At 46.0% G+C, this 57,671-nt stretch carries 57 protein-coding genes and 1 other annotated feature (2 of these 58 only partly in view); of the genes, 3 read left to right on the top strand and 54 right to left on the bottom strand.

All coding sequences use genetic code 11. From position 1 onward, the window contains the following. The 14 genes from DCM90_RS09225 to ccpA all read right to left on the bottom strand — a co-directional run. Positions 1-601, bottom strand: partial view of an amino acid permease gene (locus DCM90_RS09225; RefSeq protein WP_109251070.1) — the beginning only. 794 nt of this gene lie to the left of the window's left edge; the window shows 601 of its 1,395 coding nt (coding positions 1-601); it begins with the start codon at positions 599-601; its stop codon lies beyond the left edge, outside the window. A gap of 229 nt (positions 602-830) precedes the next feature. After that, on the bottom strand, positions 831-2,030 hold the full coding sequence (locus DCM90_RS09220; protein WP_109251069.1) for an acetate/propionate family kinase: 1,200 nt from the start codon (positions 2,028-2,030) through the stop codon (positions 831-833). A 21-nt stretch (positions 2,031-2,051) separates the two neighbouring features. Continuing rightward, positions 2,052-3,071: a class I SAM-dependent methyltransferase gene (locus DCM90_RS09215; RefSeq protein WP_191981037.1), complete on the bottom strand. Its 1,020-nt coding sequence runs from the start codon at positions 3,069-3,071 to the stop codon at positions 2,052-2,054. A gap of 318 nt (positions 3,072-3,389) precedes the next feature. Then, entirely contained in the window at positions 3,390-3,833 is a 444-nt protein-coding gene (locus tag DCM90_RS09210) for a prepilin-type N-terminal cleavage/methylation domain-containing protein (RefSeq protein WP_109251067.1), read from the bottom strand. Between the two features lie 177 nt (positions 3,834-4,010). Further along, positions 4,011-4,457, bottom strand: coding sequence for a type II secretion system protein (locus DCM90_RS09205; protein WP_225366022.1), 447 nt, complete (start codon positions 4,455-4,457; stop codon positions 4,011-4,013). Then, positions 4,438-4,737 carry a competence type IV pilus major pilin ComGC gene (comGC, locus tag DCM90_RS09200; protein ID WP_109251065.1) on the bottom strand — a complete coding sequence of 100 codons (300 nt, stop codon included), beginning with the start codon at positions 4,735-4,737 and terminating at the stop codon, positions 4,438-4,440. The genes DCM90_RS09205 and comGC overlap by 20 nt, the downstream gene beginning before the upstream one ends. A gap of 2 nt (positions 4,738-4,739) precedes the next feature. Next, positions 4,740-5,744, bottom strand: a complete 1,005-nt coding sequence (locus tag DCM90_RS09195) for a type II secretion system F family protein (protein ID WP_109251064.1) — start codon at positions 5,742-5,744, stop codon at positions 4,740-4,742. Beyond that, the gene (comGA, locus tag DCM90_RS09190; RefSeq protein WP_225366019.1) at positions 5,713-6,678 is read right to left on the bottom strand and encodes a competence type IV pilus ATPase ComGA; all 966 of its coding nucleotides are present in this window, start codon (positions 6,676-6,678) and stop codon (positions 5,713-5,715) included. Before comGA ends, DCM90_RS09195 begins: the two co-directional genes overlap by 32 nt. 102 nt (positions 6,679-6,780) lie before the next feature. Next, the gene (locus DCM90_RS09185; RefSeq protein WP_109251063.1) at positions 6,781-7,527 is read right to left on the bottom strand and encodes a YebC/PmpR family DNA-binding transcriptional regulator; all 747 of its coding nucleotides are present in this window, start codon (positions 7,525-7,527) and stop codon (positions 6,781-6,783) included. A 366-nt stretch (positions 7,528-7,893) separates the two neighbouring features. Next, positions 7,894-8,256 (bottom strand): tyrosine-type recombinase/integrase, encoded by a 363-nt coding sequence (locus tag DCM90_RS09180; RefSeq protein ID WP_133244336.1) that lies wholly within the window; start codon positions 8,254-8,256, stop codon positions 7,894-7,896. A 333-nt stretch (positions 8,257-8,589) separates the two neighbouring features. Further along, positions 8,590-9,609, bottom strand: coding sequence for an NAD-dependent epimerase/dehydratase family protein (locus tag DCM90_RS09175; RefSeq protein ID WP_109251061.1), 1,020 nt, complete (start codon positions 9,607-9,609; stop codon positions 8,590-8,592). A 187-nt stretch (positions 9,610-9,796) separates the two neighbouring features. Further along, positions 9,797-10,378 (bottom strand): TetR/AcrR family transcriptional regulator, encoded by a 582-nt coding sequence (locus tag DCM90_RS09170; protein WP_165815264.1) that lies wholly within the window; start codon positions 10,376-10,378, stop codon positions 9,797-9,799. A 169-nt stretch (positions 10,379-10,547) separates the two neighbouring features. Beyond that, complete coding sequence (locus DCM90_RS09165; protein ID WP_133244335.1) at positions 10,548-11,354, bottom strand: hypothetical protein; 807 nt, start codon at positions 11,352-11,354, stop codon at positions 10,548-10,550. A 105-nt stretch (positions 11,355-11,459) separates the two neighbouring features. After that, the gene (ccpA, locus tag DCM90_RS09160) at positions 11,460-12,473 is read right to left on the bottom strand and encodes a catabolite control protein A (RefSeq protein ID WP_109251058.1); all 1,014 of its coding nucleotides are present in this window, start codon (positions 12,471-12,473) and stop codon (positions 11,460-11,462) included. A gap of 194 nt (positions 12,474-12,667) precedes the next feature. Here ccpA and DCM90_RS09155 point away from each other — a divergent pair, with 194 nt between their 5' ends. Then, entirely contained in the window at positions 12,668-13,768 is a 1,101-nt protein-coding gene (locus tag DCM90_RS09155) for a M24 family metallopeptidase (protein ID WP_109251057.1), read from the top strand. A gap of 99 nt (positions 13,769-13,867) precedes the next feature. Here DCM90_RS09155 and DCM90_RS09150 read toward each other — a convergent pair whose 3' ends face one another. Both DCM90_RS09150 and DCM90_RS09145 read right to left on the bottom strand, forming a co-directional pair. Continuing rightward, positions 13,868-14,392 (bottom strand): hypothetical protein, encoded by a 525-nt coding sequence (locus DCM90_RS09150; protein WP_109251056.1) that lies wholly within the window; start codon positions 14,390-14,392, stop codon positions 13,868-13,870. 27 nt (positions 14,393-14,419) lie between these two features. Beyond that, the gene (locus tag DCM90_RS09145) at positions 14,420-14,848 is read right to left on the bottom strand and encodes a DUF948 domain-containing protein (RefSeq protein WP_109251055.1); all 429 of its coding nucleotides are present in this window, start codon (positions 14,846-14,848) and stop codon (positions 14,420-14,422) included. Positions 14,849-15,007: 159 nt separating this feature from the next. Here DCM90_RS09145 and DCM90_RS09140 point away from each other — a divergent pair, with 159 nt between their 5' ends. Beyond that, positions 15,008-15,940, top strand: coding sequence for a mechanosensitive ion channel family protein (locus tag DCM90_RS09140; protein ID WP_109251054.1), 933 nt, complete (start codon positions 15,008-15,010; stop codon positions 15,938-15,940). Between the two features lie 57 nt (positions 15,941-15,997). Here DCM90_RS09140 and DCM90_RS09135 read toward each other — a convergent pair whose 3' ends face one another. Genes DCM90_RS09135 through racE form a run of 3 tightly spaced genes read right to left on the bottom strand, consistent with a single transcriptional unit; the run spans position 15,998 to position 17,946 of the window. Beyond that, positions 15,998-16,510 carry a metallophosphoesterase gene (locus tag DCM90_RS09135; RefSeq protein WP_109251053.1) on the bottom strand — a complete coding sequence of 171 codons (513 nt, stop codon included), beginning with the start codon at positions 16,508-16,510 and terminating at the stop codon, positions 15,998-16,000. Further along, positions 16,507-17,109, bottom strand: coding sequence for an XTP/dITP diphosphatase (locus DCM90_RS09130; RefSeq protein WP_109251052.1), 603 nt, complete (start codon positions 17,107-17,109; stop codon positions 16,507-16,509). The genes DCM90_RS09135 and DCM90_RS09130 overlap by 4 nt, the downstream gene beginning before the upstream one ends. Before the next feature lie 18 nt (positions 17,110-17,127). After that, positions 17,128-17,946 (bottom strand): glutamate racemase, encoded by an 819-nt coding sequence (gene racE, locus DCM90_RS09125; RefSeq protein ID WP_370738412.1) that lies wholly within the window; start codon positions 17,944-17,946, stop codon positions 17,128-17,130. A gap of 162 nt (positions 17,947-18,108) precedes the next feature. On the opposite strand from racE, the gene DCM90_RS09120 reads away from it, so the two are divergent. Beyond that, positions 18,109-18,663: a YslB family protein gene (locus DCM90_RS09120; protein ID WP_109251050.1), complete on the top strand. Its 555-nt coding sequence runs from the start codon at positions 18,109-18,111 to the stop codon at positions 18,661-18,663. Between the two features lie 62 nt (positions 18,664-18,725). On the opposite strand, the gene trxA is transcribed toward DCM90_RS09120, so the two are convergent. The 35 genes from trxA to DCM90_RS08945 all read right to left on the bottom strand — a co-directional run. Then, complete coding sequence (gene trxA, locus DCM90_RS09115; RefSeq protein ID WP_109251049.1) at positions 18,726-19,043, bottom strand: thioredoxin; 318 nt, start codon at positions 19,041-19,043, stop codon at positions 18,726-18,728. 104 nt (positions 19,044-19,147) lie between these two features. Further along, positions 19,148-21,511, bottom strand: a complete 2,364-nt coding sequence (locus DCM90_RS09110; protein ID WP_109251048.1) for an endonuclease MutS2 — start codon at positions 21,509-21,511, stop codon at positions 19,148-19,150. A gap of 21 nt (positions 21,512-21,532) precedes the next feature. Then, entirely contained in the window at positions 21,533-22,060 is a 528-nt protein-coding gene (locus DCM90_RS09105; RefSeq protein WP_109251047.1) for a CvpA family protein, read from the bottom strand. Between the two features lie 2 nt (positions 22,061-22,062). After that, positions 22,063-22,326: a cell division protein ZapA gene (locus DCM90_RS09100; RefSeq protein WP_109251046.1), complete on the bottom strand. Its 264-nt coding sequence runs from the start codon at positions 22,324-22,326 to the stop codon at positions 22,063-22,065. Positions 22,327-22,471: 145 nt separating this feature from the next. Then, the gene (locus DCM90_RS09095; RefSeq protein ID WP_109251045.1) at positions 22,472-22,798 is read right to left on the bottom strand and encodes a DUF1292 domain-containing protein; all 327 of its coding nucleotides are present in this window, start codon (positions 22,796-22,798) and stop codon (positions 22,472-22,474) included. Positions 22,799-22,814: 16 nt separating this feature from the next. Then, positions 22,815-23,246, bottom strand: a complete 432-nt coding sequence (gene ruvX, locus DCM90_RS09090) for a Holliday junction resolvase RuvX (RefSeq protein WP_109251044.1) — start codon at positions 23,244-23,246, stop codon at positions 22,815-22,817. Then, positions 23,246-23,515, bottom strand: coding sequence for an IreB family regulatory phosphoprotein (locus DCM90_RS09085; protein WP_109251043.1), 270 nt, complete (start codon positions 23,513-23,515; stop codon positions 23,246-23,248). The genes ruvX and DCM90_RS09085 overlap by 1 nt, the downstream gene beginning before the upstream one ends. A gap of 116 nt (positions 23,516-23,631) precedes the next feature. Further along, positions 23,632-26,271, bottom strand: coding sequence for an alanine--tRNA ligase (gene alaS / locus DCM90_RS09080; protein WP_109251096.1), 2,640 nt, complete (start codon positions 26,269-26,271; stop codon positions 23,632-23,634). Positions 26,272-26,558: 287 nt separating this feature from the next. After that, on the bottom strand, positions 26,559-27,920 hold the full coding sequence (locus tag DCM90_RS09075; protein ID WP_109251042.1) for a DEAD/DEAH box helicase: 1,362 nt from the start codon (positions 27,918-27,920) through the stop codon (positions 26,559-26,561). Further along, positions 27,917-28,876, bottom strand: a complete 960-nt coding sequence (locus DCM90_RS09070; RefSeq protein ID WP_109251041.1) for a DHH family phosphoesterase — start codon at positions 28,874-28,876, stop codon at positions 27,917-27,919. The genes DCM90_RS09075 and DCM90_RS09070 overlap by 4 nt, the downstream gene beginning before the upstream one ends. Before the next feature lie 101 nt (positions 28,877-28,977). After that, positions 28,978-30,102: a DNA polymerase IV gene (gene dinB / locus DCM90_RS09065; protein WP_109251040.1), complete on the bottom strand. Its 1,125-nt coding sequence runs from the start codon at positions 30,100-30,102 to the stop codon at positions 28,978-28,980. Between the two features lie 96 nt (positions 30,103-30,198). Next, on the bottom strand, positions 30,199-30,615 hold the full coding sequence (gene yajC, locus DCM90_RS09060; protein ID WP_225366018.1) for a preprotein translocase subunit YajC: 417 nt from the start codon (positions 30,613-30,615) through the stop codon (positions 30,199-30,201). Positions 30,616-30,693: 78 nt separating this feature from the next. Next, positions 30,694-31,836, bottom strand: a complete 1,143-nt coding sequence (gene tgt / locus DCM90_RS09055) for a tRNA guanosine(34) transglycosylase Tgt (protein WP_109251038.1) — start codon at positions 31,834-31,836, stop codon at positions 30,694-30,696. Between the two features lie 39 nt (positions 31,837-31,875). Next, a complete protein-coding gene (ruvB, locus tag DCM90_RS09050) occupies positions 31,876-32,895 on the bottom strand; it encodes a Holliday junction branch migration DNA helicase RuvB (RefSeq protein ID WP_109251037.1) in 1,020 nt (339 codons plus the stop codon). Positions 32,896-32,922: 27 nt separating this feature from the next. Beyond that, complete coding sequence (gene ruvA / locus DCM90_RS09045) at positions 32,923-33,522, bottom strand: Holliday junction branch migration protein RuvA (RefSeq protein ID WP_109251036.1); 600 nt, start codon at positions 33,520-33,522, stop codon at positions 32,923-32,925. Positions 33,523-33,597: 75 nt separating this feature from the next. Then, the gene (gene mutL / locus DCM90_RS09040) at positions 33,598-35,634 is read right to left on the bottom strand and encodes a DNA mismatch repair endonuclease MutL (protein WP_109251035.1); all 2,037 of its coding nucleotides are present in this window, start codon (positions 35,632-35,634) and stop codon (positions 33,598-33,600) included. A gap of 18 nt (positions 35,635-35,652) precedes the next feature. After that, a complete protein-coding gene (mutS, locus tag DCM90_RS09035; protein WP_165815263.1) occupies positions 35,653-38,304 on the bottom strand; it encodes a DNA mismatch repair protein MutS in 2,652 nt (883 codons plus the stop codon). Positions 38,305-38,366: 62 nt separating this feature from the next. Further along, positions 38,367-39,170, bottom strand: a complete 804-nt coding sequence (locus DCM90_RS09030) for a TIGR00282 family metallophosphoesterase (protein WP_109251034.1) — start codon at positions 39,168-39,170, stop codon at positions 38,367-38,369. Between the two features lie 153 nt (positions 39,171-39,323). After that, positions 39,324-40,883, bottom strand: a complete 1,560-nt coding sequence (gene rny / locus DCM90_RS09025; protein ID WP_109251033.1) for a ribonuclease Y — start codon at positions 40,881-40,883, stop codon at positions 39,324-39,326. Between the two features lie 268 nt (positions 40,884-41,151). Then, complete coding sequence (gene recA, locus DCM90_RS09020; protein ID WP_109251032.1) at positions 41,152-42,261, bottom strand: recombinase RecA; 1,110 nt, start codon at positions 42,259-42,261, stop codon at positions 41,152-41,154. Positions 42,262-42,352: 91 nt separating this feature from the next. Further along, entirely contained in the window at positions 42,353-43,603 is a 1,251-nt protein-coding gene (locus tag DCM90_RS09015; protein WP_109251031.1) for a competence/damage-inducible protein A, read from the bottom strand. 97 nt (positions 43,604-43,700) lie between these two features. Beyond that, positions 43,701-44,291: a CDP-diacylglycerol--glycerol-3-phosphate 3-phosphatidyltransferase gene (gene pgsA, locus DCM90_RS09010; protein ID WP_109251030.1), complete on the bottom strand. Its 591-nt coding sequence runs from the start codon at positions 44,289-44,291 to the stop codon at positions 43,701-43,703. 24 nt (positions 44,292-44,315) lie between these two features. Further along, positions 44,316-45,221 carry a helix-turn-helix domain-containing protein gene (locus DCM90_RS09005; protein WP_109251029.1) on the bottom strand — a complete coding sequence of 302 codons (906 nt, stop codon included), beginning with the start codon at positions 45,219-45,221 and terminating at the stop codon, positions 44,316-44,318. Between the two features lie 99 nt (positions 45,222-45,320). Then, complete coding sequence (yfmH, locus tag DCM90_RS09000; protein WP_109251028.1) at positions 45,321-46,637, bottom strand: EF-P 5-aminopentanol modification-associated protein YfmH; 1,317 nt, start codon at positions 46,635-46,637, stop codon at positions 45,321-45,323. Further along, positions 46,637-47,905 carry an EF-P 5-aminopentanol modification-associated protein YfmF gene (yfmF, locus tag DCM90_RS08995; RefSeq protein ID WP_109251027.1) on the bottom strand — a complete coding sequence of 423 codons (1,269 nt, stop codon included), beginning with the start codon at positions 47,903-47,905 and terminating at the stop codon, positions 46,637-46,639. Before yfmF ends, yfmH begins: the two co-directional genes overlap by 1 nt. Positions 47,906-48,130: 225 nt before the next feature. Further along, a complete protein-coding gene (locus DCM90_RS08990) occupies positions 48,131-48,952 on the bottom strand; it encodes an amino acid ABC transporter substrate-binding protein (RefSeq protein WP_109251094.1) in 822 nt (273 codons plus the stop codon). A 53-nt stretch (positions 48,953-49,005) separates the two neighbouring features. Continuing rightward, positions 49,006-49,638, bottom strand: a complete 633-nt coding sequence (locus tag DCM90_RS08985) for an amino acid ABC transporter ATP-binding protein (protein WP_109251026.1) — start codon at positions 49,636-49,638, stop codon at positions 49,006-49,008. An 11-nt stretch (positions 49,639-49,649) separates the two neighbouring features. Then, complete coding sequence (locus tag DCM90_RS08980) at positions 49,650-50,291, bottom strand: amino acid ABC transporter permease (protein WP_109251025.1); 642 nt, start codon at positions 50,289-50,291, stop codon at positions 49,650-49,652. Positions 50,292-50,446: 155 nt separating this feature from the next. Further along, positions 50,447-50,676: a binding site (T-box leader), on the bottom strand. A gap of 52 nt (positions 50,677-50,728) precedes the next feature. Beyond that, a complete protein-coding gene (minD, locus tag DCM90_RS08975) occupies positions 50,729-51,535 on the bottom strand; it encodes a septum site-determining protein MinD (protein ID WP_109251024.1) in 807 nt (268 codons plus the stop codon). A 2-nt stretch (positions 51,536-51,537) separates the two neighbouring features. Further along, on the bottom strand, positions 51,538-52,209 hold the full coding sequence (locus DCM90_RS08970) for a septum site-determining protein MinC (RefSeq protein WP_191981035.1): 672 nt from the start codon (positions 52,207-52,209) through the stop codon (positions 51,538-51,540). 21 nt (positions 52,210-52,230) lie between these two features. Then, positions 52,231-52,749, bottom strand: coding sequence for a rod shape-determining protein MreD (gene mreD, locus DCM90_RS08965; protein WP_225366017.1), 519 nt, complete (start codon positions 52,747-52,749; stop codon positions 52,231-52,233). A 13-nt stretch (positions 52,750-52,762) separates the two neighbouring features. Continuing rightward, complete coding sequence (mreC, locus tag DCM90_RS08960; RefSeq protein ID WP_109251021.1) at positions 52,763-53,614, bottom strand: rod shape-determining protein MreC; 852 nt, start codon at positions 53,612-53,614, stop codon at positions 52,763-52,765. Positions 53,615-53,704: 90 nt separating this feature from the next. Continuing rightward, positions 53,705-54,709 carry a rod shape-determining protein gene (locus tag DCM90_RS08955; RefSeq protein WP_109251020.1) on the bottom strand — a complete coding sequence of 335 codons (1,005 nt, stop codon included), beginning with the start codon at positions 54,707-54,709 and terminating at the stop codon, positions 53,705-53,707. A 175-nt stretch (positions 54,710-54,884) separates the two neighbouring features. Further along, positions 54,885-56,207, bottom strand: a complete 1,323-nt coding sequence (locus DCM90_RS08950; protein ID WP_109251019.1) for a bifunctional folylpolyglutamate synthase/dihydrofolate synthase — start codon at positions 56,205-56,207, stop codon at positions 54,885-54,887. 189 nt (positions 56,208-56,396) lie between these two features. Beyond that, positions 56,397-57,671, bottom strand: partial view of a valine--tRNA ligase gene (locus DCM90_RS08945; RefSeq protein WP_306419297.1) — the final stretch only. Its footprint extends 1,374 nt past the window's final position; 1,275 of the gene's 2,649 nt are visible here — the last part of the coding sequence; its start codon lies off the right edge, out of view; its stop codon occupies positions 56,397-56,399.

Below are 57,671 nucleotides of genomic sequence, written 5' to 3'. Positions count from 1 at the left end.
GGGCAAAAAAGCCGTGAGAAAATAAATTGGTTACACTCGCATAACCGACAGGCGTTTTGAAATGGATCAGAACCATGATGATACCGGCAATGATTAAACCCATAATGGCCACAATTTTAATAATTGAAAACCAAAATTCGGTTTCGCCAAATGCCTTAACCGTCACTGAATTTAACAGTAACAGTACTGCGAGCATAACGACAGCCGTTACCCACTGGGGTAAGTGTGGAAACCAAAACTGCATATATAATCCAGAGGCTGTAATTTCAGCCATTGCGATGGTGATCCAACAAATCCAATATGTCCACCCCGTTACAAATCCCCATTTTTCTCCGAGATACTTTTGAATAAAGTAAATAAACGAATTGGCGTTTAGATCTGAGAGCAACAGTTCCCCCAGGCCGCGCATTAATAAAAAGCAAATGACCCCCGTAATAAAATAGGCAATTAAAATCGACGGTCCGGCCGAATGGATGGAGCTCCCCGACCCTAAAAATAATCCCGTTCCAATAGTGCCACCGAGGGCAATTAACTGGACGTGCCGCTTCCGTAATCCCCTTGATAAATGGTCATTGGTTGATGCTTTCCCTTGCTCCTTCATTATTATCACTCCCTCAATATCAATATTATAGCGGGATCAAATAGTGAGCAAAAGGAAACCAACTCGACGCTCGACTGACAAAAACGGGGCAAAATCCCGTTATTTCACCAGTTCATTCACTTTATTTTTAATAAGATGAAAGTTATTCACCTTATTTTGAACGACAAATGATGGCCACACAAAAGGGAGGTCGCTAGAATTCACTGGCGGCCTCCCTTTTAAATTAGATTTATTTTTGGTCATTTCGTAATCGTTCAATATCCCGAACAATCATGAGTTCTTCGTTTGTTGGAATCAATAGGGTTTTAATCGTTGAACCATCCGCACTAAGATCACGTTCAACGCCCCGAACATGGTTCTTTTCTGGATCGACAGCAATCCCAAAGACGTTTAATTTATCAGCAACTTCCTGCCGAATTCCAATATCATTTTCACCGACTCCAGCGGTGAAGACAACGGCATCGGCGCCACCAAGTTCAGCTAGGTAGCCACCAACGTAGCGAACAATTCGGTTAATGAAGATATCCCGAGCTAACTTTGCCCGTTCATTTTCATCTTGAACCTTTTCCAGATCCCGCATATCAGCGGATACACCAGAAACCCCGAGTAACCCGGATTTCTTATTTAGGATCTTCAGCATATCACTAGAGTCAGTAATATCCAGTTTGTTCATTAGGTATGCAATTAACGAGGGATCAACGTCACCCGATCGTGTCGCCATTTCAATTCCGGCTAACGGCGTAAAGCCCATGGATGTATCGTAAGACTTACCATCCTTAATCGCCGTAATTGAACCCCCGGCTCCGATGTGCATCGTAATCAGCTTTAAGTCTTCTAATGGCCGACCCAGCATCTCAGCAGCACGACCAGCAACGTATCGGTGGCTTGTTCCATGGGCGCCATACTTCCGGGCACCATACTTCTCGTAGTATTCGTATGGAATCCCGTACATGTAGTTAACGGCTGGCATCGTTGTGTGGAAGGCTGTATCAAACACCGCCACGCTAAAGACGTCCGGTAAAATCTTGTGAATTGCCTTAATTCCTTGAACGTTCGCCGGATTATGCAGGGGGGCGTATTCTGCTAAGCTTTCAATTTGCTTAACGACTTCCGCATCGATAACCGTGGTATCCTTGAAGATTTCGCCTCCGGCTACCACCCGGTGACCAACCCCCGTAATTTCATCATAGCTGCCCAAAATCTTTAAGTTAATTAATGAATCCAGCATCAATTGGATTGCTGCCTCATGATCCTTAACGTCCTCAACAGATTCATATTTTTGACCGTCGCCGTACTTAATTTCAACGTTGGAGTTACCTAACCCCAACCGATCAATCACACCATCCGCAATGACGGTTTCCGATGGCATATCGAATAGTTTGAATTTTAACGTTGAGCTACCAGCGTTAACTGCAAGTGATTTTCCCATAACCTAAATTCTCCTTTAGTTTTAATGATCCGAAAGTAATGTGCGTTCTTCCCACTGCACGATTTCAGCGATAAATTTTTGAAAGGCTTCTTGGTCCTTAAACGATGGAAATTCACCTAGCATAACTTTTTTGGCCTGCTTAGCGCCGTTTCCTGATTTTTGTAAAATCAAAATTGATTTACGTGCACTAGCGTTGATAAATAACTCACTAGGCAAGGTTAGCAACCCTTGAAGGTAAGCAGAACTCTGCATCCACTTCAATAAGCCGGCAGACTCTTCTGATTGAAATAGCTGAGCCGGAACCAAGAAAACGCCGATCCCACCATCCACCAGCTGTTTAACCGACTGTTCCAAGAACAGATGATGAACGTATGAATGGCCTGATTCCGCATGGGTGTCGAAGTTAACGACGTTTTCATCAATTGGATAATAGCCAATTGGCAGGTCCGAAACAATTAGATCGGCCTTCTTCACCATCATTGTTTCCATTGCATCCTGATGAACTAAATCAACGGAGAGCCGTTGCATGGCCGCACTAATCCCAGCCACTGATAATAGTGTGTCATCATTATCAATGCCAAAACCATCAATTTCACCAGCAACAACGGGTTTTAATTGATTGATCACTGCCGTTAATAAGTTTCCGGTTCCTACCGCGGGATCTAGAATAGTTAAATGACTCCGATCCTTTTCGATCCGACTCACTAAATACCCCATAATATAAGCTAACGTATCAGGTGTAAGCTGATGGTTGGCCTGAATATCATCATCCTTAATGGCAGCCAGCATGCAAAGCTGAATTGCTCGACGGACAGATTCTGCATCCATTTGCCGATAATCGGCCTCTGAATACAGGGTCTGTAACTCTTTTACCGTTTTTTCCGATGGAAGACCATCTTCAATCTGAACTTCGCCACCGTTCAGCAAGTTATTACCCGTCTCAATGAACGCATCTAAATAAGAAGTTTGTAAAACACCTTCTAATGTTTTAGCTGATTCATTAAGCACTTTAAATAACGATTCAGTCTGTTCCTGAGTCAGAATGAGTCGCCCCTTTCCGAAGACTTATGCATCTATTTCTCCTACCTATCTTACAGATTTATCTTCACTAATTCAAGCGGACTCTTTCTCCATTTTGCTAATTCCTGAAATCGCCTTTCTATCAATCAATCTTAGCTGACTAAAGTTTGAAAAATCACTGCATCAATTTAATATTGTGAATTTAGTCACACTAATCTTTTAAAATAACACCATAACTTTTTTCCAACCGATGATATTCTAATACGCGTGATTCGTAACTTTGATTTGCAAATAGAATAACTGAAGACATAAATAGCATAAAGACTAATGCCATGAACGTTACGAATCCTTTTTGTCTGAAGTTTGACTTAAACTTTTTTGAAAGCACAGTTGGGTTTGATACCTCTCTCCATTCATTAAATTTATGGTCACCTGGACTAATTGTGATTTTTTAATTTGTTTAAATGTGATTTGCCGAACATCCGTCATTAAGGGTTCATATCCTGACTCAAGCCTTAGTACCCTATGTGAATCAATATTTAGTGAACGAACGTTATGTTGGCGACCATCCATTAAGGTTAAGGCATGTGATTTGACCCCTAAAAGCGAGAGGTTTAACCGTTTCGATTCTAACTCGGCTACCGTTTCGTACCAGTTCAACTCTGTGTGCTGGTTATCGACCGTTTTTAAACTCGTCACTCCCATTTGCACGGTTAGCATAACGAGGGCCGTTAAAACCAGTGCAAATAAGGTTTCTACTAGTGTAAAGCCCCGTAATCTCATTTTTCCTTCAAGATCCGTTGACGATCAACCCGTTCTTTACGTTGTCGCCCGGTCCTGACCCGCTTTAACTCCAATTGTTCTAGATGAGTCATCTGGTAAAGGTAACTAATTCCCATCAGCAATGTTCCCGAGACAAGAATTAAACCTAATAGTGCATCTAATGATAAATACCCCCGTTTACGTTTTAAGATAATAAACCCTTCCTCCCAGTTGAACTGTAAGCCGAATTTCTTGACGGGTAAGCTGCGACTGCCAAAAAATTGTCTGGGGGTTAGCCCACCCATCGGCATTAAAATGAACGTTAGCCCCAGCAAAGCTTTTTTTCGTAAGGTGCAGGGAATCCGGTACAGTAATCCCCTTCTGTACTTCACCGTTGGCAGCTTCCATGTATACCCGGTGGTTTCGCTCGTCAAAGATTAATGCAACCCGTTCCCGATTTTTAATGGCTAATCCCCGAGTTTCTAACCAATATGAGCTCAAGCTCTCCCAAAACAACTTTTCTGATCGTTGCTGTTCAGTGACACTCAATCGAGGTCGCCCAACTAAAATTAGCGCACCCGCAGTAATCATGAGTACAATTACCATTTCAATTAGGGTGAACCCCCTATTTTTGTACAACCTCACTGCCACGAATTTCAATTCCCTCCCGTTTAGCCTGTGCCACCTGTTTATCTGTGAGATACCCGGCCTTCTCCAAGTCAGCAAACGTTAAACTTGTAACCTGATTTTTATCCTGAAAGAGATCAACCTGAGTTTGAACAACGGTCGTCATGGCATCCCCGTGAATTTGACTAGCTCGTTTTCGCTGACTTGATAGGTTAGGAATAATCACCAAGACTAACAGCGAAATAATAAACAGAACGACCGCCATTTCGATTAGGGTAAATCCCCGTAGTTTACGCACGTTTACACACCTCCAATTGTATGATACATGGGTAAGAGCAGTGACAGGTAGGTGCCTACAATTGCAAGACCGATTATCCCAAATAAGATTGGTTGAATGAGTCCCAAGCCTTGCTCCACCGCTTGAACCATATATTGGTACTGCAACTTAGAGAAGGCACCTAGTTCTCGGGCCAAATCAGGTGCCGAATTCCCCTGCGTGAGTAAAACAGTTAACTCCTTCGGAATAAACGAATACCTGTCAACAATTATTAACGGAGACTGACCTGTATCCAACATCCGCGCTAATTCACGGCCTAAGTAACCTAAAACCGAGGTGTCGCTAAATTGGCACGTTAACTTCACAATGTCGTGAATTCCTAATCCACTCCCAACTAACATGCTTAAATTTTGGGTTAAATAATAGGCGTAGTAGTAGCGCCATATTTTTCCAATTATGGGCAGCTGGCAGTAAAACTGTAATCGAACCACATGTGACTGCTTCATTAGGATGATAATGGCAAATCCACTTAACAGAAAAAGAAATAGGCCAATCAGCCACCAGTGAATGGATGGCTGGGCAGGATGACCCCTTTCAGACCACTCATTTAGCCGTGGAATAACTAATCGCTGTAGACCCAGTGCAATCAAAAGCACCAGCCCCAACAAAAATACTGGGTACCGAAGTAATTGTTTAAACTTACGGCTCTGTTCTGCCCGCATCGCCATTAACTGTCCTAATCGTTCCAAGCATTTCCCGAACTGGCCGTGTTCTTCGGCAATTCGTAGCTGATATAATAAATCAACTTCTACATAGTCCACAACGGCATCCGAAAAGGAATAACCCCGTTTTAATTTTGCCAGGATCTCCGGCAGGTCATTGAAACGGCTAGCATTAATGGTCAGTAAAAAGGTTAGGGCCTGCTGAAGCGAGAACCCTGACCGATAGAGATCACCTAACAGTTTAAACAAACGTCCCTGATCGCTCGTCTTCCACTTACCCGTTGGCAAACTGCGACGCCACTTCACGTGTGATCATTCCCTTCGCTTCTTGACTCATTAAACACCGTCGCCAGCCTTCTGACATTTGCCTCTCCACCGTCGAAAATGGCGGCCGCCAAATGTCACTTAGTAACCCCAACCCTTGTTTCGTTGGAATTAGGCGTTGATAGCTAACTGCAGTTAGGGCTTCCTCTAAGTCCCGCTGTTCAGCCCCTAAATCCAGAAGCCGAGACTGCACTCCAGAGGCCGTTCGGGCATGCACCGTACTCAACACCAAGTGTCCAGATAATGCTGCTCGAACAGCAGCTTTTGCAGTTGGCCGGTCACGAATTTCACCAATTATGAAGACATCTGGCCGATGACGTAGGGCCACCTTAAGTAATTCGTTATAGGTTAACCCCGCCCCCTCGTTAAGTTGTAACTGTAAAAAATTAGGTTCCTTAATTTCAACCGGATCTTCAATGGTCAAAATAATCTGATCCTGGGCTAACCTTCTGGCCAAAGCATACATTGTAGTTGTTTTACCAGATCCGGTAGGTCCCGCGAAGACAATTAACCCGCGCTGTTTTGTGAGAAGCTGTAATTCCTGTTGTTGGTTGGGAATAAGGTATTGCAGCGTCATTGGTTCCAACGGATAAATTAAGCGAATCACCATCGATTCTCGTTCTAAGTAGTCGCCCACCGTAGATAATCGTAATTCGATCCTCTCGTTCCCAATTTGCCACTCCCACGCCCCCAACTGCGGTCGCCGACTTTCGGTAATGGACATATTAGCATGAAACTTTAAGTAGGTTAATATTTGTTGCCCAAACGCGGTTGGCACCGATTCTTCTTCAGTCAATTGATTTCGACATCGAATCCGCCACCGGTAGTCACTTTGGGTTGGTCGTAAATAAATATCCGATGCCCTGACTGACATCGCCTCCATCAGCCACTTCGCAATCCAAGTCTTAATTTCCAATCTAAATCCCCCTTCCTAGTTCTATATCCGATAACGAAGTGACTTTTGACCAAAATAAAAAGCCTCAGACAATTAAGTCTGAGGCTTTTTTAAAACTAATTCTTATTCAACGTCTGCATCGTCGGGTAAATCAGCAGCTTCATAAACGTCTTGAACGTCATCATTTTCGCTCAATTCATCAATCAAACCAACGTACTGAGAAATCTTACCTTCTGGAACTTCAGTCGTGTTTTCTGGAATCATCTTAACTTCAGCGGCATCTAAGTCGTAACCCTTAGCCTGCAATGTATCACGAACTTCTGGTAAACTCGCAGGATCCGTAAAGATTTCGAATTCATCATCATTTACCTGAATGTCATCTGCACCGGCATCCAAGGCGTCCATCATAATATCATCTTCAGACTTATCAAGTCCGTCTTCGCGAAGAATAGTAATGTAACCCTTCCGATCGAACATATAAGCAACGGAACCATCCGTTCCTAATGAACCACCATGATGGGTAAAGGCAGAACGAACAGCGGCGGCAGTCCGGTTCTTATTATCCGTTAATACGGAGACCATGATTGCTGTACCACCGGGGCCATAACCTTCGTACGTGAGTTCTTCGAACTTAGAACCACCAACACCGGAAGCCTTGTCTAAGGCCCGTTGCACGTTAGTCTTAGGCATATTAGCAGCCCGTGCCTTCTCCATTACCAGACGGAGTTGAGGGTTACCGTCCGGGTCAACTCCACCAGCTTTTGCAGCTTGGTACAAGTCACGTGAGATTTTTTGGAAAATTTTTCCACGTTTTGCATCTTGGGCGTTTTTACGGCCTTGAATGTTATGCCATTTTGAGTGTCCTGACATAGTAACTCCTCTTTTCGTTTATTTATTAGTTAATTGCGAAACATACGTTAACTATAATACCAGAGTGGTGGGGTTTGTGCAAGATGGTGGGTAAAGTGACATGACATACTTCACCCTTAAGTTCAGATGAATCATCTGTCATCTTGGTCCCTTCATCTGGATATCATCTGTCTAGGTTACTGTCTACCCTCACATGGATATCCCCTGTTACCTCATAGATTGCCGTTGTGTCCCTCCAACTCTTACCCTTAACTTCTTTCCACTAAGTAATATACCATCTGAAATTTAACTTGTGTGACGAAGTGTATCCAAAATAAAATTTATTTTATGCTAACTAAAAACACCCCTGAATTAGGGGTGTTTAACCTAAGCAAAACTCAACTGCTTACCAAGTGCCATCATCTTACTATTATCATTTTTAATGTAGTACCGTTGGGTCACTTGGGTATCGGTATGCCCAGCAATCTTTTGTACGACTTCAATGGGTAGGTTAAGGTCATTTGCGAACATACTTAAGGCAGTCGCCCTGATTTTATGGAAGGTCATAGTGGTTTTAAGTTTACCTTGGTTAACCAACTCTTGATTGTAAGCCTTCCACCACCGGTTAGGCGTTGTTAGACAGTAGGGTTTACCTTGCTTGTCTGAAAATAAAAAGTCATAGGTTTGACCATCATTCATCGCCCACTTAATGGGGTTAGCTTGAGACTTTAATGTTACTAGGTCATTCATGAGGGGAACGATTCGCGTAATATACAATCAGATTTAATGCCATGGACAAGGAAGCTTCAAAATAATGAGGTTAGTGTAGTGCCGCAGTTAGTCCATGAAAATATAACCGGTCTTTTTTTGATAATCACGGTAAACTCGTGCCCCTATCCATTAAAAAATACAATGCAACCAAGGCGAAAAGAATTCTCGGCCCCTACTTGGATATCTAGTGTAATTTTAAAGCAAAGCTTATTGCCACTAGGATATTAAAGCAATAGAACTTGACACTAATATCTGAGTGCTCCCCCTTAAATATCACTCAATCAATAATGTGGCAGCTAGCCCATGTCCTGTTTAGTTAGCGTTCGGGCCAATTAACTTATCATTTAGTAGTTGATTCATCATATCATCCATTGACTGTTGTAAATTAGTATATTTATATTGATAAAACTCTGGGTGTAACGGATGATAGTCGACCTGGCCCTTTAGGCGAGGATAAAAATCAGCAATTCCGGTGTTGGACCTGAATGGCCACAATATCCAAGCTGGAATAGGAATTTGCATGCTATGAATGCCACGATCTTTAAAATCTTCTACGGCGTAGCGTTTAACGTCAGCCATACTCATCCGAATTCCCATTGCCAAGTTTCGGGTGTTATTTGCTTTAGAGTTATTCATTAATGAAATTTGCATTAACGCAACGTCTCGGACATCTACGGCATAGCCTACCATCGGCAAACTAAATGGCATGTTTAGGAATTGTTCCACCTGTTTAGCGGAATACCGGGCCCAAGGAACTAGTGACGGCCCAATCACGAAGCTCGGATTAATGGTGGTCATTGGAATTTTTCTTGGGTTGGTTTTTGGATCGTTGATCAGCTGCCAAGCCCGGCGTTCCTCTAACGTCTTACTCTTCATGTAATCATCTAACCCTTTGGCCTGATCATTAGTCCAATCATTTTCGGTATAGACTGTTTTATTTTGCTTGCCGTAAGCAATTGCGGCTTCCGAACTCGTCAACTCAATTTTTGCCAAGCTGTCGCTCGCGAGTGCAAATTTAAAAATGTTATCAATCCCATTAATTGCGGTTTCCGTTCGGTTGGATTCCGTCGCTACGGCTTGTGGGGAAGCGACATGAAATAAGAATTTCACATCCCGTAGCGCCTCTTCCCAACCATCATCCCCGTTTAAATCTGCCTTCACTAATTCAATCCCGGGTAACAATTTTTTAATGAAGGGTAATTTGGCTTCAGAACGATAAGTTCCCCTCACCCGATACCCCTGATCCAATAAATCTTTGGCAATCCAAGTTGCCATATACCCTGTAATTCCGGTCACTAACGCAAGGTCACCCTTGCTCATTAAATCAGTCATTTCATTACCCCCTGTTTTAAGTAAATAGGCATTCACTTAAATGATTAAATAAAGGGCGCGTGATCCGCGCCCGACTTACAGGTCAATAATAAATGGCCATTCACTTATTTTCAAGGCGATTTCTAAAATAAATCCGCCCATCCGCTGCATGTCCATCCTAGCATGCAGTCCAGCCGACAAATTAATTTCACCTTCCCCCCTGACAGGCCTGCCATGCCATTTCAATTAACACCTGAATATCCGCTTTGCTGAGTAATTGATTTTCCTTAAACCTTATTTGGGCCACACTAGTGATGGGTTCAAACGTATAAGCAATAACTATCTCTGGGGCCGCCGCTCGCAAACGATGATCTAACAATCCTTTTTCATAAAAATCCTGAATGGGTTGGGCTAAGTTCATGCCGGTTTCAAAAACATCATCGGGAATGATATCAGGGTGTTCATTAAAAACGCCCATTACCATCGATTCTCTCGGATAAGCATTTAGTGCTGTCGCATAATTCATTAGCAACAGTTTAAACTGAAATTCTGTATCTCCCTTTGGATCAAAATTTGCAAATAACTTTGCGTCAATCAGGGCCTTAATGTTCAAATAAACCTGCCCTAACATCGCCTTCTTATCCTTATAGTAAATGTATAGTGTCGCGGGAGAAACCCCCGCTTGTTTAGCTATCTTAGCCACACTGAGGTTTTGATATCCTTCGTTAAGGGTGACATCAATTACTGCCTGATGGAGGGCTTTAATTTTGTTTTCATCTTTATATCTCATAGGTTGTATAATAAACGTCCATTCATTTAATGTCAAAGTCATGGGAGTTAGGACGTGGCCTTAGTGAATTACATATTTACGGCTGGCAGCACAAGTTAAATCCAACACTAAATTATAAAGGGCACCCTTGACTAATTAATCAAAGGTGCCCTCTTAGTATTCATTAAACTTAATGATTCTTAGCAAAGACATGGTGGCCAACTAACGTTACGAGTCCAATCACCATCTCAATAATCCCCACGAAAAGCAAGGTTACAATGCTTGAAATAATTACCGTATTTAACGTATTTAAAATCAGAGTTTGGGCGTCCGTAAACATGCCGGAGACCACGCTGGGTTCGATTAGGTAGGCAAATCCCCCCCCCAGTGAAACAAGTAGGCCACCAAAGAAAAGTCCTGGTCCTAAGGCCCCAAAGAAGTGGTGTTCTGCTAAAGCCACAATCACCAGTAGCACCAGGAAAATGGCACTGGCTGCCAATAACATCATATTCATGTGACGCAGTTGCTGAAATTCAGGCGCCAGTTGTTCTAACCGATCCCCGCCAATTTTAGCTGAAATCAACGAAGTAGCTTTCTTAGCTAACACATCCGTTGCTGTGCCTGGTAAATTGAGGTTATGACTCTCTGCCTGCTTGGTAATGACTTGGCTAACTGCCGTGGATAAGCTGGTTGAGCCATCTTCGGAATAGAGGGCGGTAATCTCAGCCTTAATCACCGGTTGCAGGGAATCAGACGTCACCACGTTTTGACTGACCCCATAGTTAGATAGCTCATTATTCAAATCTGTTGCAATCGAACTGCCAATTCCTGAACGAGAGATGGCACTTGCCGTGAAGTCTTCATTAAAAATCGTGACTTGCAAGCAACTGGTAATGGTCATGAGTGCAACCACTAAAGCCATAAAAAAGCCTAACCAAGGACGCCTTTTATACGGTCGAGTCGGCGTTGCTGCCGTGGATTCATGGTGACGTGTCATGCGCGATTGTTCGATAGTAATCCCCCATTTCAAATGAGTATTTGATTTAAGTGTAGCACAAAAAAAGGCGGTGGCCACTCCGCCAACCCGCCTTCTTTAATAATTCTAAACTTCGTTAGAATTAGTTGAACCCCGTTTAACAAATCCATAAGGAAGTAAAACATTCTTATTCTCTACGGGTTCATTATTCATTAATTTCGTCAGTAGTCGCATGGCAACGGCACCAATATCATAGAGGGGTTGAGTAATAGAACTCATCTTGGGCCGAACAATTTCTGTGAGCTTGGTATCGTTACTCGTGAGAATTTCAAATTGTTCTGGTACAGAAATTCCGGCATCGTTCATTCCGTTCATTACCCCGGCAGCTAGTTCATCGTCCCCAACAAAGGCAGCGGTGGCATCGACGGCCGTTAAAGCTTCCTGTAGGTCGTACCCCGCCTGGTAGGAGTAATCCGTCTCAAAAACCAACTGTTCATCATAGTCAATGCCCGCATCCGCTAAAGCATCTTTATAACCGGCTAACCGGTATTCGCTGTTAATGGGTTGGTCTAACGGACCAGAAACAAACGCAACCCGCTTGTAGCCCCGCTTAAGCATCCGAGCGACCCCTTCATGAACGGCGGCCTTATAATCGATGCTAACGCTCGGCTGAGTGTTCGTTGGGTCTACCGAACCAGCTAACACAATTGGCGTCCGTGAGCGGTCAAATTCGGCCTTCAATTCAGGGCTAACGTTATTCCCCATAAAGATAACCCCGTCCACTTGTTTAGCTAACAGAGTATTTAAGACTTGAACTTCCTTACCGCTATTTTCGTCAGAGTTCGTTAAAATGATATTGTACTTGTACATCATGGCAATATCGTCAATTCCACGCGCTAGTGAAGCAAAGTAGATGTTCGTCACGTCTGGGATAATAACCCCCACCGTTGTCGTCTTTTTGCTTGCCAATCCACGGGCAACCGCATTTGGCCGGTAATCTAGCCGGTCAATGACGTCTAAAACTTTCTTTCGGGTGGCTGGTTTTACGTTTGGGTTGCCGTTAACAACACGTGAGACCGTTGCCATTGAGACCCCGGCTTCACGGGCAACGTCGTAAATCGTTACCGTCTGTTTTTCCATGTTCGATAGCCCTTTCTTTATTAGAATGATTCGTTTTCATCAAATTTTCACATAACCTGAATAATATAGCAGATTTGTTTTCATAACGCAATATCTGCAAACGCTTACAATAATAGATTACACTAATTGTTAACCGATTTCAAGAATGAGGTCCCCTATGCTATAATGTTAGCGAACTATTAAGGAGTGATCACATGACAAAAGGACAACAAATTCAACAATGGACTGCCCAACAAGGAGCCAGTCTAACTTACTTAAGTGACCCAAAAACAATTGAGTACCTCACTGGCTTTTCCAGTGATCCCGTTGAACGGGTTTTAGCGATGATCGTTTTCCCCGACCAGGATCCCTTCATTTTTTGCCCTGCACTTGAGGTCGAAGCCGTTAAGGATACCGGTTGGCGTTACCCCGTCGTTGGCTACTTAGACCACGAAAATCCGTGGGCCATCATCGCCGATGAGGTGGCCAAACGGCACGTGACCCCTACCCGGGTTGCACTGGAAAAGAGCAACTTTACGGTGGCTCGCCTCGAAGATTTACAGAGTCAGTGGCCGGCCGCAAAATTTGACCTCAGCATTACCTCATTTATCGAACAAATGCGGCTGATTAAATCACCAGATGAAATCGAAAAGCTGAAGGTCGCCGGCAAGTGGGACGACTTTGCGTTTAAAGTTGGTTTTGAAGCCGTTAAGGCCGGCCGAACGGAACAATCCGTCGTTGCCGAAATCGAGTATCAATTAATGAAAAACGGTATTATGCACGTTTCCTTTGATCCCCTAGTCCAGGCTGGGGCCCATGCGGCTGAACCCCATGGTGAGAGTAATGGAACGAAGTTTAAGGAAAATGAACTTGTCCTCTTTGATCTCGGTACGGTATGGGAAGGTTATATTTCTGATGCTTCACGGACGGTAGCCCTTGGTCAACCAACTGAAAAAGAATTGGATATGTACCAGGTTTGTTTAGAAGCCCAATTAGCTGCCCAGGCGGCCGTTAAACCCGGGATTACGGCTGAAGCCCTCGATAAGGTTGCCCGCGATATTATCACGAAGGCCGGGTATGGTGAGTACTTCATTCACCGGCTCGGTCACGGGATGGGAATGAGCGAGCATGAATTCCCAAGTATCATGGAAGGAAACACCATGGAACTCCAAGAAGGCATGTGTTTCTCTATTGAACCCGGAATTTACATTCCAGGCGTTGCCGGGGTTCGGATTGAAGATTCGGTTTACGTCACTAAGAACGGCTGCGAACCCTTCACCCACACTTCAAAAGACTTAACCTACGTTGGCGACTAAATGTCGGTCAATGATCAAAAAAGCAGCATGACCAAATTGGCCATGCTGCTTTTTTGTGGGCTCACCGTCCGATGGTTAAACTCGAAACCCGATTTTACGTTATTTGGAAGAGGCTGACGTTGCCGCACTAGTAGCTGAGTCTGCCTTAGGAGTGGCCTCTGACTTAGCGGAACTAGCAACCTTAGCTTTGTCACTTGTCTTTAAGGCTTCGTCACTGGATAACTCAATATCATCCTCGTCGCTCAAATCATCCTTCACTTCGTTTGACTTGTTGGCCAGTTCATTTCGAAGGTGGTCCGCAGCCGTTTCAAACTGGGTGCTGGTTTCGCTTCCCTTTTCAGCAACCGTATGAGCTGCCTTGTCGGCGTCATTCTCCATGTTAGCACGCCAATCCGCGGCGTTAGCCTTAAAATCAGCGGTTCGGTTAGCAACAACGTCCTTAAAATCATCTAAGGCATCTGATGCATAAAAGGCATAGTCAACTGCCCGATCCTTTAAATCATTATAGTGATCCCGCGCCTTATCGTTAATTTCTTGACGCCGTGACGCATCCATTGAGCGGTATGCAGCATATGCCGCTGCCCCACCTAATACTAAACCAAGTAGAAATCCTTTTTTAGCCATTTAAAACCTTCCCTTCTAAATTCCCTCTTATTGTGGTGTCGTCATTGAGTCTGCCTTTTTGGCCCTGTGCCGACTGTACATATTAAAGGCAGTCCGGCCAAACCGACTGGCCACCGATGCCTTTTCAGCCGTCTTGGTGTTAGATGATACCTTAGCCGTTAAATTTCGTGTTGCATCGTTTAGATCTGAAACACTGGTTCCAAGATCAGCCGCAGCCTGAAACACAGGATCAATTGTCGCAAACTTTTCGTTAACGTCATCCAATAAAACATTGCTACTGGCCAAGATGTTCTCAGCCTGCTTGCTAATGACGTCAATATCATCCGTCATTGTTTTCATGGATGCATTCAGTTGTCCCAGCGTCTTGTTCAGTTTCGTCAAAAACATCCCGATGAATAGTACAAGAATTAAAAACGCAATCGCTGCGATGAGTCCTGCAACCTGTCCACCTGTCATGAAAATCCCTCCTTTACCCATTGTTCATACACCCCTTAGCATAGCATGACGCCGCTACCTTCGCAACGAAAAGGTGAAGGGCTTTCAGTTAAACAATCCCCCCGAAACCTCTTTTTTCTGCTACACTAAGTAGAAGTTAACCAAAAAGGAGATCAAACAATGGCCAGATTACTTGCTCAATCAATCTCATCCACCCCAAAAATTGACACCAAGGGGATTGAATCCTACTTCCAACACTTTGATTGGAAAATTCTTCTCAACCACCTTTGGAGTCGGCTAGGTCAGATAATTTTTTTAACCCTCATTTTATGGCTGATTAGTCGGATTGGTCTCCGCATCATTGGCCACGCTTTTCGCCGCTACTTTAAAGTTGATAAAACCGATAAAAATCTGGAACACGTTTCTAATCGAGCTAAAACCATCTATTCTTTAGTTACTAACCTGTTTCGCTACACCATTCTATTTTTCTGGATCTACGCCCTGCTCTCTACCTTAGGAGTTCCGGTGGGCACGTTGGTTGCCAGTGCCGGAATTTTCAGTTTAGCGATTGGCTTGGGGGCTCAGGGCTTTGTCAGCGATCTAGTCACGGGGGTCTCAATCCTAGTGGAACAGCAGTTTGACGTGGGCGACATCGTTACTATTGGAACGATTACCGGAAGGGTTACTAGCGTTGGGCTGCGAATTACTGAGGTCACCGCCCTGAATGGAACGGTCAACTTTATCCCCAACCGAGATATTACGATCGTTTCAAATATGTCGCGTAATCCCATGCGGGCCATTATGCAGATTTTTATTTACTCAAATACGCCCATCGAAAAGTTAAACACCATTATCACTCAGGTAAATAACGATAAGGTGCCCAATTACCCCGATATCATTGGTGAGCCCTCCATTACGGGAACTCTCCAAAACCAAGAGGGAATCCTCGTCTATCAGGTCGTCATTGAAACGGTTCCGGGTAAGGCCATCCCCATTCAGGCTGACTTTTTAGCGGCCTACCTTTCGGCAATTCAAAAGGCCGGAATCAGCCTACCAACTGTAACCCAAGCCGTTAACGTTAATAATTATGAAGCACCATCCACACCATCATAAATCCCATAAAAAGTCGGTCCTGCAGAGTATTCGCTCTGACGGGACCGACTTTTTTCATTACTTTGCTAAACTCATGGAAAGATCGTCAATAACCTGGGCATCACGATTAAAGTAGGTGACATCAAACGTCGCTGGCGTTTCCTCAATCACAGCGTACGTGCCGCCAAGATCCGCATATTTACCCCGCGGTTGCGAAATGGATCCAGGGTTAAGGAATAACGTATGATCTCGAACCTCTGCTCCGAGCTGATGTGTGTGGCCAAAAAGCACCATGTTCGCACCCAGCTCTTCGGCTTTAAGCGAGAGCTTATTTAACGAGTCGTTGACGTCAAAGAGGTGTCCGTGCGTTAAAAAAACAAATTGATCTCCCACCTGATTCGTTAGCATTTCTGGGTACTCGTCCCAATCCATGTTGCCTTTGACAACCGAAACGTCTGACCAAATTTCATCATCGGCCGCCAGTTCCGAATCGCCACAGTGAAAAATAGTTGTTTCGCTATCCGCCGTTGCAAACACCTTTTCTAAGATGTCACGATCCCCATGATTATCACTTACCACTAAAAGCTTCATGCTTGATCCCACCATTCATCAAAATTTTCGAGCATTTGTTGTGCCGCATGACCCCGGTGACTAATGGCATTCTTTTGTTTTTCAGTCATCTCGGCTAAGGTCTGATGGTAGGCCGGAACGAAAAAGACGGGATCGTACCCAAATCCATTTTCACCCCTTGGCTCAGTTAAAATCAGCCCCTTAACGTAACCATTAGTAACCATTTTTTTACCCGTTGGTTTAACGAGAACCAGCGTCGTTTGAAAGTGTGCGGTCCGCTGATCTTTTGGTACACCATCAAGTTTCCGCAGCAACTTAGCCATATTCCGTCGATCATCGTGGTTCCCCGCATACCGGGCTGAATAAATTCCGGGTTGCCCATCAAGTGCATCCACCACCAGCCCAGAATCATCCGCTAATACGGGAAGGCTAGTTAGCTGGGCAACCGCCGTCGCCTTTAACGTTGCGTTCTCTTCGAAGGTTTGACCGGTTTCTGCTACCTGCGGAATTTCCGGAAAATCAGCCAACGTCTTTATGGTAATCCCCTTTGGAGCCAATAGTTCGCGGAACTCGCGGGCCTTCCCCTCGTTTTTTGTTGCAATTACTAATTCATTTGTCATTCCTGACCCTCGCTCATTTTAAATTTGGGCTTCTAATTCCGATACGGCAACCGCCTGCGCAGAAACATGCTCTTCTGGCATCCATTCAGCAGCTAACTGATTAAAATCGACGACGCTTCCCGTTGTAAAATACCGGTTCGGCCGACCCTTTCGGGGACTGGCTAACTGATAGTAATCCAGTAACGCCGTAATGGTTTTAACCGTTTCTTTACCAGCGTCAATCAACGTCACGCCCTTGCCGAAAAAGCGCTGAATCTGCGGGGCTAATAAGGGATAGTGAGTACAGCCTAAAACAACCGTATCGACCTGACTCGTCGCTAATGGATCTAACCCTGCATCGACAATCGTTTGAGCAACTGGCTTGAGGTACTTGCCGCTCTCGACTAACGGAACAAAATCCGGGCATCCGAGTCCAACGACCCCTGCCTTCGCATCCATTTGGGCAATCATCTCAGGGTAGGCTCCGCTCTTCGTTGTGCCATCCGTTGCTAAAACAGCGATCTGATGGTTTTTGGTGGCTGAAACGGCAGCTCGGCTCCCCGGAGCAATGACACCCACGACGGGAATGTCCATTTTCGCCTGTAAATCTGGAAGTGCTGCAGCCGTTGCCGTATTACAAGCAATCACAAACATCTTGATATCAAATTGGAGTTCGAAGCGGGCAATCTGCTCGGAAAACCGGCGCACTTCATTGGCATCTCGGGGTCCGTACGGCAATCGACCCTGGTCGCCCAAAAAAACTACCGATTCATTTGGCAACTGGCGTAAGGCTTCCTTTACAACGGTTAGTCCGCCAACCCCAGAATCCATGTAACCAATTGGATTCACATTCATGATCCAGCCTTCTTTCGTCTTTTCATCTGAAACTTTATTATGTTCTACTTAGGAAAATCTTTCAAGCTTTGCCACTTTGACAGATTCCTAAACTGAATATCAACGTCCCTTACCAATTTACGGTATAATGAAATTGAATTAACTTCCAAAAAGGAGTCCGGTAACGTGCAAAACATTTACGAAACAGTCGTTGGGCAAGCCGACACAGCAATGGATTTTCCAAAAATATTAATTCGTGACGTTCTTCTCACTAACATTTTGGGCGATGATTCGGACAGTATTACCTATTGGGCTGGCAAACAGCTTGCCCGTCAGTTTCCAATTGGTAGTCCGACCGATTTAACCGTCTTTTTCGAACAGGCCGGATTTGGGGAACTTGAACTGGTTAAATCAGGTAACCACCGGCAGGTTTGGCGACTCAGTGGTCCCTCCATTGAAACCCGGATTAGTCACGTTGAACAACCCGATTTTATGCTAGAAGCCGGCTTCTTGGCTGAATCGATTCAGCAACAAACGGGGGATCTCACGGAGGCCCAGTTAAGCTTGGAACAAAAACACCGGTCTAAGGCTGTCGATATTGAACTGGTATCTGATCCTCACGATGTTGACGAAAACTACGATACCCCAACGTTTATGCCGGTTAAAAAGGCCACTATTTTCACCGAAGATGCCGATGGTGACGTGACGGAAGTCACCTCTTCATCCGACTCAGAAAATTAAATTAAAAATCGCCCCGACTGTTTTTGGCAGCCGGGGCGATTTTTAACTCACAAGTGTGTTCATTAGGCCGTTACAAACTGACCTAAAATCTTTTCAAGTTGTTCCTTACTGTGGTAACCCACGATGGAATCAACAACTTGCCCGTCCTTCTTAACTAGGAGGGTTGGAATGCTCATAATACCAAACTGTTGGGCCGTCTTAGGATTTGCATCCACGTCCATCTTATTAAAGGTAACTTTGTCACCCATTTCGTCAGACAGTTGTTCAACGACCGGTGACTGCATCCGACATGGGCCACACCAAGTCGCCCAAAAATCAGTTAAGGTAACACCCTTACTCGTATCAGCTTCAAATGTGCTGTCCGTTGTTTCGTGAACCATATGCAACTCCTCCTTTGATATTAACCATACCGTTACTCTTACTAAAAATTAGTGTATCATATCTGTCAAATTTTTCAACTAAGTTGTTCGCAATCTAATTTAGCTTAAAATTTGACAATGGTCGAGCCATCTCCACCGGCATTTGCTGGTGAAAATCCAAAACTTTTAACCCGCTTATTCCGCTTAAGGTAATCAGTAACACCCTTACGGAGTGCGCCCGTTCCCTTACCGTGAATAATCGTAACTTGAGGATACCCCGCTAAGAGGGCCGAGTCAATATATCGGTCTAGCTCCTGAATGGCTTCTTCGTACCGGTGACCCCGAAGGTCAAGGGTTGGTGACATTCCACTCGATGCCGTCCGTTTAACCGAGGTCCGGGGTTGTTTTTGCTTCTGCTGATTCGTCTGAGTGATCCGTTCTAGGTCGTCCACCGCAACCTTCATCTTCAAAATTCCCAACTGGACTTCCCAGTGGGACTTATCAAGTTGCTGCATTAAGACTCCCTGCTGACCATAGGATTTGACGATTACTTCATCACCCTTATGAAAGTCATGCTTATTTTTCTCTCGTTGAAGGACCTTATTTTTCTTTAATTCGGGATGCTGTTCCAACGCATTAATTTGGCCCTTAGTATCAATTAACTCGTTTTCCTTAACTACACTTTGACCAACCGTTAGCTGTTTCTTACGAATATCAGAAATAATTTGATCGGCCTTTTCCCGGGTGTTGGCAACAATTTGGTTCGCCTGCTCCTTAGCCTGGTTCACTAACTTCTCCCGGTTCTTTTCGTATTGCTCAAACTGGTTTTTTAGATCATCATGCAATTGCTGGGCTTCGTCCAATTGCACGGCAAGTTCCTCAGCCTCCCGTTCTGCGGCCCGTTTCTCTGCGGTAAGGTCGGAAATCATGGCATTTAAATCCTGACTGTCCTGATCCGTTAATCCCCTAGCTTCAGCAACGACCGTCGCATCCAGCCCTAACCGTTGGGCGATATCCAAGGCATTAGAACTTCCAGGAATTCCCGTTAAAAACCGGTACGTTGGTTGCAAGGTTGCCGTGTCAAATTCCATACTGGCATTGATCGTCTCGGGTCGGTTATAGGCATACGCCTTTAATTCTGGGTAGTGGGTGGTCGCTACCACTTCGCTGCCTAACGTGCCAATTTGGTCTAAAATTGCCATCGCAAGGGCCGCCCCTTCCTTAGGATCAGTTCCAGAGCCTAATTCATCAAGTAGAATTAGGCTCCGACTGTCAGCCTGACTCAAAATATCAATAACGGTTTTCATGTGGGCCGAGAAGGTACTTAAACTCTGTTCAATGGACTGCTCGTCCCCAATTTCAGCGAAGATATTATCAAATAATCCAATTTGACTGTGTTCGTTAGCCGGAATAAATAGACCGGACTGCCCCATGAACTGGAGGAGTCCCAGCGTCTTTAACGTAATGGTTTTCCCACCCGTATTGGGTCCCGTCACAATAATGGCTTTGTACTCGCCACCCAGTTCAAGGTCGTTAGCCACCACTTTGGCTGGATCAATGAGGGGGTGCCTTGCCTGCCGAAGACTGACCTGATTGTCCGTTGAGATAACGGGTTCAGTTGCACCTAAGGCGTGGGCGTACTTTGCCTTCGCATTAACAAAATCAAGGTGCCCTAAAATAACGGCATTTTGGGCAATCTCATTACTATACGGCCGAATCAGATCGGATAATTCGGCTAAAATTCGCTGTTCTTCATCCCGTTCTGCCAGTTGATCCGACCGCAGCCGGTTGTTCAGACCGACGACCGCTTCCGGTTCGATATAGAGCGTTTGTCCCGTCTGAGATTGGTCGTGGACAATCCCGCCAAACCGCTGCTTATACTCCGCCTTAACGGGGATTACATACCGGTCATCCCGAATCGTAACCACAGCATCACTTAGATAGCGCGTATCCTTCCCCCTCGTAAACCGTTCCATCGTTGACCGAATCTCGCCCTCAGTGTGAGTAATTCGATTCCGAATGGTTTTTAAGTCGCTAGAGGCGTCATCCGTGATCCGACCGTCCCCTTCAATTGCCGTTTTTAGTCGCCGATTAATATCGGGTAACGCGGTTAACGTTTCAGCCACGCCATACAACCGGCGCAGTTCAATTTCTTTGTCCTTTAAGTCAGCAAAAAAATGTCGAACGCTGTTAACGGTTTGGAGCACGCGACTAATTTGGGCCAATTCCGACCCGTTCAAGGTTGCATCAATTTCAAGTCGTTTCATATGGGGATGGATATCGTCTAATTTGGGCATTGGAACCCCACTCATTAACCGATAAATATCAGCTCCATCCTTGGTTTCATCAATCCAATCCTGAAGCTGTAGTTCATCAGAAATTGGTTCTAATTTTGCCACTTCATGCTTCCCTGAAGCTGAAACTAGGTACCGGTTTAATTTCTGTTTAACTCGATCATATTCCATGATCGACAGTGTTTTTTTGTCCATCGTTAACTCCTTTCGCACTCGTTAGTGCGTCGACAGCCACCACTTCACCACTTCAGATGATAAAACGGGGGTCTGGTGCACAATCCACTGGGCAACGGTGGAAGCGTGATACATCTGCTGCCACCAAGTTATTGAGACTAAGGATAAGACCTCCAAGCCAATAAATACTAGCCCGTACCGAATAACTAAATTAATAACTCCTCCGGCCAGACCGTTTAACTGGTGAATAACCGGGATCTTAGCGGCAAAGTTTAGCGTCCTACCAACCCAACGCAAAATAAACCAACCAACGGAAAAAATAATTAAATACCCAATTCCCGTTCCAAAGAAAGTTCCGGCGGCCACCTGGGAAAATTGACTGTTCGATTGAAAGGTCCACCCTGAAACTAGCTTGGCAACTGCCTGGCCAATCTGGGGCGCGAATAGCCGGGCAATCACCCATAGCCCAATGTAACCCAACAGGTTAATGATCTCCCAAATGAAACCGCGTCGGTAGCCGCGTCGAAAACCAAAAAATAATATTGCAATGATTATAATTGAAAGCAACATGGTTATTTATCCTCTGTTTGATCCTCAACCGACTTCTTTAAATTTTCTAATTCGACTTGTTTGTTCAGTTGATCTGAAATTGCGTTAAACGCCAGTAAAGTTGCGACGTCTTCCCGACTCAATTCCGGCGCCAGCTTCTTCAGCTGGGTAATTTGTTCGTTCATCATCGTTGTGACTGCATTCATGTGCTCAGTGCTTGAGTTACCTACGATCGTGTATGTCTTTCCGTTAATGGTGGCTTTAAACCGTCGTTTATCATTTACCATTACAAATCCCCCTCAAATTATCTGTTCCATTTTATCATGAATCTTATTCATCACCAATGCTCCCTGTGTCAGACACGAAAAGGACAGCCCCTTCATTCGAAGATCGGCCGTCCTTTTAGGTTGCGGGTTATGATTCACTTAACGCTTAGTGGTGATCGTGATTTTCCTTCGCAGCATCCGGATCAATGGAACCGTCATCGAGGAAGGTATTCAAAACCGATTCAATCATGTCCCATTCCTCATCGGACTCGATCAACTGCAATTCGCCACCCGAAGGATTTGCGGGGTCGTCGTCTGCAGGCAATGCATAAGCCTGAATATCAACCTCTTCATCCTCACCAGCACCAGCAGGATAGATTAAAATGTATGACTTGCCGTAATCATCAGATTGGAAGGTAAACAAAACGTTATAGAGTTGTTCCGCTCCGTCTTCATCCACCAATGTGATTTGTTCTTGGTTTTCTTCACTCATGGGTAAAACCTCGCTTTTATTGGGTTAGTTTTCCGTGTCGATCCAGGTAGTTTTGCAAAATCAAACTCGCTGCTACCTTATCAATAACTTTTTTTCGTTTGCGACGTGAGGCGTCCGCCCCTTCCGTCAGCATTCGCTGCGCCTGAACCGTTGTTAGACGTTCGTCCTCAAAATCAACGGGAAGCCCAAATTTTTCGGTTAACATTTCACCGTAGTGCTTTGAGGCATCCGCACGGGGGCCCAACGTATTATTCATATTCTTTGGGAGACCGAGAACGAAGCCCTCAACTTGATGTTCAGTTACGAGTTCAGCAACGCGATCCAGTCCGAATCTTTGCTCATCTTCATCGATCGGGATAATTTCTAATCCCTGAGCCGTCCAACCAAAGGCATCACTCACGGCCACCCCTACTGTTTTTGAGCCGACATCCAGACCTAATAATCTCATTACTTCTCCACGGCTCCATTCTCACTAAGATAAAAGCGGACGAGCTCCTCAATAATCTCGTCCCGTTCGTGCTTCCGGATCAGGTTACGTGCATCATTAAAACGTGGAATATAAGCCGGGTCGCCAGAGATAAGGTAGCCCACAATCTGATTAATTGGATTGTAGCCCTTTTCTTCCAAGGCTTGGTAGACCGTCACTAACGTATCATGGACGTCCTTTGGCTTATTATCGTCAAAGTTGAAAAACATTGTCTTATCTAATGAACTCACAATCACGCACCTCCGCACTCTTTTCTTATTGTAATAATTTTACTAGATTCCGATTGAAACTACAACTTGCGTTCGTTGATGTAACTAATTCGTAACATCAGCAATTTCAACTTAGTTTACCGTTCAGCAAGCCATTCACTGGCAGCGTTCATGGCGTCTGGTAACCCCGCCGGATTTTTACCGCCGGCCTGGGCCAAGTTTGGTCGACCACCGCCACCACCGTTAATCTTAGGGGCAATTGCCTTAATGAGATCTCCGGCTTTAATTCCCTTCTTAATGGTGGTAACGTTAACGGCCACAATTAAGTTGGCCTTACCCTCAACATCGGCACCTAAAACCAGAACGTCAGAAAGGTTTTGGTCACGCCAATTATCCGCTAAGGCCCGTAATTGGTCCATCTTCGACACCTTGACCGTTCCCGTAATCAGGCTTACCCCGTTAACGTCCGTCAAGTTATTGAAGACATCACCTGCCTGTTGCGTCGCTAATTTACCTTCGAGCGTCGCTACCTTTTGGGTCGTGTCCTTAAGGTCCGTCTGGAGCGCTGTAACCTTATTCGGTAAGTCCTTCAGTTGGTTAACCTTTAGATCAGCCGCAATGTTTTTCAGCATCATATTCCGTTCTTCGAGGTAGTCAAACGCTTCGCTTGCGGTTGCCGCTTCAATTCGACGGGTCCCAGCGCCAACTCCGGATTCTGACATAATCTTGAAGAGCCCAAGTTCATTGGTGTTCTTGACGTGGGTTCCACCACAAAATTCCGTGTTGTAATCGCCAATGCTGACAACCCGAACCTGATCCCCATACTTATCAGAAAACATCGCAATGGCACCCATTTCCCGACCCGTTTCTTGGTCGGTAATCGTGGTGGTCACCGGAATTTCCTCGAAGATTTTTTCGTTGACAATTCGTTCAACCTTATCCAAATCATCCTGGGTAACCGAGCCAAAGTGACTAAAGTCGAAGCGAAGGTATCCGGGTTCCACTAAGGATCCAGCCTGATGCGTATGCTCTCCAAACACATCCCGTAACGCTTGGTCCAGCAAGTGAGTGGCCGTGTGATTTTTTTCAATCTTACTGTGCCGGTGCGCATCCACAACTAATTCAAACTCATCGCCAACGCTAAAGGGCACCTTAACGTCAAGGGTGTGAACATTTTGTCCGTTGGGCGCGTGCTGAACATCCACCACATCCGCCACAACGTTTCCGTCACCGTCTAACACATGGCCCGTATCCGCAACTTGGCCCCCCATTTCCGCATAGAATGGGGTCCGATCAAAGAGCACATCCACCATTTTGGCATGGGTTTGGTCGACCAGCGCCTCATCTTCAACGATGGTGGTTACCTTGCCGTTCACCCGCAATTGGTCGTAACCCACGTATTCACCAGGCGTGGTCACGTTAATCAGTAAGTCATGCTGAACACCCATGGCCTTTTGCTTGCCCCGGGCACTTCTAGCCCGTTCCTTCTGCTTTTGCATCTCTTCTTTAAAGCCGTCTTCGTCAATTTCGATTCCGGCGTCACTCGCATATTCACGCGTTAATTCCAGTGGAAAACCGTACGTATCATAAAGTTTAAAGGCGTCAGCACCCTTAATCTTTAGTCCCTTTTCCTGCTTAACGGTTTCAATCACTTCGTTTAACAGGTCCATTCCGTCCGTGAGCGTTTCGTTAAACCGATCCTCCTCAGACCGAATGACCTTTTGAATAAAGTCCATCTGGTCTAAGACATCAGGATAATAGGACTTCATAATTTCGCCAACGACGGGGGCTAATTGGTACAAGAAGGCCCCGTCAATTCCGAGCTTATGCCCGTTAACCAAGGCCCGGCGAATTAACCGGCGAATAACGTAACCCCGGCCTTCATTCCCAGGTAAGGCCCCGTCACCAATGGCAAACGTCACACACCGGGCGTGGTCCGCAATAATCTTGAAGGAAACGTCATCTGCTTCGTTAACCCCGTATTTCTTACCATCCGACAATTCTGCCGCCGTCTGAATAATGGGCATAAAGAGATCCGTTTCAAAGTTTGTGGGTGCATTTTGGAAAATTGAAACTACCCGTTCCAATCCCATCCCCGTATCAATGTTTTTCCGGGGCAGTGGCGTATGCGAACCATCTGGTTCATGGTTAAACTGTGAAAAAACGATGTTCCAAACTTCTAGATACCGTTCATTTTCGCCGCCAGGAAAGTTTTCTGGATCATCCTCAGCCACGTTATTCATAGCCTGACCACGATCATAAAAGATTTCCGAATCGGGACCGGATGGCCCTTCACCGATGTCCCAAAAGTTATCTTCGGCTTCAATAATATGATCGGGCGCAACGCCAACCTCTGCCCAGTACTTCTTCGCGTCCTGATCCTGGGGGTAAACTGTCATGTATAACTTATCGGGATCCCAACCGAACCAATCGGGGGAAGTTAATAGCTCGTACGCCCACGTAATGGCTTCCTTCTTAAAATAGTCGCCGACCGAAAAATTACCTAACATTTCAAAGAGCGTGTGGTGGCGGGCCGTATGCCCTACGTTTTCGATATCGTTAGTCCGAATACTCTTTTGAGAACTCGTCATTCGTGGGTTTTCTGGAACGACTTGACCGCTAAAGTATTTTTTCATCGTGGCAACCCCGGAGTTAATCCAGAGCAGGGACGGATCATCCTGGGGAATTAATGAGGCACTCGGTTCAATCGTATGCCCCTTACTTTGAAAAAAGTCCAAAAACATTTGCCGAATTTGACTACTACTCAGTTCTTTCATCATTAAAAATTCATCCCTTCTAACAGTAAAAAGCACCGTTGCTGCAAAGACGTCCAATCCGCGGTTCCACTTTGCTTGCAACGATGCTTAATCATTACCTCTTAAATCTCATAACGCTGAGTCGCGTAACCTGTGTAATAAGGGAGCACCGCAAAATCCTAATCGTTTCTTCCATCACCCGAAACGTTTCTGCGAATCAAGATGTCTGCGGCATATCCTTTAGATTAATGGTTGTTTTAAATTATCTTTTCTGTTCAAATTATAGAATTTGAATTTTAGAAAGTCAATTAGTTATGGAACCGTTGTGAACTCTGTTTCTTGGCCCGCTTCTTCGACCGCCGTTCAGTACGTTGCTCAATTCGACGTTCCTTTCGGCGTTTATCACTAATGGCTTTCTTAATCCGGTTCTTATAGCCCGGCTTAATTTTCTTCTTTTCTTTTTTTACCTTACCAATTAGTTCCGGATCCAACTTCTTCTGGTGGTGAGTCCGATTCTCCCGCCGATTCCGGTCATAGGAATCAACAATCTCCTGGTTAACCAGCTTCTTAGGCTGAAAGGTTACTCCCATATTTTCAATGGCGGCAATTTCGTCTTCTTCGTCGGGGGCGTATAACGTAATAGCCGTCCCCGCCATCCCCTTTCGACCGGTCCGGCCTACCCGGTGAACAAAGAATTCCAGATCGGATGGAATGTCATCGTTAATAACTAACGAGACCCCCTCAATATCAATACCCCGGGCCGCTAAATCAGTGGCGACAACAAATTGATAGTCAAGGTTCTTAACGTCCCGCATTACCCGCTTACGTTCCCGGGCTTTAATGCCACCGTGAATCATGGCAACCTTTAATCCCTGACCCTGCAGAAAGGCGTTAATTTCCTCAACCCGCTCCTTGGTGTTAGCAAAGACGAGGGCTAAGTATGGGTTTCCCACGGTTAGCAGATCATAAATTAACTGGTTTTTATTCTTCCCCTTTGTGGAAATCAACCAGTTTTCAATGGTCGGGCTAATCACCGTCGTTACGGGAATTTTTTCTACTACGGGGTTCTTCATGTACTTCTTTAGGAAGGGTTGTAACTTCTGGGGAATCGTGGCTGAAAAGACCATCATCTGTAGGTCTTCAGGCATCCGTCCCGCAATATGATCGACCTGATCTAAGAACCCTAAATCAAGGGTCATATCCGCTTCATCCACCACAAACTGACGCGCCGTATGAATATCTAGTGCGTTGGACCGCACTAAATCCCAAATCCGACCTGGCGTTCCAACCACAATTTGAGGCTGGTTATTTTTTAGTTTTTCAACCTGACGCGTTTTATCGGTTCCCCCCACGTAGTTATGCACCCGAATTTCAAAGGGCGCGTGCTTAGCGAGCTGCTTAGCGGCGTCGTAAATCTGATAGGCTAACTCCCGGCTCGGGGTCGTAATAACCGCCTGCACCTCTGGTTTAGCCGTTAACTCGTTAAAAATTGGCAATAAGAACGTATGGGTTTTTCCAGATCCCGTTTGGGACTGACCAATCACGCTGCTGTTGTGGGAAATAACGGGAATCAACTTCTTCTGAACGGGAGTTGGTTCCTGAAACCCTAATTCTTTAACCGCGTCAAGTAGCCACGGCTTTAAGTTAAACTGGGCAAAATTATCGCTCATTCATTTTCTCCTTCAAACTGCTGGCAGACGGCATCGAGATCTGCGATCGCCTGCTTAATCTCTTCATCTGTTTTGGCAACGGCTCCGCTAGCCAATGCGTGGCCCCCACCACCGTATACCTTGGCCAATTCATTAATAGATGGCCCCTTAGAACGTAACCGAATCCGGTAAGAATGATCCTTTGACTCAACAAAGATCGCCCACGCTAAAACTTCCTTAATTCGACCTGGTAGCGGAACGACTGCAGAAGTGCTTTCATCCCCCAGATTAAAGGGTGCCAGAATTTCGTCAGACAAGATAAGGTACGCAGCCCCACTGTCTAAGATATTCAGGTTTTGGTAGACGTAGGCAGACAAACGGGCCAGCGGGATACTGATTTCATCCTCTTCCTGATTAACCTCGGAAGCGGAAAACTGATGGGTCATGAGTCCAGCGGTAACGGTGTGGGTATGGGCCGTCGTAGCTGGATACATAAACCGACCGGTATCCCCGACGATTCCCGCATAAAGTAGTCGCGCAGCATCGTCAGAAATCGTTAACTCAGGCTTAACTGCGGCGCATAAATCGTAAATTAATTCAGAGGTACTGGATGCTTCTGGTTCAACCCACAGGAGGTCGCCAAACGGATCTTCATTCGGATGGTGATCAATCTTAATCACCCCGCTGCCCGTGTTCCAGCGAACATCATCAACCCGTGGCTGGTTAGCCGTATCGACAACAATCACCAATGCATTTTGGTACTGATCATCTTCAACCGTGTCAGCCTCACCCATCCAGGCAAACCCCGGATAGTTTTTACCAACGGCTAAAACCATCTTATTTGGAAAACTTGCGCGTAAAATATCACGCAGTCCAAGCTGTGATCCGATTGCATCTGGATCAGGGCGCTGGTGACGGTGAATGATAATGGTGTTGGCCTGTTTAATTTGAGCTAAAATCTCCTGTTGAATTGTCATTGATGTCCATCCCTATCTCAAGTTTCTCCAAACGGTTACGGTTAAACCGTTAATTCAGTCGACTACCAGTATAACTGGTTTACGGGTTAAATTCAAAGTTCTTAGGTCAAATCGCTCGGAAAAAGGGGGAGTCGAATGTTTTCGTATCCTAACGGAGCTAACCCGGTTATGGTAATCCCGAGTAGTCGCATCGAAATTTTCGCAACCTGAAGCTCACGGAAGATGTCCATCGCAATGTCATAGTAGCGCTCGGCATCGTTTTCGATATAGTCTTCAAAGGTTTGCCGGCGCGTTAACGTCTCGAAATCACTGTTCCGAACCTTTAAGACCAGTGTCTTCCCGTGACGCTGATGGTTAGTCATACTCTGTTCCACCAATTCTGCAATTCGGTGCAGTTGCTGCTCCACTTCCCCCTCCGTGGTAAGTTCTGGGCCATAGGTGCGTTCCCGGCCGATTGACTTTCGTTCCCGTTGATACTCAACCGGCCGATGGTCAATCCCGCGGACTCGCTGATAAAGCCCATAGCCAAATTTACCAAAGTGGTGAATCAATTCTAACTCGCTTAATTGATAGAGATCCGCCCCCGATTGAATCCCCAAATCATACATTTTTTTGACCGTTTTCTTTCCTACTCCCCGGTAGCGTTCAATGGGTAACGCCATTAAAAACTCGTGGGCATCTTCCGGTAAGATAACGGCAACCCCGACTGGTTTTCGGTACTCTGATGCTTCCTTAGCTAAGAATTTATTGTAAGAAATCCCCGTTGAACTCGTTAAGTGGGTTTTTTCAAAGATTTCCGTCTGAATTTCATGGGCAACTAAGACGGCCGAACGAACGTGGCGCTTATTTTCCGTAACGTCTAAGTAGGCCTCATCGAACGCCACGGGTTCAATTTTATCCGTGTACTCATGAAAGATAGCGTGAATCTGATCCGAGACCTGGCGGTATAAGATAAAATCTGGGGTCTTAAATATCGCCTCCGGACAGAGCTTTAGCGCCTCGACCGCACTCATTGCTGAGTGAACCCCAGCTTTTCGGGCCAGGTAGTTAGCTGTAGCCACAACTCCACGGCCACCGGTCTTCCTAGGATCCTTGGCAATCACTAACGGATGGTGGCGAAACTCTGGATGATCCCGCATTTCAATTGACGCATAAAAAGCATCCATATCAACGTGAATAATTTTCCGGTCCGCAATTGGCGTAGGATCACTCATCTTCGCACTCATCCTTTCTACCTTTATTTTACCCGAACATACGTTTGGAAGCAAACAAAAAAACAACGTATCGCTCAACCCGAGCCCATACGTTGTTAAAGTGATTCACTAGTTTTGGCTGTCCGCCTTATTTTCTTCGGAAGCTAATTCGCTTTCTGCTGAAGAAGCAACTGATTCGGCTGATGAAGCGTCACTTTCGGCGGCGCTTTCGGCAGCAGCGGCAGAACTTTCAGCGGCTACGGCAGTTGTTGCTGCTGGCGCTTTTTCTGAAACCGTTGCAATCCCAGCAATGTCAAAGGTTAAGTAAATCCCTTCGCAATCGAGGGTAACGACCTTATTAGCAGAATCAATTTCACTAATAATCCCGTGTAACCGACCAATCGTGACAACGTGATCCCCAACTGATAATTGGTTTAACGTTTCTTGACGCTTCTTCTGCTGCTTTTGTTGTGGCCGCAGCATTAAGAAGTAAAGAACGGCAAATAATAAGACTAAGATGATGATACTAGAATAGTTTCCTGTCAATGTGTTCACTCCTTATTTTATCCCTTACCCTCACATTGTAACAAATTAACCCCAAATTTGGTTGAATTTCGTGATTTTCTAAAAATTCTTCGCACCTTTTTGGTTATAGCCGTAGCTCTCAAATACCCGTTCCCGAAAATCAGGCAAGTTGTCATCCATGATTGCCTGGCGAACTTCAGCCATCAGGTGGTTTAAAAAGTATAGGTTATGATAACTGGTTAACGTTCTGCCAAAGGCCTCATCCGCCTTAAATAAATGCCGGATGTATGCCCGTGAATAGTTGCGGCATGTATAGCACTGACATTGATCGTCAATTGGGTTGAAGTCGTGTTCATACGCAGCATTCTTAACCACTAAGCGCCCGTGGGACGTCATACACGTTCCCTTGCGGGCGATCCGGGTGGGGAGGACACAATCGAACATATCAATTCCCCGAATGACACCGTCAATCAGGGCGTCCGGAGACCCAACCCCCATCAAATACCGGGGTTTATCCGTTGGCAGCATGGGCGTTGTAAACTCCAAAACGTGATTCATTTCGGCCTTGGATTCCCCAACCGAAAGTCCGCCAATTGAATAGCCCGGAAAATCCATTGAAACTAAATCGGTCGCTGATTGCCGGCGTAAATCTTCGTAACCGGCCCCCTGGACGATTCCAAAAATCCCCTGGGTAGCTGGATTACGGTGAGCTTCTAACCCCCGTTCGGCCCAACGGCTAGTCCGTTCAACGCTCTTTTTGATGTAATCGTAACTTTCAAAAAACGGGGGACATTCATCCAGACTCATCATAATATCTGGACCGAGATCATTTTCAATGTGAATGGCTTTTTCGGGTGAGAGAAAGAGTTTATCGCCATTAACCGGATTACGAAAATGAACCCCCTCCTCGCTAATCTGGCGGTCTTTTGCTAACGACCAAACCTGAAAGCCCCCGGAATCGGTTAAAATCCCCTTTTTCCAGTTCATAAAGCGATGGAGGCCTCCCGCTTCTTTAACAAGGCCTGATCCAGGCTGAAGCCAAAGGTGATAAGTATTAGCTAAGATAATTTGAGAACCCATTTCATCTAATTGCTCGGGTGAAATGCCTTTCACACTGGCATTGGTACCCACGGGCATAAACATGGGCGTCTTAAACGTTCCGTGCGGGGTAGTGATTTCACCAAGCCGGGCCCCCGTGTGCTTTTCTGTTTTAATCAGGCGATAACTAATCGCTGGTTCCATAGTCGGACTCCTTTTTAATTAAATTCTGATCCATTATCATTAGGACTGATCGGTAGGCCGCTCATACCCCAGGTGTTCGTAAGCTGCAGCTGTGACCACTCGCCCCCGGGACGTCCGTTTAATATAGCCAATCTGCATCAAGTAAGGTTCCGTCATTTCAGCAACGGTGTCGGCCTCCTCACCAATATTAGCCGCCAGTGTATTTAATCCCACTGGACCGCCATGGTAGTACTCGATCATCATCTTTAACAGCTTGATATCCGTTTGATCCAATCCGATGGAGTCCACCTTAAGCAGTTGAAGTGAACGATCAACGAGCACACGGGTGATCCGATGATCCGCCTGCTTAACCTGAGCAAAGTCCCGGATTCGTTTAAACAACCGGTTAGCAATCCGGGGGGTGCCCCGTGACCGCAACGCCACTTCATGCGCACCATCTGAATCAATGACCGTGTTAAAGATTCCCGCAGTCCGGTTCACAATTTCCTGAAGGTCCACGACCGAATAGTACGCCATGTGTTCAACAATCCCAAACCGATCACGCAGAGGTGCGGATAATCCCCCGGCCCGGGTCGTCGCCCCAATTAGGGTAAACGGTGGCAGTGGAAAGTGAACGGGATGGGCGGTTGGTCCCTGCCCCACTACAATGTCCACGTAAAAATCTTCCATTGCCGAGTACAACATTTCTTCCACAATTTTGGGCAGCCGGTGAATTTCATCAATAAACAGAATGTCACCGGGCTGAAGTTCGTTAAGCAGTGCAACAAGGTCGCCCGGCTTTTCCACCGCCGGGCCGCTAGTCGTCTTAATTGCCACGCCCATTTCGTTGGCAATCACCATTGCTAAGGTCGTCTTACCTAATCCAGGCGGTCCATAAAGTAAGACGTGGTCGAGTGATTCCTCGCGTTGCCGGGCGGCTTCAATATAGATCGACAGATTTTGCTTAATATTGTCCTGACCAATGTATTCCGACAGGAAGGCGGGGCGTAACGAGCGTTCAATGGACGCTTCTTTTTCGCTCTCTGGTTCTCCCGACACTAACCGTTCGTCATCATCCATTAAAAAGCTCCTTTCTGGTGCCTAACCCTAACTATTCGTTAATAGTTTTAAGCCCGCACTTAAGTAATCGTTCGTTGTTGTATAACCCATTTTGGCTAACTTAGGCGTAATCTTCTTAACGGCCGTCTCCTTATACCCCAGCGCCTTTAACGCTGCGAGAGCATCATCTAAGACGGGACTACCAGTCTCTTGGACCCCTTCATCAGCTAATAATTCAACGTTTGCTGTTTTAGGGGCTAACTTTCCCTTTAGATCAAGTACGATTTGCGCGGCCGTTTTCTTTCCCACACCCGGAAACTTTGTTAGGTAGGTAATATTTTCAGTATTAATGGCGTTGATTAATCCCTGATGGTCGGCGTTGCCAGCCAGAATGGCCAGGGCACTCTTGGGCCCAATACCGCTCACCTTAATTAGCGTTAGAAACAGCGCCTTTTCGGCAGCGTCCGTAAAGCCGTATAAGGTAATCGCCGAATCACTGACTGCTTGGTAAACGTAGACGACTTCCGTCTGACCCTCCTGGTACTGGTACGGATTGGCGGTGTTAAGGTAGTAGCCCACTCCATTCACCTCGACCACAATATGATCCGGTAAAACCGCGGTGATGGCTCCCTTTAAATACTCAAACATTTCTGATCCTCCTCTACCTAAACGTATGTTTGCCTTTGCATTTTACCATAAATTTACCCCACAAAAAAAGCCCGCCTAGGCTTCTTCTTCAGTTTCAAAGCTTTCGTGCGTGCTTTTATGGGGATCCTGAATCCGTTTGAACATTTTTTCGAGGTCATCATTCGTAAAGTGAACTAGCACAGGGCGCCCGTGGGGACAGTTAAACGGATTTTCACAGGTTGGCAGTTTTTTCAGGAGGGCTCGGGCCTGTTGATCATCCAAATGATGATTAGCCTTGATCGCCCGTTTACAACTCATCATAATCGCCGTTTTTTCACGAAACTCAGCAACCGTCAAGTGGCCTGTCTTCAGCACCCAATCCACCATTTCTTGAATGGTTTCCTGTTCCTGACCCGCCACAAACCAAGTCGGATGTTCCCTAACAATGAAGCTATTTTGACCAAACGGTTCTAAGTGGAGACCCGCCCCCGCCAATACGGATAATTGATCCGAAATTCGTAGTGCATCAGCCGTTGGATAGTCCAATACAATGGGAACCAGGAGCTTTTGCTGGTCATCTGAAACTTCTCCAATGGCCTGACGGAAGTGTTCGTAATTGACCCGTTCTTGAGCTGCGTGCTGGTCTAAGATGTACATTCCATCGGGCGCTTCAGCAAGTAAATACGTTCCGTGAACCTGACCCACGTACTGTAACTGCGGAAACCGCTCGCTGATCGCCACGGTTTGAGTCATTTCATCCGTTACCGACTGCACTTGATCAGCCGGTTCAGTTTCCTTAGCAGCTTCTTCCCCAGCCAAATTAGGTTGATCAAACGGCAGTCCAACCACTTCGTGCTGATATTTTTCATCAAACTGCTTAACAATCGGTGACTGCAATTCCTGTGTCGAATGAATAATCACCGGGGTAATATTATCGGCCTCAACTTGAAGTGCTAACGGATTAGGCTGGCCCTCTACTACATTCGAAACAGGACTAATTGGTGGGACGACTGGTTCAACTGGTTTGGAAGCCTGAACGGTGACCTGCGGCTTCGTCTGAGTTGACGCTTCATTTAACGCCATGGTTAACTGATCGGTACTAATAGCTTCACGCTTTTTTTCAAATCCGGCTAACGCGTCGGGAATCAGATTTTCCGTCGCTAACCGGTCAAAAATCGAGCTGGTTAAGAGCTTGCTTAACTCAGGTTCCTGACTAATTCGAACTTCCTGTTTCGTCGGGTGAACGTTCACATCCACCAGTGCCGGATCCATCTCAAGGTTTAAGATTCCAATGGGGTACCGCCCCACCATGAGTTTTGATCCGTATCCAGCAATAATCGCCTTGTTTAACTGTTGATTCCGAACAAACCGTCCGTTCAATAGAACCGAAATATAACCCCGACTGGCCCGCGTCACTTCGGGTAAACTCACAAACCCGGATAACGTTGCCACCTCGTTTTGACCCGTCACGGCAACCATTTTCTTTGCCGTTTGGACCCCATAGATCGCTGATATTACCTGCAGGAGGTCACCCCGTCCGGTAGTATGGAGTAGTTCACGACCGTTATGGGTAAACGAAAACGAAATCTCTGGGTGGCTTAGCGCTTCCCGGTTGACAATATCCGTAATTCGGGCCAACTCTGTACTAGCCGATTTGAGGTACTTCTTTCTTGCGGGCACGTTAAAAAACAGATCTTTGACGGTCACTGAGGTCCCCCGCCGAGCTTGAGCCGGTTTATGGGCAACTAAATCCCCACCCGTTATGTGAATCAACGTTCCGGAATCTCCCGTTGACGTCGTTAAAACCGTATCAGAGATTGAAGCAATACTTGGAAGCGCCTCGCCTCTAAATCCCAGTGAATGAACCCGTAATAAATCATCGGGCGTTGCAATTTTGCTCGTGGCGTGACGTTTAAAAGCCATTTCGGCGTCACCATCAGGAATCCCGTCACCATCATCAATAATCTGGATTCGTTTAAGGCCGGCTTCTTCAACGTTAATATCAATTTCAGTACTGTGGGCGTCAATGGCATTTTCAACCAGCTCCTTAACAACTGAAGCGGGTCGTTCAATAACCTCGCCAGCCGTAATCTGATTGGTAAGCACCGTCGGTAATTCCTGAATTTTTGACATTTTTACACCTCCATTAAGCTATCGTCCCATCTTTTGCTGCCACTTATAGACTTGATTCATCACATCCATGGGCGTTAACGCCATTAAATTCAAGGTCTTTAAGTCCTCAATAATTCTTTGGGCCTTCGGATTTACCACCTCCGCATCGTTAAACAGCGACAGCTGCTCATCCGACTGTGGCATTGAACTACCCTGTTCAGCGGCCTCGGGTTCACCCTTAACTTCAGCCGTTTCAACCTGATCAACCGGTAAAGCTTCCCGCTGATTTGGCTCTGCGGCGATCTTTTGTTGGTCATCAGAATTTTCTAACTGTTTTAAAATGACGTCCGCCCGGTTGAGTAATTTATCAGGCATCCCCGCTAACTTAGCCACGTGGATTCCGTACGATTTATCGGCAGGACCCGCCTGAATTTGGTGGAGGAAGACGAGATCGCCATCCTTTTCGACTGCCCCAACGTGGACGTTTTGAAGTTCAGCGAGGTTCTCTTCTAACGCCGTCAATTCGTGGTAGTGAGTAGAAAATAGGGTCTTCGCGTGAATATGATCGTGCACAAATTCAATAATGGCCTGAGCTAGCGACATCCCATCATACGTTGCCGTTCCCCGGCCAATTTCGTCAAACAGAATCAAACTGTTTTCCGTTGCGTGGCTTAAGGCATTATTCGCTTCCTGCATTTCCACCATAAACGTACTTTGCCCCGAAATGAGGTCGTCGGCGGCACCAATCCGGGTGAAAATCTGATCGAAAATTGGCATCTTGGCTGACTTAGCGGGGACAAAACACCCAACCTGGGCCATGATAACGGTTAACGCTAACTGCCGCATGTAAGTACTCTTTCCGGACATGTTGGGCCCGGTAATGAGTAAAATCGTCGTGTCATTTGGCATCGTCACGTCATTTGGAACGTATTGCTGTCGTCCCATTACCTTTTCCACCACCGGGTGGCGACCCTCAACAATTTCTAAATCATGATCGTCCGTGAAGTCTGGCCGAACGTAGTGGAAGTCTTCACTCACAACCGCAAAACTTTGAATGACGTCTAAAGTTGCTACGGCCTGCGCCAACTTCTGCAGCCGTTGAATGGCAGTCTTGACTAACTCCCGCAACTGGGTAAAGAGTTCGTACTCTAAGGCGGTTGACTTTTCTTGCGCCTCTAGAATTAAGGCTTCCTTTTCCTTTAGTTCAGGCGTCGAAAACCGTTCGGCGTTCGTTAGCGTTTGCTTGCGTTCGTACCGATCCTTTGGAATCTTATCTAAGTTAACCTTCGTTACTTCAATATAGTAGCCAAATACATGGTTAAACCCAATTTTTAGGTTGTTAATCCCCGTAATTTCCCGCTCTTGGGCTTCTAAGTTGGCTAACCACTGCTTGCCATTCTTCATGGCATCCCGATACTGATCTAGTTGCGGTTGGTAACCATCTCGAATCAGTCCCCCATCCGTTACCGAAATTGGGGGGTCAGAGACGATCGCTTCTTCAATGGCATCAGCAACGTCAAGGCAGGGATCCATCTGATTTAATAGTGACTTAAAGGTTTCGGGATCCAGCTCACTCAGAGTGTGCTGGATCTTCGGAATCTGACGTAGGGACGTCATTAGCTGTATGAGGTCGCGCCCGTTAACACTACCAAACGCAACCCGGCCAGCTAAACGCTCTAAATCGTAGACTTCCACCAAGTCGTCCTGAAGGTTATTTCGTTCAAAATAATGATCCAGCAGTTCACTCACTTGGTTCTGTCGGGTTAGGATGGCAGCTTTATTTAGTAGCGGCCGATCCAGCCACTGTTTTAACAGCCGGCCGCCCATTGCGGTCTTAGTCTCATCAAGTAGCCAAAGTAGCGTCCCGGATTTTTTCCCCGTTCGGATGTTGGTGGTTAATTCCAAATTACGCTGGGAACTCCGATCCATTTTAAGGAAGTAGGCCGGTTCATAGACAACCGCCCGCTGTAAATGGGCTAAGCTCCGTTTTTGGGTGGTAGTCACATAGCTTAAGAGTAAGGTCACCACCCGTTTGCTTAAATCAGCGTCTAAATCTTGGGTTAAATAGTTCACCTCAGATGCCTCAATCGTTTCAACCTGAGTCGATACTAAAATCCCCAGGGCGTTTGCTTGAGCTAATAGCGGTTCAGGAACGGAGTCATCAACCACAATTTCTTTGGTTTGTAGGCTAGTGACCTCATTTAAAACGGCATCAAAATCAGCTAACAAACTAGTTTTCAATTCCCCGGTTGATAGATCCGTGTAGGCAAAACCATACTGATTATCGTTAAACGTTAAGGCTGTTAAATAGTTGTTTTCCTTGGCCTCTGAAGCACTTGAATCCGTTTGGGTTCCGGGGGTCACAAGCCGAATTACTTCACGCTTAACCATTCCCTTGGCCAGCTTAGGGTCCTCCATTTGTTCGCAAATGGCAACCTTATAACCCTTATCCACTAAAATATCAATATAGCTTTGGGCTGCCTTGTGGGGTACGCCACACATCGGAATTGGATTTTTTGCGCTATGACTACGAGTCGTTAATGTGAGTTCAAGTAGTTGAGAGCCCTTAACGGCATCCTCATTGAACATTTCGTAAAAATCTCCCAACCGATAAAAAAGGAAGGCGTCCGGATACTGATCCTTAATTGCTTGATATTGCTCCATCATGGGCGTTGTCGCTTGTTTGGCCACTCGTTAGTCATCCTTTCAATTATTAACGATTACTTAATCTTCATTACATGTTACTCACTGATTTAGGGAAGGTACGGATGATCCGGATTAATCATAATCGACCTTATTTTTTTGGTTTGGCCCGTCTTATCATCCAGGTCAATGACGCACCCGGATAATAGTCCCTTCCCCCGTGTTTCAACTTCAAACCGGGTTGGTCGTTGGGTTTCAAACCGATGAATGACCGCCTCTGGTTTCATTCCGAGGATCCCATCATTGGGTCCCGTCATGCCGGCGTCCGTTAAAAATCCCGTTCCCTTAGGCAGCACCGTCGCATCGTTCGTTTGAACGTGCGTGTGCGTCCCAACCACTGCTGAAACCCGTCCATCGAATTTTAACGCAAACGCCCGTTTTTCGCTCGTCGTTTCTGCGTGAAAATCAACAAAAATATGGCTTGCATCCCGACAAACAGTCGCTAACAGTTCCTCCATGCACGCAAAGGGATCGTCTAACGGGGCCATAAAGACCCGTCCCTGCATATTCACAACGTCTAAGGTTAAGCTGTTCACCTTAATTCGAGTAACTCCCTGACCAGGGACATCCCGACCCGGAAAATTCATTGGCCGCACCAACCGTGGCGCATCCTCAATAAAGTCAAAAATTTCGGCATTATCCCACGTATGATTGCCCATGGTAACAACATCTGCTCCAGCAGCTAATACCTGCTTATAAATCGTTTGAGAGATTCCCCGGCCAACCGCCGTCGAATTTTCTCCGTTTACAATGGTGACCTGTGGCTTTAAATCACGTTTAAGTTGCGGAAGATAGGTCTGCACCATCTCAATTCCCGTGTTGCCCACAACATCACCAATAAACAAAATTCGCATAATTTTCCTCTTATCTAAGGAGATTCTCTCCCGTTCGTTAGTCTCATTTTACCACGGAATTCTACCGTAAAACGAGCCACAATTGTCGCTTAAAAGCTGAAAACGAAGGTGGGCTCCCATTGGCAGCCCACCTTCGTTTTATGGTCATCATATTTACTTTGCGTACTCAACCGACCGCGTCTCACGAATTACCGCCACTTTAATGTGACCAGGGTATTCCATGTCCGCTTCGATCCGCTTCTTGATGTCGCGCGCCAAAACAACAGCATCAAGATCTGAAATCTTGGTTGGTTCAACAACTACCCGAACTTCACGTCCCGCTTGAATGGCATAACTCTTCTCCACCCCGTCAAAGCTATCCGCAATGGTTTCAAGCTTTTCAAGTCGATGAATGTAGTTATCCAGTGAGTCGGAACGGGCGCCAGGCCGCGTCGCAGAAATTGTATCGGCTACTGAGACTAGTTCTGAAATGACATAAAGTGGTTCAGTATCCCCTTCGTGTGACGCGATCGTATTGATTACAACCGGACTTTCTTTATACTTCTTAGCGATCTCAACGCCTAAATCAACGTGAGATCCCTCTATATCGGAATCTGCTGCCTTTCCAATATCGTGTAATAATCCTGCACGTTTTGCTAATGTTGCATCTTCACCCATTTCAGCTGCCAGGTTACCCGCAATTTGGGCTACCTCAACTGAGTGCTTTAACACATTTTGCCCGTAAGACGTTCGGTAATTTAACCGGCCAACAAGCTTCACTAACTCAGGACTCATAGAATGAATGCCGAGATCGAACGTTGCTTGTTCACCAATTTCACGCACGTGTTCGTCCATGTCCTTGCGAGCCTTCTCAACCATCTCTTCAATCCGGGCAGGATGAATCCGCCCGTCCTGAATTAATTTTTCGAGTGCTAGCTTGGCAACTTCCCGCCGAATAGGGTCGAACCCACTCAATACAACGGCGTTCGGGGTATCATCAATAATAAGATCAATCCCGGTTAACGTTTCAAAGGTTCGAATATTACGCCCTTCTCGACCAATAATCCGCCCCTTCATATCGTCGTTGGGTAAGTTAACAACGGAAACTGTTGTCTCTGAAGCAACATCGGACGCACTTCGCTGAATTGCTGAAACCACTAAGTCCTTAGCGTTTTGATCAGCCGTCTTCTGTGCTTCAGCGTTACTTTCCTGAATGAGTTTTGCTCGTTCAGCAGCTAATTCTGTCTTAGCCTCGTCCATTAAACGGGTTCGCGCTTCCTCAGCGGTTAACGCGGCAACTTCTTCAACTGCTGCCTGACGCTTAGCAATGAGTGAATCTGCCTGTTGTTGTTTCTTTAATAAATTCTGCTTCTCTCCGTCGAGCTTCTTTTCCTTTTTGCTCAGGGAGTTCTCTCGTTTTTCAAACGAATTATCCTTGCGATCAAGAGCCTCTTCACGCTGTAACACCCGGTCTTCTTGTTTCTGAACTTCGGCGCGACGCTGTTTAAGTTCATTTTCAACCTTAGCGCGATATTTGTGGCTTTCCTCCTTAGCTTGAAGAATTGCCTCCTTGTTACTTGTTTCAGCCTGCTTTTTCGCTTCCGCTAAAATTCCCGCAGCCGTATTCTTGGCTGCATCCAATTTGCGTTCATGAACGGTTTTACGACCATAGTAACCCGCCACGACACCAACAACAATAGCGATGAATGCGAGGATTATTTCTGGAATACTCATAACTCCACCTCCGCATCATCAAAATTTGATAAAAAATTATCGGCATTTCAAGATGTTATTTGATTATTGACACCTCTCTTATTCTAATGTTTGTCAAATCAAGTGTCAACCAACTTTGTACGCCCCGACGGGATTTCCCCGCCAACTTCAAATTTCCCCAAATTTATTGAAAGTAAAAACGATTCCCCCATTCGACTCACACGTCGGATTGGAAGAATCGCTTTTATCGAAAATCGCATGATATTATCTGTCTACGAACTTTGTTGCCTTATTCCACTTCTTCTTGGTTGGCATCTAAATCTAATTGTTTAGTTTCATTAGTTTGGTTAGCCTTATCGGTCTCTGGTGTACCCGAGGTTGTCTCTACTTCAGCTTCCGTTTCACCATCGATCAAAATGCCGTAAGCATCCCGAACCTTACGGTAAATTTCAGCCCTAACTTCTGGGTGTTCATCAACGTATTTCTTCGCATTCTCACGGCCTTGGCCAATCCGATCGTTGCCGTATGAATACCAAGATCCGGATTTCTTAACGATATCCTTCTCCACACCCATATCGATCAATTCACCCGTTTGGGAAATTCCATGACCGTACATAATGTCAACTTCAGCCTTCTTAAAGGGAGACGCCACCTTATTTTTAACGACTTTGATCCGCGTCCGGTTACCAATAACGTCGGTCCCGTCTTTAATTTGTTCCGCGCGCCGAATTTCCAATCGAACGGTCGAGTAGAACTTCAAAGCCCGACCACCGGGAGTGGTTTCAGGGTTTCCAAACATTACCCCGACCTTTTCACGAATTTGATTGATAAATAGGGCAATTGTTTTCGTCTTATTTAACGTCCCGGACAGTTTCCGTAACGCTTGAGACATTAACCGAGCCTGAAGACCCACGTGGTTATCGCCAATTTCACCCTCAATTTCTGCCCGGGGAACTAATGCAGCGACTGAATCAATGACCACAATATCAATGGCCCCACTGGAAATTAAGGCGTCCGCAATTTCTAATCCCTGTTCACCCGTATCAGGTTGGGAAAGAAGTAAATCATCCACGTTAACTCCCAACGCAGTGGCATACTCAGGATCCAACGCATTTTCAGCATCGATGTAAGCCGCGGTGCCGCCCTGCTTTTGAACCTCAGCAACGGCATGTAACGCAATGGTCGTCTTACCTGAACTTTCAGGTCCGTAGATTTCAACAATCCGTCCCCGTGGGAAACCACCAACCCCTAACGCAACGTCTAAAGCTAGTGATCCGCTAGAAACGGTTGAAATTTGGGTGTCCACAGCATCTCCCATGCGCATAATGGACCCCTTACCGAAGTCCTTTTCAATCTTTTTAAGTGCCTTGTCTAGAGCAGCCTTCCGTTCATCAGCCATGCTGTTCCTCCTTCGTTCTTCTAAATAACATAGGTTAACTATACTTTGATTCAACCAAAAAATCAAGCAAAATATGAACAAATGTTCGGTGCTATTTTAGGGTTAGGAGTTGCCTTCGAATGAGATCTAATCCCGCCATGACACTGCGCTCCCGGATTCTGTCCCGGGTCCCTGCAAGATGAATTAACCGGCCAAACGGCGTCTGATCCTTGAAGGCAATCCCAATCCAAACGGTACCCGCGGGTTGACCCTCCAACTCTTCGGGACCGGCAACGCCAGTAAAGGATATTCCAATATCCGTCTGCAGTGTTTTCTTCGCCTGTTTAGCCATCCAAACGGCGGTTTGTTCGCTTACAACCCCGTATTTTTCGATAATTTCACTCGGTATCTGGAGTAAGGCTGCTTTTGCCTCCGCCGAATAAGTGACAAACCCGCCGGGAAAGACCGTTGAGACCCCCGGAACGTTCCCCAACGTACTCTGAAACTGACCGGCCGTCAGACTTTCCGCGGCCGTAATGGTGAGTTGCTGGTCCTTTAATCCGGCAACGACAACGGCTTCAAGTGAATTATCATCACCGTAGCCATAGAGATAGTCTCCCACCCGAGCCTGAATTTGGGCTTCCATACCATCTAATAAACCCTTAGCTTTCGCTTCTTGTTCGGCACTCGCCGTCAGTCGCAACGTAACTTCATTCGTTTTAGCGTAGGGTGCGATTGTAGGGTTCGTTTGCTGATCAATAAGATCACTCAATTTGGTCACTAGAAGCGATTCGCCAATTCCATAGAACCGTAACACCCGGGAAACCAGAAATTCATTTCGGTGGTAGGCTGCTTCCAGCAATCCGCGTCCATAGTGGTTAAACATCATTGTCATTTCCGTGGGTGGTCCAGGTAACAGCATTACGTCCGCCCCGTCAGATTGTTGATAGAAGTTGCCGACCGCCATCCCGTTATCATTGGGCATGACCGTGGCTCCCTGTAAGTACATGGCTTGGAGGGCATTATTTGGGGCCTCTTCACGCCCCGTTTGATGATAGTAATCGTCAATTTTAGCCATTGCCGTTTGATCCATTACCAGTGGGATACCGAGGTAATTAGCAACCGTTTGCTTAGTCAAATCATCCTGAGTTGGCCCTAATCCCCCGCTCATCACGACTAAGTCGCTCCGCCGCATCGCCGTATCCAATTGAGAGGTTAATCGTTCAGTGTTATCCCCAACAACTGAATGATAATAAACTTCAATCCCTAGATTAGCTAATTCGCGCGCTAGAAAGGCCGAGTTCGTATCAACCACCTGGCCCAGTAAAATTTCAGTTCCAATCCCAATAATTTCAGCTTTCATAAAAATCCCTCCCGCTCATCAACTGTAAGTACGCTGATTAATAACTCATTGATTTTTTTAAATAAAAAAAGCCGTACATTTCTGTACGACTTCTATCTTATGACTTTGAAAACGAATCCGCAAACACGCTTCCATTCTTAACAAAGTAATCAATTCCAGAGTATACCGTAAAGAATAAACAAATATACAGAAAAATTTGTGCCATGGGAATTCCCAAGGTCTGAAAACCAACGTTATTTAGCAGTAATAAAATGATACTAATCATTTGGGTCGTCGTCTTAATCTTTCCCGGCCAAGCGGCAGCCAATACTTGACCCCCGTCTTCCACCACGATTAACCGTAATCCAGTTACCGCAAGTTCCCGACAGACAATTAGTGCAGCCACCCATGCGGGCACCCAGCCTAACGCAACCAAAAAGATAAAAGCCGTCATCACCAACATTTTATCTGCCAAAGGATCCGCAAACTTACCAAAGTTAGTCACTAAGTGCTGACTGCGGGCAATGTGGCCGTCCAAAAAATCCGTTAGCGAGGCCACCGCAAAGACAATTGCCGCCCAAACCTGGGTCACCGGAATAACGGTGCCTAGCCAGGTAACTTCGCCCCAGTGGAGTGGTAATGCCAGTAGTAAAAAGAATACCGGAATTAAAAGTATCCGAAATAACGTTAAACGATTAGGTAAATTCAAAATGTCCCCTCCTAAACCGGTGTGCTAACTAAAATTAACGGTGATGGTTTGAACCATCGTCGATGAACTAGCCTTCGTATTTCCGCTAAAATCCAATTTCTTACCGTTAATCTTTAAGGTTGCGACATTTGCATTCCCTAAGTTAATCTTCACTGATTTGGCGTTACTTGGGATTGATTCACTATGCTTACCTTTCACAGCCCCTTGATAAACCGTTGATCCATTAGCTGTAAGGGAAGTCCAACAATTGGCTGAGGTGCTAACCTCAACGGTCTTCTTTCCCTTCGGAGCATTTTTCATTGTCCAAGTCGAGCCATTTGAAGTACTGCTGTCCTTCTTAAAGGAAATCGCCGAGGCCTTTTTACTATCGGCCTGCTTCTTTTCCTCCGCCTTCTTAGAACTAGAGCTTGCCCGCTCACTTGAAAGACTATCCGCTTTCTTGGCGGAACTGCCTTCAACTGAAACGGAACTACTATCCACGTTCCGTCTTGAGGTGGAGTGCCCGGTCTTAGCCGCTGCAAACCAAATCCCAAGGAGGATCACAACGACAATGACAGAAACAATCGCAATTGGAATATAACTTCTAACCTTAGAAGTTCGTTCTTCGGCCTGGCGTTGCGCACTCCGAGTTTCTAAGTTATCTTCGTTCATCCGATCGATATACTCTTGGGTTTGCATGCTAGGAAGTTCTTGGTCATACTGCTTTAATAATTCCGTTCCATTCAAGCCGACCGAATCCGCATACTGCTTAATAAAGGCCCGAACGTAAAAGTCTCCAGGTAAGTCATCATAATTTTGGTCCTCGATATCAATTAAGTATCGCTTCTGAATCTTAGTATTTTGCTGTAAATCATCTAAGGTTAGGCCCTTGGCAATTCTTGCATTTTTTAACGTTTCACCAAGGCTTGAGTTATTTCCTTGTTCGCTCATTTGCTTACTCTCCACCCGTTCTAAAAAAGTTATCTACTTAGAAGTATAGCATAGGGACGCACTTCTTTTATGATTTCCTACCGAATATCTAGAACTTAATTAATTTTTATCATTGTCAACCAATGGATTAACAACGTGACCCGTCATTGCGCCATTCCTAATAAAATCAGTAGTCACACGCTGAACATCCGCCAAGGTTAGCTGCTGAACGGCCTCTAACTCATCAAAAATATTTGTCTGACCAAAGAGTGGGCCGGAATACTGGTTAGCGATGGCTTCAACCGAATTCATTGCTGAAATCAGCCGACCCGCAGCCTCATTCTTGACCAGTTCAAACTGGTCGGCTAACTGCCCGATTTTATCGGGAGCGGCATCCAGCAGGGATTCAAACGTTTTAATAAAGGTTTCTGGCTCATCAGTTTCACTTGAAATCATGATAAAATGCGCTCCCCGTTCAACTTCCGAAGAATAGCCAAAACTATCGTCAATGAGCCCCTGATTATATAACGCCAGATAGGTTTCTGACGTGTCATTAAATAACAAATCCATCATCATGGACAGGGCTAGCTCATACACCATACCAGCTTTACCTTCGGGCAGTGAATCAAACCCCCGCATCCCCACGGCAGCCTTGGCTCGGTTAACGGGCATTGGGGTTTGGGTGAACGGAATGACCTCATCGGCCTTAACATGATGAATCGGGTGTCGTTTTATTTCAGTCGGGGCAGAAAAAGTCTTCCGATTCTGGTTGGCCGTCACCCAATTCAATGTTTCATCCGCATCAATTCCACCGACAATGAACAGGCTCATATTGCTGGGATGATAAAAGGTCCGGTAACTCCTGTATAGATCATCGGCAGTAATTTGATCAATGGACTCTACCGTCCCCGCAATATCAATACTCATGGGCTCACCCGGGAAAAGATTTCTTAGGGTACCAAAGTAGAGCTGCCAGCCAGCGTCATCGTCATACATTTGGATTTCTTGACCAATAATGCCCTTTTCCTTATTAACGGAGGCTTCCGAAAAATAGGGCTCCTGAACAAAATCTAACAGGATGTCTAAGTTATCGTGAATGTTTTGGGAGGCGGAAAAGAGGTAACTCGTTGTGGTAAACGTGGTAAACGCATTACTGCTAGCCCCGTACTGACCAAACAACTGAAAGGCATCATAATCCTGCTTCTCAAACAGTTTATGCTCTAAAAAATGTGCAATTCCGTCGGGCATATGAACGGTTTCCCGCTCTCCACGTGGCACAAACGTATTATCAATGGCCCCGTAATTCGTCGTCATGATGGCATATGTTTTATGAAATCCCGCCTTAGGTAGAATATGGACATCTAATCCATTATCTAATTGTGCGGAAATCATTGACTCGCCAAATCGTTCATAGACCTGCTTTTGAACGTTAGTCATTATTTTTCACCCCCGTGTAAGAAATACTCCGCCGTTAAATGAACGTCATTTGCAACCCGTTGCAAATCAGCAATGGTTACCGCGTTAATTCGGTCTATCCACTCGGATAACGGGGTTGAAGCACCGGTCAAATCCGCACTCAAACGGGCGCTTAACCGGTGCTTAGGACTATCTAGTCCGGATAACCGGGCGTTTACCAGGGACGCCTGCACTTGACCCAACGTTTCTGATTCTACGCGGCCATCCCGAATTAATTGCAGCTGTTCCGCAATAATAGCCTTCACTTGATCAACGTCTTCCGCTTTAATTCCCGTTTGAACGGTCATCATTCCCGTGTAACCGCTATAGTTCGAGGACGCATAGTAAGCCAAGCTTGCCTTTTCCCGAACGTTATTAAATAGTAACGAGAGCGGGGAGCCCCCAAAGACCGCGTTGAAAACTAACGCCGCTGCGTGGTCGTCATCAGTAGCGTATACGGGTAACCGGTAGGCTTGATTGAACTTGGCTTGGGTTAAATCCTGCCATTCGTCCCCCTCAATGAGTTGTCGGTCCCCCCACCGGAAGTACGGTGACTCAAGTTCATCCGTTTTCCGGGGCAGAAACGGTAACCGTGCCATCTGTTCAACCATCTGCTGTTCGTCGACGTCCCCAATAACCGCAATGTGAATTGCGTCATGGGTTAACATTGTCCGATAATCTTCGACCAGTTCCGAATTTGTCACCATCTCTAACAGTTGATCGTCCCCAAAAGCCCCAACGGCTTGTTCCGGATGGTGTTCAAATAACAGTTGCCGCATATGTTGATTGGCCTCGTATTGCTTATCATCCGATAACGACCGAATTCCAGCGGCCAAGTTATTTTTTTGCCGGTTAAACGTTTCAGGGTCAAACTGCCCGTTTTGGATTAACGGGTGGAATAATATTTCGCTTAACAGATCCAACCCCTGCTGAAAGAGCGGATGCTGAGCTTCATCCGACAAATAACGATCGTTGACCGTACTTAAGGTCACTCGAACTAAATGTTTAGTCCCCGCCTTTAAGACGTTCACCCCCAACGAAGCCCCGTAAAGCAGCGAAAGTTGGCGTGCTAATGCGGTTTGAGTCGGATATTTTTCACTGCTGGTATCTAATAGTTCACCTAACAGGGCCCGGTTCGTCGCTGATTTTACCGTCAACGGGGCCACAAAGTCGATCATAATGGTAATGGTTTTAAACTGGTTAGTGGGAATAACATCCAGTGTTACCCCCGGTTTTAGGATTTGATGCACGCTAATGCCTCCTAGCAAATTTGGGCTAAGGTCGCCCTAGACTCTTGCAATGATAGGGGATTTCAACCAAAAACACAAGTCTTCTGAAGCCAATTCACGGGCACTAAAATTCGAGTCGGATATCAAATATCAAGTCCATACCAAAAAGGAAGGTGATCGAACTTGATCACTCTCCCCTTTGGTATGAGGCCGGTTTCAAACGGACCAACTCTATCTCCATAACGCTTAAGGCTTCGCCAATAGTGGTGAATTAGCGGTTTGACCAAACCACTTGTGATTAATTTTGGCTAGGGTCCCGTTTTTGGCTAGTTCGTCTAACCCCGCGTTAATTTTCCGCCGCATTGTTTGATCGCTCTTTCGCATTCCTACCGCAAACTGTTCCTTTGGAAACGGTCCGGCAATAACGGAATAGGCCTTGGGATCAGCCTCATGGTGAATGTAGTACTGCGCGTAAGTACTATCGAGCAGCAACCCCTGAATTCGACCGGAATTTAGATCAATAAACGCATTCGTAAACGTATCATATTGAACCGGGGTTTGATTTTTGATTTGATTCTTTAAAAGTTGCGGTTGATCATCGAGATCAAACAGTGCAGAGGAGCCGCTCTGAACCCCCAACGACTTCCCCTTCATATCAGAAATCACGTTAATCCGATTCTTCTTTAGTGCCACCAAAACCTGATCATTTTCCAAGTAGGGTTGGCTGAACGCCACCTTTTCTTTTCGTTCGGGCGTTACCGAGTAACCATTCCAAATTAAATCGATCGTGCCATTATTCAATTCGGTGACGTTCATGGACCAATCAATCGTTTGAAAATCAACGTGAATGCCGTATAGCTTGAACACGGCCCGGGCTAGGTCCACGTCGTAGCCAACTAACCGACCGTTTTTCTCCCGAAATCCCATCGGAACAAAACTATCATCTAAGCCAACCACCACGGTTTTTTTCTTCTCAATTTGCGACCAACTGTCGGTATGATCGGCGCGTTTGGCCGCGGATTGACACCCTGCTAACACAGTTGAGAGGCTAACCAGCAAAAGAATCATGAATAGCCCCCGGTGCCATCCCGCAGATATCTGTTTTTTCAATCCAATCCCCCCTAAACGGGCTCAACCCGAAGCATCTTATCCGCAACGGCCGACGCAAAATCCATGTCATGGGTGACGACAATTTGGGTCATTCCGTCCTGCTTCAATCCTAAAATAATCTTGGCCACTTCCTGCCGTAAATCCGGGTCAAGCGCAGAGGTGGGTTCATCATAGCATAGGATTTGGGGGTGCATTGCCAGCGCCCGCACAATAGCAACCCGTTGCTTCTGGCCTCCGGATAGCTCGTAAGGATAAAGGTCTTCCTTCCCGTTTAAGTTCAACCGGTCCAACAAATCTCTGGCTTCCCGATTGGCGTCCGCCGCAGAAACGTGCAAGACCGTCGTTGGAGCCAGGGTCACGTTTTGAAGAACGGTAAAGTTAGGGAAGAGTTGAAAGTCCTGAAAAACGACCCCGATTACCGCTTCACTCTGTTTAGTTTCGGCTGGGTCAAACGGTTCCCCGTTAAGCAAAAAGGTTCCCCCATCAATCTTTTCCAATCCGCTAATACACCGGAGTAACGTTGATTTTCCGGCCCCAGAGGGTCCCACAATGGTTAAAATCTCGTCGTCCTTAATGGTGAGATTAACGTGGTCCAAAATCAATTTCCCATCGTAGGTCTTCGTTAAGTTCTTAATTTCTAACATTTGATTTCCTCCTATCGCCAGTTTGAATAGTGCCGTTCAAGCAGTCTAAGAACCCCCGTGCATACCGCCGTCAGTAAGAGATACATCACCGCCACTAACACAAGGGGTACTAACGTGACATCCCGAGCCGTTGCCACGTTTCCAGCGCGTAAGAGGTCTCCGAGCCCGATGACATAGACCAGCGATGAATCTTTAATTAGGTTAATCACTTCATTTCCAATGGAGGGCAGCACGATTTTAACCACCTGGGGGATGATAATCTTACGCAGAGTTTGACCGTAACTTAATCTCAAAACCTTTGCACTTTCATACTGGCCCACTGGAATGGCTTGTAATCCCCCCCGAAAAATTTCGGCAAAGTAAGCCGCATAGTTTAAAATAAAGGCAATTAACGCGGCATCATAACGTGGAAAAACAATTCCGAGTAAGGGTAACCCGTAAAAAACAAAAATTAATTGCAGCAACAGTGGGGTTCCCCGCATTAACCAAACGTAAAAGTTAAGTAACCAGGTAAGGGGCTTAAACCGGGACGTTTGCCCTAAGCCCACTAAAATTCCCAGGGGAATCGCCACGATGATGGTCCAAAAGAAAATCGACAGCGTCATCTGTGCGCCCGATAATAATGATGGTAAGATCTGTAAAATATATGACATCGGTAGTTACCTCCTAAAGTGCAATAAAAAAAGTCCTCTTGAAATTAATCAAGAGGACGATATCTCGTGGTGCCACCCCTATTTACAATCTGTTCACACAAATTGCCTCAGGGAGTTTGACCGCAAACAAAAATCCCCCTAACCCTAACTCGGGTTAAGAGGACGAATAAACGTGGTTCCACCTCTGATTCACCGCCTAATCACTTAGACAGTCTCAGTGAGTTTGCGATCAAACTCCGGCAGTAACGCGCCCAAACGGATTTTCCTACTGAATTCAGAAAATCAGCTCGCAGATGTGGTTCGACTACCAGGATATTTTCCTTCTCAGCACCGGAAAATCTCTGAACTGCTCCCGCTAATCTACTCTTCTGCTCATTGCATTCGATTTATAATACTTGTCATTTTAGAGCCAAACTGATCAAACGTCAAGGTTAATTTTAACCCTTATGAAACCACCGGGTCATCCGATTCCAAAAACCAGGTGCCGCTTCAGCCTCCACCTTCATCAAGGGAACGGTTTCTCCCTCTAACCGCCGGGCAACGTTTCGGTACCCCTGTGCAGCCGGATTCTCACTGTTGAGAACCACGGGTTCACCGTGATTGGATGTTGAAATGACGGCATCATCATCAAAAATAATCCCAAGTAATTCAATCCCGAGGTGGGAGGTAATTTCATCCACGTCCATCATATCCCCGTCGTTAACCATGTGTCGGCGAATCCGGTTGATTAATAACCGGGGTTCTTCTGTGAGAGGATGTTGTTCCAGCAGACCAACCACCCGATCAGCATCCCGAACGGCAGAAATTTCTGGTGTGGTAACCACAATGGCGGCATCTGCGCCCGCAATTGAATTCATGAAGCCCTGTTCAATTCCGGCTGGACAATCAATTAACACGTAGTCAAAATCTGGTTTTAATTCATCAACGATGGTTTTAACCTGCCCCGGTTCTAAGGCTGATTTATCCGTATTCTGGGCAGCCGGTAATAGGAACAGCAAGTCATCAAACCGCTTATCCTTCACCAGGGCCTGCCGCAGCTTTGCCCGTCCCTCTGCGACGTCAACGATATCATACATGATCCGATTATCAAGGCCCAGTACAACATCTAAGTTCCGTAACCCAAGGTCAAGATCCAACATACATACCCGCTTGCCCATTAAGGCTAACGCCGTACCGATATTGGCAGTCGAGGTGGTTTTTCCAACCCCCCCCTTACCAGAGGTTACTACAATTGCTTTTCCCATCGTTAAAGCCCTCCAATCTGGTTAAATAACTTGGGATTAATCTTCTTTAAGTTTGCCAGTTTGCCAAACGACAAGGCATGCAAATCATTAACGTACGCAACGGTTTGTGCATTCACTTGGTCAGCATCGTCATCCAAAATAGTAAATTGTTCGCCAATATGGATTTGCTGGGCGTCATGGGTATCTCCAATAACAACTTTACTTTCATCGTCCGGGAAGCCGGCCTGCAAAATTCCGTGCACGTTCCCCATCGTATAGATGTTGCCGTTGGTCTTGAGTTTGCCACCCTCATGAATGATCCCTAGGAATAAAATATCCCCCTTATATTCCAGATCCTGCCCGTTACGGATTGTCCGGCTTAAAACGTGGACGGTTTCGCGTTCCCGTAATTCATTCGCATCCGCCTTGGTCATAACTCCCGATTCAAACTTATGTATTTGAAACTTGGGGTATTCACTCACCAAAGTTTCAATTGCCTTTTTTTCATCGGGTTGTAATAGTCGATTTTCGGTTAGAACGTCGAGTGAGAAATTGGTTACTGCCTCGGATTCGGGTGCAACCCGCAATTTTTCTAATAGATCGCGGAGATCCGTCATAATTTGATCGAAACTAGCCGACTGGCGTAACACCAATTCGTAACCGGACTGAGTTCCACGTAATACTGCTCCCTGCATCAGTTTATCTTTCCCTTCTTGCTAATCGTACTTGTAAAAGAGCCACCTAATTGGAAAGTACAAAATGACATACAGTGCTAAATTCAAGGCTAGGGTCGGGCCAAGCGTAAAGACCAGGAAGTCAGTCCCCGACGTTGAAGTCAGGTGAACTGCATTTGCCGCCACGTAGCCTAATGACTCAACTAACGTAATATCAATAAAGTAAATTAATAGCCCACTTAAAAAGTTCGGCTGCAGATAATTATTAAGTGCACGGGTGGTAAAGACCACTAGCGGAAAAATAAAGACGTACACCCCAAAAATTGAGGTGTAGTAGAGATCAAAAATTCCACCAATAATTGCTGCCCACACCACCAAGTGCAGGTTGCGGTTATCTTCAAATAACGTCGCAAGCACTAACCATAGTACCACTAAATGACTAATTAAATTATAGGGGTACTGCAATAGTTGCTGACTAAAAATCTGACTAACGGATCCGTCCAAAAAGAAGGCTAGAAGAAGCCCGACCGGAAAAATCCAAACCATATGATTTCGTCTCAAACTCGTCTCCCCCCTACTTATCCGTAAGGGCGACTGTGACAACGTTCAAGTCGTTCACAGGTGCTGCAGGGGTGATGTAGACCTTCGTTGATAATCCGTAGTCTGCGCCGGTTACCTTGGCCACCTTACCCACGAAAAGTCCCTTCGGCATAACACCACCTAAACCACTTGTCACAACTTTGTCACCCTTCTTGATGGTCGCCTTTGTCGTCACGTTGCCCATTGTAATTTGGTTGTTGGCACTGTTAAACCCAGTAATAATTCCGTTAACTACCTTACCGGAGTTCGTTGTGATTTGAATGGCAAACCGGTTGGATGAATCGTTATTATCCGTAATTAGTTCGACTTTAGAGTTGGTCTGATTAACCTCGGAAACCCGGCCAACCACGCCTGAACCAGACATCACGGCCATATTCTTCTTAATTCCAGATGATGACCCCTTGTTAATAATGATTTGTTGCTGCCAGCTTGACGGACTCCGAGTCATAACGGAAGCCGTCACTAAGGAGTAATCCGTCAGGGTTTGATTCAGCTTTAATTCCTGCTTTAGCTCTTTATTTTCCTTGGCCAAAGTTTGATCACGGACCTTAGTTTGAGCTAGGTCAGCAACCTGCTCTTTAAGCTGCTGGTTTTCCTGGTAGGTATTTTGTAAATCAGAGAGCGCACCAACCCCGTGAGATAACCCGTTTAGTGGGATCGTCACGGCCCGATCGGCTAACCCAACAATATCATTGCCAAACTGCTGAATGAACAGTGGTGTTGACCGTTTATTTCTTACGGTGACCGATAATGTCATGAGTGAAAATGCGACAATGATGCACACAATCACCATGACAAGTCGCCGGTTTGAAAAGAATTTATGCATAGTAACCCTCCATGACGAAATTGACTGGTGTTTTCACCACCGAAAAAAACAGGCAACAAAGAAGCGGGAAGCCTCCTTCCCGCCCGATGCTTACTTCTTCTTCATGACATCGATGCTTTTAAGCGACTCACCGGTCCCAATTGCAACACAGTCTAACGGATTATCCGCAACAAATACGGGTACCCGCGTAGCTTCTGCGATTACGTCTGGTAAATCTTTTAATAGGGCACCCCCACCGGTTAAAACGATTCCGTGGTCAATCACATCCGCCGCAATTTCAGGCGAAGTTTCTTCCAGGGTTTCCTTTACAGCGGTAATGATATCAGAAATACATTCTGCAATGGCCGTAGCAACATCCACGGCAGTCACATCAATGGTATTTGGTAATCCGCTAATCAGGTCCCGACCACGGACTTGGGTCCCTTCCATTTGTTTAGCTGCTTCTACGGAAGCAGAACCCACTTCCCACTTTAACTTTTCAGCCGTCTGCTGACCAATTAAAAGGTTGTAGTGTGAGCGGACGTACGAAATAATAGCTTCATCCAACATGTCACCAGCCACCCGGATGGAACGGCTTGAGACAATCCCGCCCAGTGAAATTGTTGCGACATCAGTAGTTCCGCCACCAATATCAACGACCATACTACCAGTTGGATCCATGACGGGTAATCCAGCACCAATTGCAGCCGCAAAGGGTTCTTCAATGACATAAGCATCCCGTGCACCCGCTACCCGAGTCGCATCAATTACCGCACGTTTTTCAACCTCTGTTACGCCACTAGGAACACAAACCATCACGTATGGTTTGCCCCCCGAGCGGCCAATGGTCTTTTCAATAAAGTACTTCATCATCGCAACCGTGGTGTCATAATCTGCAATAACACCATTTTTCATCGGTCGGATGGCAACGATACTAGCCGGAGTCCGGCCGATCATTTCACGAGCTTCTTCACCAACGGAGACAATTTCACCGGTCTTCGTATTTTTGGCGACAACAGAAGGCTCGCGAAGGACGATTCCTTTACCTTCAACAAAAACGATGGTGTTGGCGGTACCTAAATCGATCCCAATATTTTTCGTTCCTAATCCGAACACTATGTTTCATCCCTTCATTTGCCAACATAAAACGCTGTCTTTTTATATTTAATAGTCATGTTATTCGTATTATAACATATCCAATGTAACTGAATACACCCATACAAGTTTAAGAATAGCGAACTTTGGTCAATCCGTGAACAAATCCGCCTTAACTTTAGGGTAATTTAAACAATCAATCCTGATCAGCCACTAAAAAATAGTGCCGAACGTCGGAGATAAAGTAGAGTGAACCGGTAATCAATAGGAGATCATCTGCCGACATCTCGTTAATAGCTAATAAGATGGCCGACTGCCAGTTTGGGCTTATTTGAGCCCGAACGCCATCCGGAACAGCATCTTCTAACGTGATTTCAGATGCGGCCTGCCGATTGCCAGGACCCTCGAACCGGGTCAAAATGAGGTGTACATTGGGCAGTTTTCCTAACGTTTTCACCATTTGACTCACCTGTTTATCGGCTAAAATTGCCAAAATAAGCCACACCTCCTGGGTTGCAAAGTGGGTCTTAATCAAATGAGCTAGTTCAATAATTGCCGGTTCATTATGCGCCCCATCGATGACAACCAGCGGCGACTCATTCAGTTTCTCGAACCGACCCGGCCAGGTAGTTTGCAAAAGGCCGTTTTTAACATCCGCCACTTTCATCTTAACATGCCGGCTGGACTGATAGACGTAATACGCTTGTAGGGCCACACTGGCGTTATCCATCTGGTAGCTTCCCAACAGCGGAATGGTTAACTGGGGCCACCGGGCAACACCATTTTCAAAGTTGAACTGTTCGCCCCAACCCTTTCTTCTTAGCGGCTGATAGCGGAAATCCCGGTCAAACGCAAACCATTTGGCTTCCTGCTGATCTGCCACCCGGCTAATAACGGCGAGTGCCGGTTCCGTTAGCCGACCAGTCACCACGGGAACCTGGGGTTTAATAATTCCCGCCTTTTGGTCCGCAATCGCTTCAATCGTATTGCCCAGCAGCTTCATGTGATCCATCCCAATCGTTGTAATTACCGAAACATCCGGCGTCACAACGTTCGTTGAATCAAACTTACCACCAATCCCAACCTCCACCACAGCGACATCCACCTGAATATTTGCAAAATACACAAACATCATGGCCGTAATAATTTCAAACTCCGTAGGTCCCCCAGAAGTGAGTTCATGGTCCAGGCGCTTCACCACCGGTTGAACCCGATTAACTAACTGAATTAAGTCATCATCTGAAATGGGAACGTCATCAATACTAATCCGTTCGTTAAACCGGGTAATGTACGGCGAGGTAAACGTCCCGACCGTCAATCCAGAAGTCATCAATAGTTCCCTCAGGTAAGCAACCGTTGATCCCTTTCCGTTAGTCCCGGCCACGTGGATAACCGACAGCTGACGTTCCGGGTGCCCCAAAGCTGCCATTAACTGCTCCATGCGATCTAACGTTGGGATTTTCTTAAACTGCGTCCGGCCGTGAATAAACGCAAGCGCTTCTTCATAATTTTCAACCATCCACCACTGTCCCCCTTCGTCTATTCGTCAATATCATATCATATTTAGCCGAGAGTGAGGCTGGAACATGGGGCTCAAATTACCAAAAGGAAAGAATCCCTAAATTCGATTATGTTTAATCGAAATTTAGGGATTCTCTCCTTTTGGTTGCCCCTTTGTTGGGGGATTAGCCTTCTGAAGTGATCAAAATTAGTTTTGGGCGTCCTTTAAATCTTGAAGTCGCTGCTTCGTTGCAGCTAGTTTGGCTTCATTATCCGCCTGCTTAGCCCGTTCGGCATTGACAACCTCTTCTGGTGCCTTTGCGACAAAGCCCTGGTTCGATAGTTTCTTTTCCGCCCGGGCAACCTCAGATTCATACTTAACGATATCCTTTTGGAGTCGATCTGCCTCTTCGTTAAGGTCAACCAATTCGTTTAACGGAACCGAAATTTCGGCATCGGTAATTTCGGCCGTCATCGCTAACTTAGGTGCCGTCACATCAGGCCCAATTTGAAGTTCCTTAGGGTGGATAAACCGATCCAGGTAGTCCCGGTTAGTCTCAAAAACGTTGGCCAAGTCAGCATTATCCGTTTGAATTCCTAAGTCAATCGGCGTTGACATCGGTGCGTTAGCCTCAGCACGGATATTCCGCACCGCTTTGATTAAGTCAATCACACTGGTCATATTCTGCTCTGCAATGTCATTATCAAATTCGGGATGGGCAACCGGATAGTCTGCTACCACCAAGGATTCTCCTACGTGCGGCATGTCTAACCAGATTTCCTCCGTGACAAATGGCATAATCGGGTGAAGTAGTCGCAACGTTTGATCCAAAACGTAGGCCAAAACATTTTGCTTATTAGCCTTCGCCTGTTCATCGTCACCCGTTAGGATAGCCTTCGACATTTCGATGTACCAGTCACAGAAGTCATTCCAAATGAAGTTGTAGAGGCAACGGCCGGCTTCGCCGAATTCAAATTTATCAAACTGGTCGGTCACCTGCTTTACCGTTGCATTTAACCGGCTTAAAATCCACTTATCTGCGAGGTCCCATTCTGATTGGTCCGGGAGCGTTGGCTTCGTCATTTCACCTAAGTTCATGATGACAAACCGACTGGCGTTCCAAATCTTGTTGATGAAGTTCCAGGCAGCATCCATCTTCGTATAGCTAAACCGAACGTCTTGACCGGCAGTGGAACCGTTAGACAGGAACCAGCGTAAAGCATCGGCCCCGTACTTCGCAATGACGTCCATTGGGTCAATCCCGTTACCAAGCGACTTGGACATCTTCCGGCCCTCTTCATCGCGAATTAAACCGTGAAGCAGCACATTTTCAAACGGCCGTTTGCCCGTAAACTCGAGGCTTTGGAAGATCATCCGGGAAACCCAGAAAAAGATAATATCATATCCCGTCACTAGCGTACTGGTTGGGAAGTAGCGTTTATAATCAGGAGAATCAATATCGGGCCAACCCATTGTCCCAAA

Origin of the sequence: Levilactobacillus bambusae, assembly GCF_003124125.1 — a bacterium.
Lineage (GTDB): Bacteria > Bacillota > Bacilli > Lactobacillales > Lactobacillaceae > Levilactobacillus > Levilactobacillus bambusae.
This window is presented reverse-complemented; position numbering and strand designations above follow the sequence as displayed.

Coding starts and splice junctions, on each gene's coding strand:
- DCM90_RS09220 (WP_109251069.1), bottom strand. CDS start 2,030: ATGGGAAAATCACTTGCAGTTAACGCTGGTAGCTCAACGTTAAAATTC.
- DCM90_RS09210 (WP_109251067.1), bottom strand. CDS start 3,833: ATGAGATTACGGGGCTTTACACTAGTAGAAACCTTATTTGCACTGGTT.
- DCM90_RS09185 (WP_109251063.1), bottom strand. CDS start 7,527: ATGTCAGGACACTCAAAATGGCATAACATTCAAGGCCGTAAAAACGCC.
- DCM90_RS09180 (WP_133244336.1), bottom strand. CDS start 8,256: ATGAATGACCTAGTAACATTAAAGTCTCAAGCTAACCCCATTAAGTGG.
- DCM90_RS09175 (WP_109251061.1), bottom strand. CDS start 9,609: ATGACTGATTTAATGAGCAAGGGTGACCTTGCGTTAGTGACCGGAATT.
- DCM90_RS09170 (WP_165815264.1), bottom strand. CDS start 10,378: ATGAGATATAAAGATGAAAACAAAATTAAAGCCCTCCATCAGGCAGTA.
- DCM90_RS09165 (WP_133244335.1), bottom strand. CDS start 11,354: ATGACACGTCACCATGAATCCACGGCAGCAACGCCGACTCGACCGTAT.
- ccpA (WP_109251058.1), bottom strand. CDS start 12,473: ATGGAAAAACAGACGGTAACGATTTACGACGTTGCCCGTGAAGCCGGG.
- DCM90_RS09155 (WP_109251057.1), top strand. CDS start 12,668: ATGACAAAAGGACAACAAATTCAACAATGGACTGCCCAACAAGGAGCC.
- DCM90_RS09150 (WP_109251056.1), bottom strand. CDS start 14,392: ATGGCTAAAAAAGGATTTCTACTTGGTTTAGTATTAGGTGGGGCAGCG.
- DCM90_RS09145 (WP_109251055.1), bottom strand. CDS start 14,848: ATGACAGGTGGACAGGTTGCAGGACTCATCGCAGCGATTGCGTTTTTA.
- DCM90_RS09140 (WP_109251054.1), top strand. CDS start 15,008: ATGGCCAGATTACTTGCTCAATCAATCTCATCCACCCCAAAAATTGAC.
- DCM90_RS09135 (WP_109251053.1), bottom strand. CDS start 16,510: ATGAAGCTTTTAGTGGTAAGTGATAATCATGGGGATCGTGACATCTTA.
- DCM90_RS09130 (WP_109251052.1), bottom strand. CDS start 17,109: ATGACAAATGAATTAGTAATTGCAACAAAAAACGAGGGGAAGGCCCGC.
- trxA (WP_109251049.1), bottom strand. CDS start 19,043: ATGGTTCACGAAACAACGGACAGCACATTTGAAGCTGATACGAGTAAG.
- DCM90_RS09110 (WP_109251048.1), bottom strand. CDS start 21,511: ATGGACAAAAAAACACTGTCGATCATGGAATATGATCGAGTTAAACAG.
- DCM90_RS09105 (WP_109251047.1), bottom strand. CDS start 22,060: ATGTTGCTTTCAATTATAATCATTGCAATATTATTTTTTGGTTTTCGA.
- DCM90_RS09100 (WP_109251046.1), bottom strand. CDS start 22,326: ATGGTAAATGATAAACGACGGTTTAAAGCCACCATTAACGGAAAGACA.
- DCM90_RS09095 (WP_109251045.1), bottom strand. CDS start 22,798: ATGAGTGAAGAAAACCAAGAACAAATCACATTGGTGGATGAAGACGGA.
- ruvX (WP_109251044.1), bottom strand. CDS start 23,246: ATGAGATTATTAGGTCTGGATGTCGGCTCAAAAACAGTAGGGGTGGCC.
- alaS (WP_109251096.1), bottom strand. CDS start 26,271: ATGAAAGAACTGAGTAGTAGTCAAATTCGGCAAATGTTTTTGGACTTT.
- DCM90_RS09075 (WP_109251042.1), bottom strand. CDS start 27,920: ATGAGCGATAATTTTGCCCAGTTTAACTTAAAGCCGTGGCTACTTGAC.
- DCM90_RS09070 (WP_109251041.1), bottom strand. CDS start 28,876: ATGACAATTCAACAGGAGATTTTAGCTCAAATTAAACAGGCCAACACC.
- dinB (WP_109251040.1), bottom strand. CDS start 30,102: ATGAGTGCGAAGATGAGTGATCCTACGCCAATTGCGGACCGGAAAATT.
- tgt (WP_109251038.1), bottom strand. CDS start 31,836: ATGGAACCAGCGATTAGTTATCGCCTGATTAAAACAGAAAAGCACACG.
- ruvB (WP_109251037.1), bottom strand. CDS start 32,895: ATGGATGATGACGAACGGTTAGTGTCGGGAGAACCAGAGAGCGAAAAA.
- ruvA (WP_109251036.1), bottom strand. CDS start 33,522: ATGTTTGAGTATTTAAAGGGAGCCATCACCGCGGTTTTACCGGATCAT.
- mutL (WP_109251035.1), bottom strand. CDS start 35,634: ATGTCAAAAATTCAGGAATTACCGACGGTGCTTACCAATCAGATTACG.
- DCM90_RS09030 (WP_109251034.1), bottom strand. CDS start 39,170: ATGCGAATTTTGTTTATTGGTGATGTTGTGGGCAACACGGGAATTGAG.
- rny (WP_109251033.1), bottom strand. CDS start 40,883: ATGAGTATTCCAGAAATAATCCTCGCATTCATCGCTATTGTTGTTGGT.
- recA (WP_109251032.1), bottom strand. CDS start 42,261: ATGGCTGATGAACGGAAGGCTGCTCTAGACAAGGCACTTAAAAAGATT.
- DCM90_RS09015 (WP_109251031.1), bottom strand. CDS start 43,603: ATGAAAGCTGAAATTATTGGGATTGGAACTGAAATTTTACTGGGCCAG.
- DCM90_RS09005 (WP_109251029.1), bottom strand. CDS start 45,221: ATGAGCGAACAAGGAAATAACTCAAGCCTTGGTGAAACGTTAAAAAAT.
- yfmH (WP_109251028.1), bottom strand. CDS start 46,637: ATGACTAACGTTCAAAAGCAGGTCTATGAACGATTTGGCGAGTCAATG.
- DCM90_RS08990 (WP_109251094.1), bottom strand. CDS start 48,952: ATGATTCTTTTGCTGGTTAGCCTCTCAACTGTGTTAGCAGGGTGTCAA.
- DCM90_RS08985 (WP_109251026.1), bottom strand. CDS start 49,638: ATGTTAGAAATTAAGAACTTAACGAAGACCTACGATGGGAAATTGATT.
- DCM90_RS08980 (WP_109251025.1), bottom strand. CDS start 50,291: ATGTCATATATTTTACAGATCTTACCATCATTATTATCGGGCGCACAG.
- minD (WP_109251024.1), bottom strand. CDS start 51,535: ATGGGAAAAGCAATTGTAGTAACCTCTGGTAAGGGGGGGGTTGGAAAA.
- DCM90_RS08970 (WP_191981035.1), bottom strand. CDS start 52,209: ATGCAGGGAGCAGTATTACGTGGAACTCAGTCCGGTTACGAATTGGTG.
- mreC (WP_109251021.1), bottom strand. CDS start 53,614: ATGCATAAATTCTTTTCAAACCGGCGACTTGTCATGGTGATTGTGTGC.
- DCM90_RS08950 (WP_109251019.1), bottom strand. CDS start 56,207: ATGGTTGAAAATTATGAAGAAGCGCTTGCGTTTATTCACGGCCGGACG.